At 69.8% G+C, this 56,014-nt stretch carries 51 protein-coding genes and 1 pseudogene (1 of these 52 running past the window's edge); 19 read left to right on the forward strand and 33 right to left on the reverse strand.

Annotated features, from left to right (window positions below; genetic code table 11):
- Window positions 1-1,655, reverse strand: the 5' portion of a protein-coding gene (locus tag AB5J53_RS06310) for an alkaline phosphatase family protein (RefSeq protein ID WP_369244618.1). 16 nt of this gene lie to the left of the window's left edge; 1,655 of the gene's 1,671 nt are visible here — the first part of the coding sequence; the start codon lies at window positions 1,653-1,655; the stop codon falls past the left edge of the window.
- A 283-nt stretch (window positions 1,656-1,938) separates the two neighbouring features.
- Window positions 1,939-3,981: a DUF1996 domain-containing protein gene (locus AB5J53_RS06315; RefSeq protein WP_369244619.1), complete on the reverse strand. Its 2,043-nt coding sequence runs from the start codon at window positions 3,979-3,981 to the stop codon at window positions 1,939-1,941.
- Between the two features lie 129 nt (window positions 3,982-4,110).
- Between AB5J53_RS06315 and AB5J53_RS06320 the strand changes: the two genes are divergently transcribed.
- From AB5J53_RS06320 to AB5J53_RS06330, 3 genes are all read left to right on the forward strand, one after another.
- Complete coding sequence (locus AB5J53_RS06320; RefSeq protein ID WP_369244620.1) at window positions 4,111-4,353, forward strand: hypothetical protein; 243 nt, start codon at window positions 4,111-4,113, stop codon at window positions 4,351-4,353.
- A gap of 318 nt (window positions 4,354-4,671) precedes the next feature.
- Window positions 4,672-5,382 carry a ThuA domain-containing protein gene (locus AB5J53_RS06325; protein WP_369244621.1) on the forward strand — a complete coding sequence of 237 codons (711 nt, stop codon included), beginning with the start codon at window positions 4,672-4,674 and terminating at the stop codon, window positions 5,380-5,382.
- On the forward strand, window positions 5,352-6,479 hold the full coding sequence (locus AB5J53_RS06330) for a Gfo/Idh/MocA family protein (protein WP_369244622.1): 1,128 nt from the start codon (window positions 5,352-5,354) through the stop codon (window positions 6,477-6,479). The genes AB5J53_RS06325 and AB5J53_RS06330 overlap by 31 nt, the downstream gene beginning before the upstream one ends.
- A 432-nt stretch (window positions 6,480-6,911) precedes the next feature.
- Here the strand turns inward: AB5J53_RS06330 and AB5J53_RS06335 are convergent, their stop codons facing one another.
- Window positions 6,912-7,610 (reverse strand): TetR/AcrR family transcriptional regulator, encoded by a 699-nt coding sequence (locus AB5J53_RS06335; RefSeq protein ID WP_369244623.1) that lies wholly within the window; start codon window positions 7,608-7,610, stop codon window positions 6,912-6,914.
- Between the two features lie 209 nt (window positions 7,611-7,819).
- Here AB5J53_RS06335 and AB5J53_RS06340 point away from each other — a divergent pair, with 209 nt between their 5' ends.
- On the forward strand, window positions 7,820-8,503 hold the full coding sequence (locus tag AB5J53_RS06340; RefSeq protein WP_369244624.1) for an SDR family NAD(P)-dependent oxidoreductase: 684 nt from the start codon (window positions 7,820-7,822) through the stop codon (window positions 8,501-8,503).
- 114 nt (window positions 8,504-8,617) lie between these two features.
- On the opposite strand, the gene AB5J53_RS06345 is transcribed toward AB5J53_RS06340, so the two are convergent.
- From AB5J53_RS06345 to AB5J53_RS06365, 5 genes are all read right to left on the reverse strand, one after another.
- A complete protein-coding gene (locus AB5J53_RS06345) occupies window positions 8,618-9,334 on the reverse strand; it encodes a hypothetical protein (RefSeq protein WP_369244625.1) in 717 nt (238 codons plus the stop codon).
- Window positions 9,324-9,773 carry a DUF6114 domain-containing protein gene (locus AB5J53_RS06350; protein WP_369244626.1) on the reverse strand — a complete coding sequence of 150 codons (450 nt, stop codon included), beginning with the start codon at window positions 9,771-9,773 and terminating at the stop codon, window positions 9,324-9,326. Before AB5J53_RS06350 ends, AB5J53_RS06345 begins: the two co-directional genes overlap by 11 nt.
- Before the next feature lie 110 nt (window positions 9,774-9,883).
- Window positions 9,884-10,507 carry a DUF6230 family protein gene (locus tag AB5J53_RS06355; protein WP_369244627.1) on the reverse strand — a complete coding sequence of 208 codons (624 nt, stop codon included), beginning with the start codon at window positions 10,505-10,507 and terminating at the stop codon, window positions 9,884-9,886.
- Between the two features lie 334 nt (window positions 10,508-10,841).
- Window positions 10,842-11,450 (reverse strand): TetR/AcrR family transcriptional regulator, encoded by a 609-nt coding sequence (locus tag AB5J53_RS06360; RefSeq protein ID WP_369244628.1) that lies wholly within the window; start codon window positions 11,448-11,450, stop codon window positions 10,842-10,844.
- A 29-nt stretch (window positions 11,451-11,479) separates the two neighbouring features.
- A complete protein-coding gene (locus AB5J53_RS06365; protein ID WP_369244629.1) occupies window positions 11,480-13,543 on the reverse strand; it encodes a discoidin domain-containing protein in 2,064 nt (687 codons plus the stop codon).
- Between the two features lie 498 nt (window positions 13,544-14,041).
- On the opposite strand from AB5J53_RS06365, the gene AB5J53_RS06370 reads away from it, so the two are divergent.
- From AB5J53_RS06370 to AB5J53_RS06380, 3 genes are all read left to right on the forward strand, one after another.
- Window positions 14,042-14,980, forward strand: a complete 939-nt coding sequence (locus tag AB5J53_RS06370) for a hypothetical protein (RefSeq protein ID WP_369244630.1) — start codon at window positions 14,042-14,044, stop codon at window positions 14,978-14,980.
- Between the two features lie 428 nt (window positions 14,981-15,408).
- A complete protein-coding gene (locus AB5J53_RS06375) occupies window positions 15,409-16,572 on the forward strand; it encodes an MFS transporter (protein WP_369244631.1) in 1,164 nt (387 codons plus the stop codon).
- A gap of 241 nt (window positions 16,573-16,813) precedes the next feature.
- Window positions 16,814-17,551 (forward strand): maleylpyruvate isomerase family mycothiol-dependent enzyme, encoded by a 738-nt coding sequence (locus AB5J53_RS06380; protein ID WP_369244632.1) that lies wholly within the window; start codon window positions 16,814-16,816, stop codon window positions 17,549-17,551.
- 171 nt (window positions 17,552-17,722) lie between these two features.
- Here the strand turns inward: AB5J53_RS06380 and AB5J53_RS06385 are convergent, their stop codons facing one another.
- A complete protein-coding gene (locus tag AB5J53_RS06385) occupies window positions 17,723-18,136 on the reverse strand; it encodes a MarR family winged helix-turn-helix transcriptional regulator (protein WP_369244633.1) in 414 nt (137 codons plus the stop codon).
- Window positions 18,137-18,221: 85 nt separating this feature from the next.
- Here AB5J53_RS06385 and AB5J53_RS06390 point away from each other — a divergent pair, with 85 nt between their 5' ends.
- Complete coding sequence (locus tag AB5J53_RS06390; protein WP_369244634.1) at window positions 18,222-19,703, forward strand: MFS transporter; 1,482 nt, start codon at window positions 18,222-18,224, stop codon at window positions 19,701-19,703.
- A 99-nt stretch (window positions 19,704-19,802) separates the two neighbouring features.
- Window positions 19,803-20,093, forward strand: coding sequence for a DUF6332 family protein (locus AB5J53_RS06395; protein WP_369252082.1), 291 nt, complete (start codon window positions 19,803-19,805; stop codon window positions 20,091-20,093).
- Here AB5J53_RS06395 and AB5J53_RS06400 read toward each other — a convergent pair.
- The 3 genes from AB5J53_RS06400 to AB5J53_RS06410 form a co-directional block, all read right to left on the reverse strand.
- Window positions 20,054-20,719 carry a response regulator gene (locus AB5J53_RS06400; protein ID WP_369244635.1) on the reverse strand — a complete coding sequence of 222 codons (666 nt, stop codon included), beginning with the start codon at window positions 20,717-20,719 and terminating at the stop codon, window positions 20,054-20,056. The two genes, AB5J53_RS06395 and AB5J53_RS06400, sit on opposite strands and share 40 nt — an antisense overlap.
- Complete coding sequence (locus AB5J53_RS06405) at window positions 20,716-21,954, reverse strand: sensor histidine kinase (RefSeq protein WP_369244636.1); 1,239 nt, start codon at window positions 21,952-21,954, stop codon at window positions 20,716-20,718. Before AB5J53_RS06405 ends, AB5J53_RS06400 begins: the two co-directional genes overlap by 4 nt.
- 133 nt (window positions 21,955-22,087) lie before the next feature.
- The gene (locus tag AB5J53_RS06410) at window positions 22,088-22,852 is read right to left on the reverse strand and encodes a TetR/AcrR family transcriptional regulator (RefSeq protein WP_369244637.1); all 765 of its coding nucleotides are present in this window, start codon (window positions 22,850-22,852) and stop codon (window positions 22,088-22,090) included.
- 166 nt (window positions 22,853-23,018) lie between these two features.
- On the opposite strand from AB5J53_RS06410, the gene AB5J53_RS06415 reads away from it, so the two are divergent.
- A complete protein-coding gene (locus tag AB5J53_RS06415; RefSeq protein ID WP_369244638.1) occupies window positions 23,019-23,468 on the forward strand; it encodes a nitroreductase family deazaflavin-dependent oxidoreductase in 450 nt (149 codons plus the stop codon).
- Between the two features lie 24 nt (window positions 23,469-23,492).
- Here AB5J53_RS06415 and AB5J53_RS06420 read toward each other — a convergent pair whose 3' ends face one another.
- Window positions 23,493-24,698 (reverse strand): geranylgeranyl reductase family protein, encoded by a 1,206-nt coding sequence (locus AB5J53_RS06420; protein WP_369244639.1) that lies wholly within the window; start codon window positions 24,696-24,698, stop codon window positions 23,493-23,495.
- Between the two features lie 184 nt (window positions 24,699-24,882).
- Between AB5J53_RS06420 and AB5J53_RS06425 the strand changes: the two genes are divergently transcribed.
- A complete protein-coding gene (locus tag AB5J53_RS06425) occupies window positions 24,883-26,238 on the forward strand; it encodes a dipeptidase (RefSeq protein ID WP_369244640.1) in 1,356 nt (451 codons plus the stop codon).
- A 226-nt stretch (window positions 26,239-26,464) separates the two neighbouring features.
- On the opposite strand, the gene AB5J53_RS06430 is transcribed toward AB5J53_RS06425, so the two are convergent.
- Together AB5J53_RS06430 and AB5J53_RS06435 are read right to left on the reverse strand one after the other, a co-directional pair.
- Window positions 26,465-27,505, reverse strand: coding sequence for an NUDIX domain-containing protein (locus tag AB5J53_RS06430; protein ID WP_369244641.1), 1,041 nt, complete (start codon window positions 27,503-27,505; stop codon window positions 26,465-26,467).
- A 134-nt stretch (window positions 27,506-27,639) separates the two neighbouring features.
- Window positions 27,640-27,834 carry a hypothetical protein gene (locus AB5J53_RS06435; RefSeq protein WP_369244642.1) on the reverse strand — a complete coding sequence of 65 codons (195 nt, stop codon included), beginning with the start codon at window positions 27,832-27,834 and terminating at the stop codon, window positions 27,640-27,642.
- A 122-nt stretch (window positions 27,835-27,956) separates the two neighbouring features.
- Here AB5J53_RS06435 and AB5J53_RS06440 point away from each other — a divergent pair, with 122 nt between their 5' ends.
- Window positions 27,957-28,418 (forward strand): excalibur calcium-binding domain-containing protein, encoded by a 462-nt coding sequence (locus AB5J53_RS06440; RefSeq protein ID WP_369244643.1) that lies wholly within the window; start codon window positions 27,957-27,959, stop codon window positions 28,416-28,418.
- 16 nt (window positions 28,419-28,434) lie between these two features.
- Here AB5J53_RS06440 and AB5J53_RS06445 read toward each other — a convergent pair whose 3' ends face one another.
- The 6 genes from AB5J53_RS06445 to AB5J53_RS06470 form a co-directional block, all read right to left on the reverse strand.
- Entirely contained in the window at window positions 28,435-28,890 is a 456-nt protein-coding gene (locus AB5J53_RS06445; RefSeq protein WP_369244644.1) for a DUF4913 domain-containing protein, read from the reverse strand.
- 4 nt (window positions 28,891-28,894) lie between these two features.
- On the reverse strand, window positions 28,895-32,866 hold the full coding sequence (locus AB5J53_RS06450) for a trypsin-like peptidase domain-containing protein (RefSeq protein WP_369244645.1): 3,972 nt from the start codon (window positions 32,864-32,866) through the stop codon (window positions 28,895-28,897).
- A gap of 24 nt (window positions 32,867-32,890) precedes the next feature.
- Entirely contained in the window at window positions 32,891-33,199 is a 309-nt protein-coding gene (locus AB5J53_RS06455) for a trypco2 family protein (RefSeq protein ID WP_369244646.1), read from the reverse strand.
- A gap of 205 nt (window positions 33,200-33,404) precedes the next feature.
- On the reverse strand, window positions 33,405-34,328 hold the full coding sequence (locus AB5J53_RS06460; protein WP_369244647.1) for a carbohydrate ABC transporter permease: 924 nt from the start codon (window positions 34,326-34,328) through the stop codon (window positions 33,405-33,407).
- A complete protein-coding gene (locus tag AB5J53_RS06465; RefSeq protein WP_369244648.1) occupies window positions 34,325-35,239 on the reverse strand; it encodes a carbohydrate ABC transporter permease in 915 nt (304 codons plus the stop codon). The genes AB5J53_RS06460 and AB5J53_RS06465 overlap by 4 nt, the downstream gene beginning before the upstream one ends.
- 19 nt (window positions 35,240-35,258) lie before the next feature.
- The gene (locus AB5J53_RS06470; RefSeq protein WP_369252084.1) at window positions 35,259-36,527 is read right to left on the reverse strand and encodes an ABC transporter substrate-binding protein; all 1,269 of its coding nucleotides are present in this window, start codon (window positions 36,525-36,527) and stop codon (window positions 35,259-35,261) included.
- A gap of 267 nt (window positions 36,528-36,794) precedes the next feature.
- Here AB5J53_RS06470 and AB5J53_RS06475 point away from each other — a divergent pair, with 267 nt between their 5' ends.
- Window positions 36,795-38,816: an NPCBM/NEW2 domain-containing protein gene (locus AB5J53_RS06475; RefSeq protein WP_369244649.1), complete on the forward strand. Its 2,022-nt coding sequence runs from the start codon at window positions 36,795-36,797 to the stop codon at window positions 38,814-38,816.
- Between the two features lie 242 nt (window positions 38,817-39,058).
- Here the strand turns inward: AB5J53_RS06475 and AB5J53_RS06480 are convergent, their stop codons facing one another.
- Window positions 39,059-40,012 carry an ROK family protein gene (locus tag AB5J53_RS06480; RefSeq protein ID WP_369244650.1) on the reverse strand — a complete coding sequence of 318 codons (954 nt, stop codon included), beginning with the start codon at window positions 40,010-40,012 and terminating at the stop codon, window positions 39,059-39,061.
- Between the two features lie 148 nt (window positions 40,013-40,160).
- Between AB5J53_RS06480 and AB5J53_RS06485 the strand changes: the two genes are divergently transcribed.
- Window positions 40,161-41,255 carry a LacI family DNA-binding transcriptional regulator gene (locus AB5J53_RS06485; protein WP_369244651.1) on the forward strand — a complete coding sequence of 365 codons (1,095 nt, stop codon included), beginning with the start codon at window positions 40,161-40,163 and terminating at the stop codon, window positions 41,253-41,255.
- Between the two features lie 3 nt (window positions 41,256-41,258).
- Window positions 41,259-42,005, forward strand: coding sequence for a hypothetical protein (locus AB5J53_RS06490; protein WP_369244652.1), 747 nt, complete (start codon window positions 41,259-41,261; stop codon window positions 42,003-42,005).
- Window positions 42,006-42,110: 105 nt separating this feature from the next.
- On the opposite strand, the gene AB5J53_RS06495 is transcribed toward AB5J53_RS06490, so the two are convergent.
- Window positions 42,111-43,415 (reverse strand): aldolase/citrate lyase family protein, encoded by a 1,305-nt coding sequence (locus AB5J53_RS06495; protein WP_369244653.1) that lies wholly within the window; start codon window positions 43,413-43,415, stop codon window positions 42,111-42,113.
- A gap of 195 nt (window positions 43,416-43,610) precedes the next feature.
- Here AB5J53_RS06495 and AB5J53_RS06500 point away from each other — a divergent pair, with 195 nt between their 5' ends.
- A complete protein-coding gene (locus AB5J53_RS06500; RefSeq protein WP_369244654.1) occupies window positions 43,611-44,504 on the forward strand; it encodes an endonuclease/exonuclease/phosphatase family protein in 894 nt (297 codons plus the stop codon).
- A gap of 53 nt (window positions 44,505-44,557) precedes the next feature.
- Here AB5J53_RS06500 and AB5J53_RS06505 read toward each other — a convergent pair whose 3' ends face one another.
- From AB5J53_RS06505 to AB5J53_RS06520, 4 genes are all read right to left on the reverse strand, one after another.
- Window positions 44,558-45,520, reverse strand: a complete 963-nt coding sequence (locus tag AB5J53_RS06505) for an electron transfer flavoprotein subunit alpha/FixB family protein (protein ID WP_369244655.1) — start codon at window positions 45,518-45,520, stop codon at window positions 44,558-44,560.
- Window positions 45,521-45,619: 99 nt separating this feature from the next.
- Window positions 45,620-46,405: an electron transfer flavoprotein subunit beta gene (locus tag AB5J53_RS06510; protein WP_369244656.1), complete on the reverse strand. Its 786-nt coding sequence runs from the start codon at window positions 46,403-46,405 to the stop codon at window positions 45,620-45,622.
- Between the two features lie 219 nt (window positions 46,406-46,624).
- Entirely contained in the window at window positions 46,625-47,134 is a 510-nt protein-coding gene (locus tag AB5J53_RS06515; protein WP_369244657.1) for a flavin reductase family protein, read from the reverse strand.
- 207 nt (window positions 47,135-47,341) lie between these two features.
- Entirely contained in the window at window positions 47,342-47,755 is a 414-nt protein-coding gene (locus AB5J53_RS06520; RefSeq protein WP_369244658.1) for a TlpA family protein disulfide reductase, read from the reverse strand.
- Between the two features lie 75 nt (window positions 47,756-47,830).
- On the opposite strand from AB5J53_RS06520, the gene AB5J53_RS06525 reads away from it, so the two are divergent.
- Window positions 47,831-48,247 carry a DUF4395 domain-containing protein gene (locus AB5J53_RS06525; protein ID WP_369244659.1) on the forward strand — a complete coding sequence of 139 codons (417 nt, stop codon included), beginning with the start codon at window positions 47,831-47,833 and terminating at the stop codon, window positions 48,245-48,247.
- 186 nt (window positions 48,248-48,433) lie between these two features.
- Window positions 48,434-49,162, forward strand: a complete 729-nt coding sequence (locus tag AB5J53_RS06530; protein ID WP_369244660.1) for a lysophospholipid acyltransferase family protein — start codon at window positions 48,434-48,436, stop codon at window positions 49,160-49,162.
- 36 nt (window positions 49,163-49,198) lie between these two features.
- Here AB5J53_RS06530 and AB5J53_RS06535 read toward each other — a convergent pair.
- The 6 genes and pseudogenes from AB5J53_RS06535 to AB5J53_RS06560 form a co-directional block, all read right to left on the reverse strand.
- Window positions 49,199-49,946 (reverse strand): annotated as a pseudogene (locus AB5J53_RS06535) (B3/4 domain-containing protein).
- Between the two features lie 22 nt (window positions 49,947-49,968).
- Window positions 49,969-50,562 carry a transglutaminase domain-containing protein gene (locus AB5J53_RS06540; RefSeq protein WP_369244661.1) on the reverse strand — a complete coding sequence of 198 codons (594 nt, stop codon included), beginning with the start codon at window positions 50,560-50,562 and terminating at the stop codon, window positions 49,969-49,971.
- Window positions 50,563-50,642: 80 nt separating this feature from the next.
- Complete coding sequence (locus AB5J53_RS06545) at window positions 50,643-51,716, reverse strand: low specificity L-threonine aldolase (RefSeq protein ID WP_369244662.1); 1,074 nt, start codon at window positions 51,714-51,716, stop codon at window positions 50,643-50,645.
- On the reverse strand, window positions 51,713-52,459 hold the full coding sequence (locus AB5J53_RS06550) for an SDR family NAD(P)-dependent oxidoreductase (protein ID WP_369252086.1): 747 nt from the start codon (window positions 52,457-52,459) through the stop codon (window positions 51,713-51,715). The genes AB5J53_RS06545 and AB5J53_RS06550 overlap by 4 nt, the downstream gene beginning before the upstream one ends.
- A 35-nt stretch (window positions 52,460-52,494) precedes the next feature.
- Window positions 52,495-53,892 (reverse strand): DUF6421 family protein, encoded by a 1,398-nt coding sequence (locus AB5J53_RS06555; protein WP_369244663.1) that lies wholly within the window; start codon window positions 53,890-53,892, stop codon window positions 52,495-52,497.
- 81 nt (window positions 53,893-53,973) lie between these two features.
- Window positions 53,974-55,029 carry an alpha/beta hydrolase gene (locus AB5J53_RS06560; protein WP_369244664.1) on the reverse strand — a complete coding sequence of 352 codons (1,056 nt, stop codon included), beginning with the start codon at window positions 55,027-55,029 and terminating at the stop codon, window positions 53,974-53,976.
- Window positions 55,030-55,327: 298 nt separating this feature from the next.
- Between AB5J53_RS06560 and AB5J53_RS06565 the strand changes: the two genes are divergently transcribed.
- Entirely contained in the window at window positions 55,328-56,011 is a 684-nt protein-coding gene (locus AB5J53_RS06565; protein ID WP_369244665.1) for a glycerophosphodiester phosphodiesterase, read from the forward strand.
- Window positions 56,012-56,014: the final 3 nt, after the last annotated feature.

Here is a 56,014-nt window from a genome sequence, read left to right on the forward strand (position 1 = left end):
GTCCGGGTCTGCTCGATGCGTACGGCGTCCAGGGCCTGCGGGTCGAGACCGAGCAGCCGCAGGATCGTCGGAGCGATCTGCGTGGTACGCACCGCTCCGCCGACGCGCACGCCGTGCGGGGTGGCGGCGCCGGAGACGACGAGCGGGACGTCGAGGTCGTCGGCGTGGGCACCGCCGTGCTCGGCGATCTTGCCCTTGCCGCCGGTGTAGACGACGCCGTACTGGGTGATGCCGACCAGGTCGGGCACACGGGGGTCGCCCTGCCGGACGTGGAAGTAACGGGCCGCGCCCGCACCGGCGTACAGGGTCTTCAGGCCGCTCGCCGTGAAGGACTTGGCCTCACCGCCGACGCCGTTGCCGGTGCCGGTCTGCGCGAGCAGGTACGCCTTGGCGAAGTCGGTGGCGGCCTTGGAGCGGTCGGTGAGCCAGACGAGCATGGCGTCGTCGTCCACGGCGTGTGCGACCAGGTCACCGGAGCCCGGGTGAGCCGTCTTCCAGGCGGAGTTGAGGCCGTCGAGCAGGGGACCGTCGTCGATGCGGGTCAGCGCCTTCGGGTCGGTGGGCGACTGCCCGTGCTTGGAGGACAGGATGACCGTGGTGCTGTCGTCGAGGTTCCGCTTGTGGAGTTCGGCGAGGAACACACCGACCTGCTGGTCGACGAAGGCGAGGTTCTTGGCCAGCAGCGGGCCGGGCACGCCCTTCGCCTGGTAACCGCCCGCCAGCCCGTCGGAGGTCGGCAGCTTCTGGGCGGTCGAGACGGACTGGAAGTTCATGCCGAAGACGGCCGGGGTTCCGACCTGGTGGGTGCCGCCGTGGTCGTAGCCGTCGATCTCGTTGAGGACGGCCCGCACCTTGTAGCCGTCGTACTGCTCGGTCGCCGCGTTGTCCTTCGTCCAGTCGTCGCCCGCCGGGTAACCGACCGCGGCGCTGTTGATCTCGGGGGCGAACAGGTCCTGGATGCCGTCGCCGGAAGGGCCGTTGAGGATGTCGTACGCGGCGTGCTTGTCGGACCACGCGGTCCGCAGCCCTGCCTTGCGGACCACGTTGAAGACCGTGTTCACCTTCAGGTACGAGTGCGGGTAGACCGGCGTGCAGGTCTTCGGGTCGACGGGCAGCTTCGACGAGTCGATGAGGCTTGCGGGGTCGCCGGTCATCTTGGGGATGCTGCCGGGCAGGCCGCTCAGACCCTGGCCCGCGTCGAGGGAGTCCTTGTTCTCGTCGAGGTCCTCGGTGAGGTCGACCTCTGCCCCGGGCTTGGCACCGGCGCAGGTGGTCGTGCCGGCCGGGAGGAGGGCGGAGTTGTACGTGTCGTCGTAGTAGACGCCCGTGGTGCTCGGGTTGCCGCCGGTGAGCTGGCCGACCATGCCGGGGAACGAGTCGGAGGGGACCGTGGTTCTCGCGTGGGTGTACTCGACACCGCCGGCGGTGAGCCCGGCGAGCGCCGAGTGGGGGTGGCGGGCGATGTACCAGGCCAGGTCGGACTGGTGCATGCCGTCGACGGACAGCAGCAGGACGTGCCGGGCCACCGGGTGTGCCTGCATGGGGACATGCGCCGAAGCGGGCGCTGCGGCCGTCGCGGTGAGTGCGCCGACCGCGGCGAGTGCACCGGCAGCGGTCATGACGGTGTGAGCAGGGCGGAGTTGACGTCGGGTCATGGGGTTCTCCTCAGGCTGTGCGCGGTTCCGTGCGGGGCAGGTAGAGCCTGCGAACCGTGCACCGACATCCGAGAGGGCGAACGTGTACGGAAGCGGACTTCCGTACCGTGTCCTGCCCAAGAAACGCATCGGCGCGCGCAAAGACCTCGAGCCCGCCCCGTCGACGGGGCGGGCTCCGGTCGCCGAAGTCAGCCGGCCTGCTTCACATCGGTGGAGCGACGGAGCCGACGCGTCCGTAACACGCCGCCCACCGGGCGAGATACGGCGCCGAGCCGCGGCTGCGTCAGAAACGTCGCCTGGTACGGAGCAGGAACAGCAGGCCCGCGATCATGAGAACCGTTCCGGCCGCGGCCGGCCAAAGGGTCGTGCCGGTCTCGGCCAGCCCGCCCGTGACCGCCTGAGGCTCCGTCTGCGACCCGGCTGCGGGAGCGTCCCCGCCCGCGGGCGGCGTTTGAGTGCCGACTGCCGCCGCGGTGCTGTGCTCGTCGTCCGAGCCGGTCTGCGGCTGAACGGCCGCATCGGTCCCGGCGGCGGAGGGCGACGCGTAGGTCTTCGGCGTGGCAGAGACCTTGGGAGTGGCCGAAACCTTGGGAGTCGCACCGTTGTGGTCGTCGTCGCCGCCACTGCTACTGCCGCTGCCGCTGCCGCTGCCGCTGCCCGAAGGTGCCGTGCCCGGCGACGTGGTGGGGGGCTGTGACGACTGCTCGCCACCCGAGTTACCAGGGTCGGTATCGGAGTTACCGGGGTCGGCCCCGGCGCTGCCGCCGGACGAGGCGTCAGGAGATGGTGACGGCGTGTCCTGCGGCTGCTCACCGGCGCCGGCGCCGCAGTCACGACCGGAGTTGATGCAGTCCACCACCTGGTTCATCAGGTTCCCGGTCATGACGCTGATGAAGTCGTCGTGGTCGGTGATCGGCTTGTGCAGCTGCTCGGGGAAGCCGTCGACCGCGTAGGCGTTCTTCACCTGGCCGTCCTGGATGACCGGCTGCGGCACGCTGTACACCAGACGCATCGTCAGTTGCGGGATCGCCTTGAAGCCGCCCGTGCAGTTGCCGCCCGCGTCGGCGAACGCGACGTGCGTGCGGTGGTTGGCGCTGTCGATGTTCTGGCCGTCCCAGCAGCTCTGGAAGGCGAAGGTCCGGACCACATCGCTGCCCTGCGGGCAGATCGGGTACTTGTCCGTCAGCTGCACCTTGTTCTCGAAGCCGGTGCAGCTCCAATGCGCGTTGGCGTTGCCCGGGCCGTTGGTGAAGGCCTTCGCGTCACCGGTGATGATGCGCAGGAACTGCGGCATCGCGACGACCTTGCCGGTCGGGCTGCCGACGTACTCGATCTGCGCCTGCTCGGCCACCAGGATCTTGCCGACGTTGCCTTCCTTTCCGCCGCCGTCGGCGTTCTGGTCGAAGTCCTGCGTACCGTCCTGGACACGGACCACCGGCCAGTAGTAGGCCGACAGGTCGTCCTTGTTCTGACAGCTGGTCCCGCCCTGGAGGAACGTGTCGTTGCTGGAGAACGCGTTGACCTTCTGGTTGCCGACGTAGTCGTGCAGGTGGTGTGCGCCGTTGGCCACGCCGGGCGCCACGATCACGTTGTCGGTGTTGTGGTTCCCGTTCGCGTTCTCACCGCACAGCGTGGTGAACGTACCCGTCGAGGCGTCGCGGGTCTTGCCCGGCTTCGCCGGGACGTTCGGCGCGACCTTCGTGATGTCGACGAAATCCGAGGCGACGGGACCGCCGGCGGCCTGACCGCCGTTGTTCTGTTGGCCGTTGTTCTGTTGACCGCCGCTCTGTTGGCCGTTGTCACTCGGGCCACCGGAGGCGTTCCGCGCCGGGTCGGCCGTCACTGCGGTGCACGTCGCAAGGCCGTCGATCGCGCCCGGGGCGGTGCCGCCCACCTGCTGGTAATCGGCCTTGATCCGGCCAATGACGTCGGTCCGCTTGTCCTTGAGCGGCCCGAGAATCGTGTTCTGGACGTAGTCCGCGTCATTCGCCTGCGCCTGCCGCGTCGCGGCCAGCCGGGTGTACGCCTCGGTGATCTGCTTGTCGAGCGTCGCCAGCTCCGCGTCCACCTGCGACTTCGCCGCGCTGGGCACGTTGGTCAGTTTCTGGCCGACGTCGGGACAGTCGATCGTGGCCGTTGCCGACGCAGGAAGCTGGTCGCTTCCGCTCGGGTTCGGCTGCTGGACCGACTCGCCGCCCGAGCCGCTTTCGGTCGCGGAGGCGTAGACGTTCACCGCCACCAGCCCTCCGCCGCCCAACATCAGCGCGACCGCTGCAAAGGTCGCGCGCCGTGCGCCCGTAGGGCGTCTGCGCGTGCTGCGTCTCAAGGAAGTACTCCTGCGCCTCGTGGCCGACTGGCATGGAAATCCCCCGCCCCATACGGAAACCAGCTCGGCAGTGTTCAAACGCCTCACGAATTCACAGCAACCTGGTAGAAGGTGGCGACTCCTTCGTAGGTGACGTCGGGCCGTATTCGTCCCGCCAACGGTGCGCCGGCGGAAGCCGATCGCGGGGTGTCCGTGGCCGACGGCTCGGCCGACGCGGTGGTCGCGCCGGTGGACGCCGTCCGCTCAGTGATCTTGGCCGACGGCTTCGCCGACGCGGTGTTCGCACTGTTGGTGCCGAGAGCGGTCCTGGCGCTGCGCGATGGGGATGGCGGATCCCTGCCGGACTCGCTGATCCGGCACCGACCTACCTGACCCCGTGGCAGACGACGGTCGCGGTTCTCGCCTTGGTCAAAGCGTTAAGCCGCGACCACGACACCGCACCCGGCGCCTCCCGTGGCACGGTCGACGAGGCCACATGAAATCCGACAACCCTTTCCTGAGCGCGGGCGACTGACGCATAGTGATGGCGCTGTTCTACGGCGTCGGCCATTGGAACAGCCGGTTCAACGTGATGCTTCACATGCCCGCGGACCGGACTCGCGCCGGCCCCATCGTGGTCGTCCCCCCGTTCGGACAGAAGCACTTCGCCGAGGGCGCCCTGACCGGGGCGACAACCCATGAAGGAACAAGATGACTCAGAAGAAGGCCCTGGTGGTCCGAGGCGGATGGGAGGGACATCAACCGATCCAGGCCACGGAGCTGTTCCTGCCCTTCCTCCGAAGCAACGGGTACACCGTCCGGATCGAGGAGTCGACCGACATCTACGCCGACGCCGCCGAGTTGGCCGGCACCGACCTCGTCGTGCAGTGCGTGACGATGTCGGAGATCACCGCCGAGCAGCTGTCCGGACTGAGCGGCGCGGTTGTGGCCGGCACCGGGTTCACCGGCTGGCACGGCGGCGTAGCCGACTCGTTCCGCGCCTCCTCCGACTATCTCCACCTGGTGGGAGCCCAGTTCGCGACCCACCCGGGCAAGGAGCCGTGTGAGCGTCGGGGGGATGCGGAGGACAACTACCTGCCGCACGCCGTCAACATCACCGAGCTCGGCCGCGAGCATCCCATCACCGCGGGCATCGAGGACTTCGAGCTGTACACCGAGCAGTACTGGGTGCTCCACGACGACCTCTGCGACGTCCTGGCCACCACCACCCATCCCGCCCGGCCGTGGCAGCCCTGGCACCGGCCGGTCAGCTCGCCGGCGGTCTGGACCCGTCGGTGGGGCGCCGGGCGCATCGTGGTGACGACACCGGGGCACAGCCTCGACGTGCTGGAGAACCCCAACGTCCGCACCGTCATCGAGAGGGGCATGCTGTGGGCAACGCGCACCGCATCGGCGTCGTAGGTCTCGGAGTGATCTCCCGTGCGTACCTGGACACGCTCCTGGGCCATCCTGCCGTGCGCGTCACCGCGGTCGCCGACCTCGACGCCTCCCGGTCGGCCGCGGTCGCCGCCGAGCTGCCCGGCGTCGAGGCACTGACCGTCGAGGAGTTGCTGGGCACCCCGGACGTGGACACGGTGCTCAACCTCACGGTCCCCGCGGCCCATGCCGAGATCGCCCTCGGCGCCATCGGCCGGGGGAAGAACGTCTACGGAGAGAAGCCGCTGGCCGCCACCCTCGTCGATGCCCTCGCCGTCATGGAGGCCGCCGCGAAGGCGGGAGTCGATGTGGGGTGCGCGCCGGACACCGTCCTGGGCACCGGAATCCAGACGGCGCGGGGGGCCGTTGAGGCGGGGAGCATCGGACGCCCCTTGTTCGCCTCGGCCGTGATGGTCACCCCGGGACACGAACGCTGGCATCCGCACCCCGACTTCTACTACACCGCCGGGGGCGGTCCCCTGCTGGACATGGGGCCGTACTACCTCGCGTCCCTGGTCCACCTGCTGGGTCCGGTGCGGGCCGTGATCGGGGCGTCCAGCCGGCTGCGCGCCGAGCGCGTCATCGGTTCCGGCCCGCGCGCCGGCGAGCGGATACCGGTCGAGGTGGACAGTCATGTCTCCGGTGTGCTCGAGCACGCGTGCGGGGCCCTGACGACGATCACGACGAGCTTCGACGGCGTGGCCACCACGGCCGCGCCGATCGAGGTCCACGGTGAGACGGGGACCCTCACGGTTCCGGATCCGAACGGCTTCGACGGCGAGGTGCGGCTCCTCGAACTCGGCGACACGCACTGGCGCCCGCTCCCGCCGTCGGCGGGCTACGTCGGCGGCGCACGGGGTGTCGGCCTGCTCGACTTCATCGCCGCCGACGGGCAGCGCGCGCCCCGCGCGAGCGGTGATCTCGCCCTGCACGTGCTGGAGACGATGAGCGCCCTCCTGCGCTCGTCGGCCGAGGGGCGACGGATCGAGCTGACGACATCGACAGTTCCGCCCGTCCCCGTTCCGCTGACGACCGCCCAGGAGTGGAGAGGACACGCCGCCCGCCGACCCACATCACAGTGAAGCCGATGGGCGCGATCGGCCTGCGGCAGCGCGGCATCCGGGCAGGCATGCCTCCAGCCGGGGCCAACGCGATCCGGACCGCAGCGAGGTGCGCTCACCATGACGCGCGTCGAGGGGCACACCGGACGGAACAGGGACTTCCGGCAGCGCCTGACCAGCCTGCGGACGGGTGCCTGTCGGTGGGCATGCCACCGAAGGCGAACCGCGCCTGGCGCGCCGCGATCGCCCGCCGGGCGCCAGGAGTGGTCGGTGATGCTGAGCGACGCGCACGCCGCGTGACCCCATGACAGGCAGCGGCGACAAGGGAGGCGGCACCCATACGCCGGCAGGTGGGGTCTACCGGCCCCCTCGTCCTACCTGCCGGCCCACTGCGGCAGCCAGGGCGGGCGATTCCTCGCGCGGTGTTCAACCGTCCGCGCTCCGGCCGGGAGGTCAGTTGCTCTTGTCCGGCTGCGGCGTGGTGGGGTCTGCAGGGTTGGCGCGGAGCATGGCCTTGTAGAGGGCGTCATGCTCGGGCGGGTCGGGCAGGAGGCCGCGGGCGGGGGCCTCCAAGGACTGGATCATGAGGCCGATGACGCGTCGCCAGGCGTCGGGGGCGGCGTCGCCGCAGGCGTTGACGACGCCGGCGTTGGCCATGTGGATCAGTACCAGGTCCGAGGGGTCGAAGTCCTCGCGCAGGCGGCCTGTGGCCTTCGCGCGGTTGATGAGCCGCACCATGGCCTCGTAGGCCTCGTTGCGGCGCTGTTCCAGGGCCTTGGCGGTGGGGAAGGTCGTGGTCAGGACGTCGGCGAAGCCGTAGTCGGCGGCCTGCATCGCGCAGGCGGCCTCGATATAGCCGGTGAAACCGTGCCAGGGGTCGGGGTCGTCGAGGGCGGTGGCGACCGCGTCGGCGTAGGCGTCCATCCGGTCCAGGAAGACGGCTTCGACCAGCTCCTCCTTGGTGGGGAAGCGGCGGAACATGGTGGCGATCCCCACCCCTGCCTCCCGGGCCACGGAGGCCATGGAGGCGCCCAGGCCGTCGCGCCCGAACACCCTGCGCGCCGCGGCGATGATCCGCTCCCGGTTGCGCTCGGCGTCGCTGCGCAGAGGCTGCGCGGCGGGGTCGTCGGGGTGTTGGGCGCCAGGGGTCATGCAGGCCAGTCTAGCAATCGGATTGCCCTATCCATTTTTGCTGGTACCGTGGTCAGGGACGAACCGGATAGGGCTATCCGGATCGAATTCGGATAGCCCTATCCAGATTGGGCGTCTCCGAGGCGTCCGGTGCCTGCACCGGCGGCACGGAGCTCTCCATCGCCCGACACACCGAAATGCCCCGAACGAGGTTTTACGAAAGGATCGCTGTGACCAGCATCGCCATCGTCGGAGCCGGCCCCCAGCTGGGCCTGGCCATCGCCCGCACCTTCGGCTCCCACGGCTTCGACGTCGCCCTGATCTCCCGCAACCGCGAGAAGCTCGACGGTCTCGTCGGCAAGCTCACCGCCGAGGGCATCACCGCCGCCGCGTTCCCCGCGGACGTACTCGACCGGGACGCGCTCACCCAGGCGCTCAAGGACGCCGCCACGCAGTTCGGCGGGATCGACGTCCTGGAGTACTCCCCGGTCGGAACGTTCGGCATCACCGCTCTGACCGCTCCGGCCGAGACCGAGCCGTCTCATGTGGAGTTCGAGATGAACTTCCAGCTGTACGGGGCCATCGTCGCCACCAAGGCGGTGCTGCCTGCGATGCGCGAGGCCGGCGCGGGCACCCTGCTCTACACCACCGGCGCCGGCTCGATCTGGCCCGACCCGCGGGTCGCCAACGTCAACGCCGCCGCCGCGGCGCTGCGCAACTGGGCGATGAACCTGCACAAGGAGCTGGCCGACGCCGGCACCGGTATCCAGGCCGCCCACATCGGCATCGACTCGTCGATCGGCGTCTCCGTCATCCCCGGCGTCGAGGCGGCCAAGCCCGAGCAGATCTCCCCCCTCTACTGGGAGCTGCACACCACCAAGCGCGATGAGGCCGAGCTCGTCTTCAAGCTCTGAGACAGCACTGACTCCCTGGTCGAACCCTGATCGCGCCGCGGCGGTGGCACGCCGCGGCGCGATCCCAGAGAAGGGTTCCGCTCCGATGAACGTGTTCCTGTGGATCGTGCAGGGTCACCCGGCCGCGGCGCTGAGGTACGGCCCGGTGATGGACATGTCGCCGCCGAACTGGGCGACCTGTGAAACGGTCACGTTCTCGAAGGTGACTGTGCGGGTGGGAACTGCGGGGTGGGAGAGCCACGGGGGCAGCGCGTCGGGCGTGACGGTGACGCTGCGGTCGGCTGGGAGCGGAGCGCCGCCCAGTCCGACGAGCGTGCCGGACAGCTTCTGGGTGTACAGAGTCACCACGTCCTTGCCCTTGACCGTGGATGTGGTCGCGGGCTTGGCCCGCAGACGCATCGCCGCCCGGCCGCGGCCCGCCGTCAGGTCGAGGTCGCGGAAGTCCAGCGACCGTGCCGTGAACTTCAGGACCCGCTTGGACCCGGCCGCAGTGCGGACCGTGACGACGCCGCGGAAGGCACTGCTGTGGAGCACGAGTCTGTCGGCGCGCAGCAACCAGGGGACGTTCGCCGGGCGGGCCGGCAGCTGGTCGACCGGCGCGCCGGCACCTGCTGGTGCCTTGGAGGTGTGGATGCCGCCAGGGACGAGCAACGCCTTCGAGGCCGCTGGTGTGGCGAGCTGTAGGACCAAGGGCAGGGCGGCCACTGCCAGCGCGCAGGCGAGGGGCCGCAGCGGCCGGCCGGCCAAGCGGCTCTTCACCGTACTGCCCAGATAGCAGGCCTCGGACTCCGGCCCGCTTGCTGCACAGCCGGTCAGGTCGTCACGTGCCACCGTGGTCCTCACCCGCGGGGATGGTCGTCGATGCACGGTTCGCTGCGGGCTGCGACCCGGCGGCGCCCGTCGGAGGAACCCAGGCACAGGCGAGGGATCCGCCGATCAGGCCGGAAATCAACCCGATGAAGAGGCCCCCGAAATTGGCGACGGGAAACGAGATGAGGGCAAGCAGAATGACCGTGATCCCTGCGAACAAGCGCACCTGCTGGTGAAACCAGAGGGAGATGCCCAGGGCCACGAGCAGGACCCCGATGATCAGCGACCCCGCGCCGGCGGAGGTCGACAGGGCCAGTGGGACGGCCCCGAAGTTCAAGTGCGCGTACGGAAAGTAGATGATGGGCAAGCCCGCCGCGAAGGTGAACAGTCCTGCCCAGAAGGGACGTTCGCCCCGCCAGGTCCTGAATCCCCGTCGGGCGTCGGCGGCAGCGACACGCAAGTTCCGGCGTCTGCCGAATAGTTCGAAGAACACGTGGGCTTTCCATGATGTGCGGCGGGCTGGAGTGTGCGGCGAGCGGGCGCGGAAGGTGCGTGCTCCGTGCCGATGGGTCAGAAGCACTCGTGGTGGCCTTGTTTGAGCCGCACATCGAGGCCCGGAACGTTGAACGTGGCGGCCGAGACTGCGACCGTGGTGAAGCGCACGTCGCTCAGGGAGGCCGAATCCGCCTGCTGGGCAACGCCGTTGGGATCGAAGAACCGGGAGCTCCTGTCCCCCCGACTGATCGGGCCCTTGCTGATCGCTCCCGTCGCCACACCGATGTCGAGGTCGTCGAAATTCGCCTGTTCGCTCGACAAGGATGTCGCGTCGAGGAACAAGTTCCTCGCCTCGATCCGCCTCCGTTCGCCGCCGGTGATCCTCAGCGTGTACGAGCCCAGGACCGGGATCGGGACCACCACGGACTGGCACAGCCCGCTGATCTCCGCACGGCTGGCCCCGGTGACCACGACCGGCACGAGGGTGCCCTTCCTCGTCACATCCACTGTGCCGTAAATGCTCAGACCACGGACGTCCAGAGTGTCCAGGGCCACCTGGAACTTCTGGCCGGAGATCAAGAACGACGCGGCCAGTGCTCCTTGCCCCATGCCGATACCGAGGGCCGCGGCGGCCAGGACACTCGGGACGAGAACGGTGGCGAAGCGCTTCCAGGAGGTCCTGCCGGCGCGGTGCAGCATCCCGTCTCCTCCGATCATGAGGTGGGCCCGCCGATGCCGGACAGGGGTGGGCGACGTCCCTTTCTCTAGTGGCGGATCCTAGGCTTCCCGGCCCGGCAGCCGACGGCACGTCAGGTCGGCCAGATGGGTGATGCAGTTTCCGTTGCGGCATCCGGATGACACGCGGTGCGGTGACACGATCGATGTCCGCGATCTGCCGGCGATCACCGAGTGGACGCACGTCGGGTTTCTGCGGTGGATGCCGTGCCGCTTCGACCCCGCAGTGCGGGGTCGCGATCCCTCACTGGGACGGGCTCCCGTAGAGCCACTTCGCCCAGCACACGTCAAGGCGTGGCTAAGCCCGGTGCACGTCGTCGTGCACCAGGCCGGCGATGTGGGCGATGAGCGTCTCGAGGATGTCGGTCCAGGCGGACTCGTCACCAAGCACGAGGTAGTTGAGGGTCAGACCGTCGGTCATGGCAGCCAGATAGCGGGCCAGCACCGAGACGGGCACGCGGAGTTGGAGGTTCATGCTCCGGGTCAACTGGTCGATCAGAGCGGCGTACGCGTCGCTGTACAGCTCGTACTGCCGTCGGGCCAGATGCTCGAACCCCGGCTCTCGCAGGGCGTATTGCGTCAGTTCGTAGGTGAGCATGTGCTCGTCGGGGTGGGCGCGGACGTGGTCCCAGTACGCCTGGAAGCCGGCCCGGACCGTCTCCTCGAGCGTGGCCCTGGTTCGTAGCGCGTCCTTCACCACTGTCACGGAGTGGTCGGTGAGGGTCGTGATGACGGACTCGACCAGGGCCTGCTTGGAATCGAAGCAGTAGTGGAAGACGCTCAGGGACACGCTCGCCTCGGCGGCGATGGACCGGGTCGTCGTCTTGGCGACGCCGTCCCGGGCCATCGCCCTGATCGCCGCTTCCGTCAGCTGCCGGCGCCTTTCGGCCAACGGCATCCGTGCCATGCGGGTGTCCTTCGTGCTCGTGCCGCAACTCAGCTGCTGTGGACGCCCACTTCGTAGAGCGAGTATCCCCAGTTGGTGCCGCGTTCCAGTCCGTGGATACGGACGTATCGGGCCGGCGTGCCGGTGAACCGGGTCGTGTCCAGGCCGCCGTCGCCGGACGTCGTGGACCAGGCGGTCTGCCAGTTCACTCCGTCGGTGGAGAGTTCGATGCGGTACGACTTGCCGTACGCACGCTCCCAGTCGAGCGTGACGCGCCCGACCAGGTGCGTGGAGCCGAGGTCGATGCGCAGCCACTGGTCGTCGCTCCAGCCGCTGGCCCAGCGGGTGTCCCGCGTGCCGTCCACGGCGCGGCCGGGTGCGTAGCTCGTGAACGGGTTCCACTCCGCCGAACTGGCCGTGGCCGCCGCGCCCTTGGCGAGGTTGGCTCCGGCCTGGTGCTTCTCGGTCGCGCCCCACGTGCCGAGGTAGGACTCGGCGCCCCGGAAGAGGTCGTTCACCACGTCCTGTCCGCCGACGAGCCGGATGTCCTCGATCCAGTCCGGCACGAGGCCGTAGTGCGCGGCTCCGTCGGTGTTCAGGTCCCAGGTGCGCTCGCCGGTGGTCTGCCTGTCGATGACGGAGCCGCCGTCGACGCTGCGGAAGGGGTACGTGACCTTGTTGGCGGCGTCCGCGCCGCGCGGTGCCGGCCAGCCGCCGACGCCGTTCATGTCCGTTCCGTAGCCGTAACCGACGTCGTACTTGTCCCGCAGAGCCTTCGTGCGGTTGGCCTCGGCGACGAATCCCTGCGAGCCGTGCATGTACTGGGCGACGAAGCCGCCGAGGCCGTAGACCCGCTCGGTCCAGTTCAGATCCATCCAGCTGTGCGAGGAAATCACGCCGGGATACGAATCGGCCTCGAAGATGTCGAGCGCGCGACCGACGGCCTTGACGCTCATATGGTCGATCTCCAGCATCATCTTGCGTTGCATCATGCCGCGCACGGCGTACTCACCGAGGTCCGTGAGACCGCGGGTGTTGCACTGGGCGTCGCTGTCGTACGAGGGGGCCTCCACGCCCGCCGGGAGTTTCCCCTCGGCCTCGGACGCCGAGGCTCCGTTGATGGGGTTGTCGTGCTGCGGGCCCGTGCACTTCTCCGTCTTCCAGAAAGTGCCGGTCGACAGGAACTGCCCGACGTTGATGGCCGTTCCGAGCGCACCCTCGTCGAAGCGCACCCCGCACAGGGCGTTGTCGAACTTGTGGCACAGGAACATGCTGCGCACGCCCAGCGCGTACAGCTCGTCCAGCCCTGCGTCGATGTCGGCCTTGCTGCACTGCGCAATGTCCAGGACCTGCTTGCAGCCGAACGGCTCGGAGGTCTCGACGCCCAGGACGACCGCAAGTTTGCCCTGCTTGATGACCTCGCGGGCCTGCTCGCTGTCCGTGACGATCCGGAACCAGCCCTTGCCCGTACCGCCGTACATCTTGTCGACGTACGCCTGCAGGTCGTACGTCAGCTTCGCCTGCAGTCGGATCGACGTCATCTCGTCGCAGCTGCGGTCCTTGAAGAAGTACACCGAGCAGATCACGCCGTTGGTGACGAGGTCGTTGACGAGCACCCGCTGGCCGCCGCGCCAGGCCCGTTCCACCCAGGCGTAGTAGTTCTGCTGGTGGGTCAGCGAGTCGTGCGCGGGCCAGTCCTGGAACGTGGGCCAGCCGACCGGGTCGTGTCGGCCGTCACCGCCCTTGGTGATGAAGTCGAAGACCGCGAGCGAACCGTCGGGGTAGTGCTCGGGACAGTCCTTGAGCGCGTCGGCGATCCCGGCCTCGGAGAACGTCTTGCCGCAGATGAGTCGCCCGCCGAAGGCCTCGTTGGCGAAGAGGTGGTCGTGGGCGTCGACGAAGCCGCGCACTTCTCCTTCGGCGTCGGTGCCCGTGAACGGCTCGCCGGTGACGTTGATCTGGGAGTCCGGGGTGGGGCGTGCGGTCGGAGTCCACCAGTCGTTGCCGGCGGCCGAACTCGGCGTGGGGCCGAGGGCCATGGCCAGCACGAGGAGGAGCAGCGACACAAGAGTGACGTCTTTGCGCCTGCGGCACGAGCATCGATCCACGGTCATTACCCACATCCCTGGTCGGCGGGGATGACGCGGTCAACGAGCAGACCGGCGAGGGTCCGAAGACAGCCCTCCGTCTTGTCATGACCGGTGCAAGTTACCGACGAGGATCACGGCTGACACATTCCGAGTCAAGAGTCCCGGACGATTGACCTGATGACCCCGTGACGCCCGTCCCCTCGGCCGGAGCATGTGGCCCGGGTCGGGAAACCTGGACTCCTTGGTCGTCACAGCAGCCGTCCCTTCGCATCAGCGCCGACGGCCAGGTCCGCCGACGGATGTCGGCTTTCGTACGGAGGCCCGCGAGTTGGGCGGGGGTGGGTGGGGTCCCGTACCGAGCCGGACAGGGCGGACCGGGGGACGGGCCCGACCCGTCGGCGCGCGCCTCGGTGATGGGAGCCGGACGTGACGCGGCTGTGACCCGGAACTATGACCTCCACCACAGTCCAGTCCCCCGGACCCTGATGAGCTGGCCCGATGCGCAGAGCCGCCCCCCTCTTAGTGGTCCTCACCTCAGCACTCGCCCTCACGGCGTGCGGGCACCAGGCCGACCCGCCCACATCCTCCGCGGGGCCCACCTCGTCGGACGACCCGAGGTTCCTGCCGCTGGCCGCGTACGACATGCCCGAAGACGACGGCCGTACGGTCGGCAGGGCCCGGTGGACGCTCGCCAAGGAGTGCATGGCCCGCCTCGGTTTCGACAGCCTGAAGAACCTCGCCACCGATCCCCAACCCGCCTGGCTCCAACGCCCCTCCGGCACGGGCGTGCTGACGGCCGTCCTGTACGCCTCGGACGACCTTCGCTACGGCATCCAGGACCCCGAGCAGGCCGCGCGGTACGGCTATCACGCGGCGCAGGCCGAGTATCAGCGCCGCTACTCGGAGAAGAAGTGGTCCCTCCCCCAATACCTCGCGCTCACCGGCGAGTTCGTCGGGGACGACCCGAAGACCGTCCACGGCCACCGCATCCCGGAACGCGGCTGTCTCGGCGACGCGGACCGCACGATCCACGGGACGAACCGGCAGGACCGGAAGGATCCGGTCCTGGACCTGGAGACCAAGAGCCTCCAACAGGGCATGCGGGAGCCGGCCTGGAAGAAGGCGGACAAGGCGTGGTCGGCCTTCATGCGGAAAGCGGGCTACCACTACGCCACCCCCAGGGACGCCGAGATCGGCAGCGACCGCAACCGCCAGGAGCTTCAGGAAGAGCTGACCGGGCGGCAGCACGACCCCGCCGTGCCGTCCGACCTCGAGAAGAAGACCGCGACCGCCGACGCCCGCTGCAAGCGGCAGAACGGCTACGTCCGCACGGTGCACGCCATCGACGTTCGCATCCAGAACCAGCTCATCGCCAAGAACCGAACGAAGCTCGCGGAACAGCGCCGCTGGAACCGCGACGCGGCCCGTAAAGCCCACGACATCCTTGAGGACCGGTCATGAGGACCGGCCTGCCGCAACCCGCGCTCGTCGGCGTCCCGGGCCTGACCTTGTGCGGAGCGCGACGGCTGGTCCGGCGGTGCGGCGGTGTCGTCGAGGACGCCACAAGGCGACCCACTGGCCTTGAGAAGGCTCGCCGCTCCTGATCCGCCCTTCCAGCCGTCGCCGGCATCGCTGTGGCGTGGCCTGGGACTCCCCCTTTCGGGAGCTCTGGTCCGCAAGCTCAACTCGTGTCGACAACGGCAGCACCCGGCAGCCGCTTTCAGTCAGCGGCAGACGGGGCAACGAGCCATTTCAACTGGCGGTGAGCCTGAGCAGGAAATTGCAGCCGCTCTTCACTGCTCCAGCCAGTCTTCTCTCTTGCCTGACCTCCCCCACCGACCTAGCCTTACTTTGTGCCGCTAATAAACAAAACCCGATCGCACAGCGTCGTGCCGGGCAACGACCTCACCCGACTCCGCATCGCCCTCACCGTCTTCTTCGCCCTCGACGGCTTCATCTTCGCCGGATGGGTCGTCCGGATCCCGGCCATCAAGGAACAGACCGGTGCCTCCGCCAGCGCACTGGGGCTCGCCCTCCTCGGCGTCTCCGCCGGTGCGGTGATCACGATGACGCTCACCGGACGCCTGTGCCGCCGCTTCGGCAGCCACCCGGTGACGGTGGCCTGCGGCGTACTGCTCTCACTGAGCGTCGCCCTGCCCCCGCTGACCCACTCGGCGCTCGCCCTGGGACTCGTCCTGCTGATCTTCGGAGCCGCATACGGCGGGATAAATGTCGCCTTCAACAGCGCCGCCGTGGACCTGGTGGCCGCACTGCGGCGGCCGATCATGCCCAGTTTCCACGGCGCCTTCAGCCTGGGCGGCATGATCGGCGCCGGGCTGGGCGGGCTGGTCGCGGGGTCCCTGTCCCCGACCCGCCATCTGCTCGGCCTCAGCCTGATCGGGCTGCTGGTGACCGCCGTCACCGGACGTGCCCTGCTGCGGCACGAGCCCCCGGCTCCGCCGGATCGAATGCCGCAGGAGGAGCGCGTCCCGCGTCGCCTGGACGCCCGCACCCGCGGACTGGTCGCCGTCTTCGGCCTGATCGCCCTCTGCACGGCGTACGGCGAAGGAGCCCTGGCCGACTGGGGCGCGCTGCACCTGGAGCAGGATCTGAAGGCCCACCCGGGCATCGCGGCCGCCGGCTACTCGTGCTTCGCCCTCGCCATGACCATCGGCCGACTCACCGGAACGACGCTCCTGGAACGCCTCGGGCGGACCCGGACCGTGGTGGCGGGCGGCACCACGGCCGCAGCCGGAATGCTGCTCGGTGCTCTCGCCCCCTCGGTGTGGGCGGCCCTGCTCGGCTTCGCGATCACGGGCCTCGGGCTGGCCAACATCTTCCCGGTCGCCGTCGAACGCGCCGGCGCACTCGCCGGCCCCAGCGGTGTCGCGACCGCGTCCACCCTCGGCTACGGCGGCATGCTCCTCGGACCGCCCGCCATCGGGTTCATGGCGGACTGGTTCTCCCTGCCCGCCGCCCTCACCAGCGTCGCGGCGCTGGCGGCGGTCGCCGCCGTCATCGGATACGGGACACGGCGGGCAACGGCGAGCTGACAGCGCACCGTTACGCCACCGAGTTCCCGCTCACCGGACGCATGGCCTACCGCTCAGGCCGCACCCTCGCGCGCCGTACGCGCGGCCCTGGCCAGGTCCATGTCGGTCGTCTCGGGATTCTCCAGGCGGCGTTCCAGCTCTTCCGGTGTCCAGCCGGCGGATGCGCGCCCCCGGGCCACTCCCCCGACCCGCCCACCGCACACCTTGCCCTCGACCGCACTTCATCCGGCACACTCGCCGCATGGAGATTCCGGAGTTCGTGGAAACCCTGGACAGGGAGGGCCGGTTGCTGGCCGCGGCGGCCGAGGAGGCGGGGGTCGACGCCAAGGTGGCGACCTGCCCGGGCTGGCAAGTGCGTGATCTGGTGCGGCACACGGGGATGGTGCACCGTTGGGCCACCGCGTTCGTCGCCGAGGGATACACCTCCTACCACCCTGACGGAGGCGTGCCGGATCTCGACGGTGGTGAACTCACGGCCTGGTTCCGGGAGGGCCACCGGCGGCTCGTCGACACGCTCGCCGGCGCCTCGCCCGGGGTGGACTGCTGGAGTTTTCTGCCCGCGCCCTCGCCGCTCGCCTTCTGGGCGCGGCGGCAGGCCCACGAGACGACCGTACACCGGGTCGACGCCGAGTCGGCGCTCGGCGGGGAGCCGACCGCTGTGGCCACGGATTTCGCGGTGGACGGGATCGACGAGTTGCTGCACGGCTTCCACGCGCGCTCGAGGAGCAGGGTACGGACGGAGGCGCCGCGCGTCCTTCGGGTGCGGGCCACGGATACCGAGGCGGTGTGGACCGTACGACTGTCGACGCAGCCGCCGGCCAGCGACCGGGAGGAGCGAGGAGACGCGGACTGCGAGCTGGCCGGACCGGCCGCGCGGATCTACCTGGCGCTCTGGAACCGTCTGCCGTTCCCTGGCGTGACGGGCGACGCCTCGCTCGCCGAGCTGTGGCGGGAGAAGTCGCGGATCACCTGGAGCTGACGGTGAGTCGTACGAGAGCGCCATGAACTGACAGGGGCGAAGTACGAGTTGGCCTGAAGCTGACGCGGGCGAAGCATAAGATGGCCTGAAGCTGACGAGGCCGAAGCCCGAGGTCACCCGGGGCTGAGCGAAGCGGGTCCGGTCACCCGGAGCCGAGCGGGCCAGGCCCCATCACTCGCAGGCGGTGGCCGGACCGCCCGCCAGCATCCGCGTCAGCACCGCGCGCTGCACCGGCAGTACATCGCCATGCAGCCGGCGCCCCTTCGGCGTGAGGCACACGCGGACGCCCCGCCGGTCCTCCTCGCACATCCCGCGCGTCACCAGACCGTCCTTCTCCAGGCGGCCGATCAGCCGCGACAGGGCGCTCTGGCTCAGGTGGACACGCTCGGAGATCTCCTGGACGCGGTACGAAGCGCCGCCGTCCGACGCGGTGCCCTCGGCCAGTACGTCGAGCACCTCGAAGTCGCTGGCGCCGAGGCCGTGCGGATGCAGTTCGCGGTCGAGCTCGCAGAGGGTGCGCGCATGCACCGCGAGGATGTCGCGCCACTGGTTCACGAGCCCTTGCTCGGCCTTCGTCGCCGCCATGGGCGCACCGTAGCAAAGAATCGACTTTGTTGCATCGGAATTAAATGCATTTGCATTGGATGCATGTGCATGTAGTGTCTCGGTCATGACCTCTCCGCTCACCCACCCCGCGCCCCAGGGACGCTGGACCCCTCGACTGTGGGGCACCCTGCTCGTGCTCTGCGCCGCGATGTTCCTGGACGCGCTGGACGTGTCGATGGTCGGCGTCGCCCTGCCGTCCATCGGTTCCGAACTCGACCTCTCCACCTCGACGCTCCAATGGATCGTCAGCGGCTACATCCTGGGATACGGCGGACTGCTCCTGCTCGGCGGACGCACGGCCGACCTGCTGGGCCGCCGCCAGGTCTTCCTGGTGGCCCTGGGCGTCTTCGCGCTCGCCTCGCTGCTCGGCGGACTCGTCGACTCGGGTCCGCTGCTGATCGCCAGCCGCTTCATCAAGGGCCTGAGTGCGGCGTTCACCGCGCCCGCGGGCCTGTCGATCATCACCACGACCTTCGCCGAGGGCCCGCTGCGCAACCGCGCGCTCTCGATCTACACCACCTGCGCGGCCACCGGCTTCTCGATGGGCCTCGTCCTGTCCGGCCTGCTCACCGAGGCGAGCTGGCGGCTGACCATGCTGCTGCCCGCGCCCATCGCGGTCATCGCGCTGCTCGCGGGTCTGAAGCTCATCCCGCGCAGCGAGCGCGAGAAGGACCATCGCGGTTACGACATCCCCGGCGCCATCATCGGCACCGCCTCGATGCTGCTGCTCGTCTTCACCGTCGTCCAGGCACCCGAGGTCGGCTGGGGCTCGGCGCGCACCCTGCTCTCCTTCCTCGCCGTCGCCGTGCTGCTCACCGTCTTCGTGACCGTCGAGCGACGCAGCCCGAGCCCGCTGATCCGGCTCGGAGTGCTGCGCTCCGGCAGTCAGATCCGCGCCCAGCTCGGTGCGATGGCATTCTTCGGCTCGTACGTCGGTTTCCAGTTCCTGGTGACGCTGTACATGCAGTCGCTGCTGGGCTGGTCGGCCCTGCACACCGCGCTCGCCTTCCTGCCGGCCGGAGCGCTGGTGGCGCTGTCCTCCACGAAGGTGGGGGCCGTGGTCGACCGGTTCGGGACCCCGCGGCTCATCGCGGTGGGCTTCGCCCTGATGGTCGTCGGGTACGCGCTCTTCCTGCGCGTCGACCTCGACCCCGTGTACGCGGCGGTCGTCCTGCCGACGATGCTGCTGATCGGCGCGGCCTGCGCGCTGGTCTTCCCCTCGCTCAACATCCAGGCCACCAACGGCGTGGACGACCACGAGCAGGGCATGGTGTCGGGCCTGCTCAACACCTCGGTCCAGGTCGGCGGCGCGATCTTCCTGGCCGTCGTGACGGCGGTCGTGACCGCGAACTCCTCCGAGGGCTCCTCGCCGCAGGCCGTCCTCGACAGTTACCGGCCCGGCCTGATCGTGGTGACCGGCATCGCTCTCGCGGGTCTGCTGATCACCCTGCCGGGCCTGCGGACACAGCGTCCGCAGCAGTCCATCGTCGTCGCCAAGTCCCTCCAGGAAGAGGCGGAAGCGGAACGCGTGGCGGTCCGCGACTAGGGGGACGCCTCCAGCGCGTGCGTCCGGCGGGGGTCCCTGCCCCGCCGGACGCACGCCTGTTTGACTCGACGGATGGAGAGCAACGGGGGACGCGAGTGGATGAGCCACACCAGGGAGCGGCGCACTCAGGACGAGCGGGACGCGGTCACCGTCGAGATCGGATACGCCCTGTTCAGCGCGGCGTTCGTGGCGGCGGTCGGGTTCGGGGTGGTGGCCGGACCGGCGCTGTTCCTCGATCTGTCGGGCGCCGCGGTGCGGACGCTGGTCGCCTCCGGGGCCACGCTCGCCGCCGTCCTCTTCGTGCTACGGGTCGCCACCGTGCTGATTCGCTTCGGGCGCGCGGGCGCGGCTCAGCCCAGCCAGCCCGGCCGTACCAACCCCGACTCGTAGGCGAGGACGACCAGTTGGGCCCGGTCGCGGGCGCCCAGTTTGACCATCGTGCGGCTGACGTGGGTCTTCGCCGTGAGCGGGCTGACGACCAGGCGGCGGGCGATCTCGTCGTTCGAGAGCCCGATGCCGACCAGGGCCATCACCTCCCGTTCCCGCTCGGTGAGTTCGGCGAGGGAGGCGGCGGCCGCGGGCTCCTTGGAGCGGGCCGCGAACTCCGAGATCAGCCGGCGCGTCACCCCCGGGGAGAGCAGGGCGTCGCCCTCGACCACCGCCCGTACCGCGCGCAGGAGTTCCTCCGGCTCGGTGTCCTTGACCAGGAATCCGGAGGCTCCGGACCGGATCGCCTCGAAGACGTACTCGTCCAGCTCGAAGGTGGTGAGCATGACCACCTTGACGTCCTTCAGGTCGGCGTCGTCGGTGACGCGGCGGGTCGCGGCGAGGCCGTCGAGCAGGGGCATCCGGATGTCCATCAGGACGACGTCGGGGCGCAGTTCGCGCACCTTGCGCACCGCCTCCTCGCCGTCGGCCGCCTCGCCGGCCACCTCGATGTCCGGCTGCGCGTCGAGCAGCGCCTTGAAGCCTGCCCTGACCAATGACTGGTCGTCGGCGAGCAGTACGCGGATCACCGGTCCTCCTTGACCCTCAGGGGCAGTACGGCCAGCACACGGAAGCCTCCGTCGTCGCGCGGGCCCGCCTCGATCGTGCCACCCAGGGCCGCGGCCCGCTCCCGCATTCCGGCGAGCCCGTTGCCGCTGCCGCCCGCGTCCGCGCCGGTCGCGGGGCCGTCGTCGTCGATCCGCAGCCGCAGCGCGCCCTCCGCGGATTCGAGCCGCACGCGCGCGTGCCGCGATCCCGAGTGCCGTACGACATTGGTGAGCGCTTCCTGGACGATGCGGAAGGCGGCCAGATCGGTGCCGGGCGGAAGCTTCGGGACCTCGCCCTCGATCTCGACCGTCAGGCCGGCGCCCGCCGCCTGTTCGACGAGTTCGGGGAGCCGGTCGAGTCCGGGCGCAGGCGCGCGCGGCGCCTCCCCCGGCGCACGCAGTGTGTCGAGCACCTGGCGGACCTCGCCGAGCGCCTCCTTGCTGGCCGCCTTGATGGTGGTGAGCGCCGTGCGCGCCTGCTCGGGGTCGGAGTCGAGGAGCGCGAGGCCGACGCCGGCCTGGACGTTGATGACCGAGATGCTGTGCGCCAGCACGTCGTGCAGCTCGCGGGCGATCCGCAGCCGCTCCTCGTCGGCGCGCCGCTTGGCGGACTGCGCGCGCTCGGCACGCTCGCGGGCCCACTGTTCACGGCGTACGCGGACCAGTTCCGACAACGCCACGATCGCCACGATCCAGGTGGCGACAATGCCCTCCTGCCCCCAGGAGGCGGGCCCGTCCCCCGCCGGCGGCAGCCATCGATAGAGCCAGTGCCCCACCAGCACATGCCCGACCCAGAACATCCCGACCGCCGCCCATGCCGCTCTGCGGTGCCCGGCGACGACCGCGCTGAAGCAGCCCAAGGCGACCACGAGGAAGACGGGCCCGTACGGATATCCGGCGCCCAGATAGACCATGGCGACGGCGGCCGTGCCGAAGGCCACGAGCACCGGCTGCCGTCGCCGCCACAGCAGCAGGCCCGACCCCACCAGCAGCAGCGTCCGCGCGAAGAAGTCCAGGTGAGCTCGGTCGCCCGCCTGGGAGTGGGCCGCGACATTGGAGCCGATGAGCACGAAGGCGGTCAGCAGCAGCGTGGAGCGCCACGGCCAGTGGGCGCGGCGCTCCTCGTCGTCCCAGCGGTTCCACCCGGGCGGCCCGTGCCGCCACCACGGGGGTGGACCGCCCCACGCCGGGGACCTGGGAGTGCGCTGCTCTTCCATGACCGCCACGCTAGACGGGACGGGGCGTCCGAGGCGTCCGCCGGGCGAGGTGATCAGGCGTACTCCCCGCGGAGTACCGCTGGGCTTGCCGGCGCACGCCCAGCCGGTGGGCGGCGAGGTCCGTCCGAGGCATTCAGGGCCCGGTCGCCCGGCCGGAACCCCTCCCCTTGCCGTTGGCGCCGGTGGTCGTGGTCGTGCCGGTCGGCCGAGGGAACACCAGTCCCACACCGTGGGCGAGCTGATCGGCCGCCTGCCGGAAGAACGTCTCGCGGTCCTCCACGACCCGGTTGAACTGCCCGAACAGTTCGAAACCGATCAGCCCGTAGAGCTGCGCCCACGCGGCCACGAGCGCCGTCACCACCTCCGGCGGAAGGTCGGGCGCGAGCTCGGCGGTCATCCGCTGCGCCTCGGCCTTCAGGTCGGTGGGCAACGGCGGACGGGCCACCCCCTCGCCCTGATGCGCGTCACGGACGATGCCGATCAGGAGCAGGCCCACGCGGGAAGCGGCCGGGACGGTCGTCTCCGGCGCGGTGTACCCGGGCACGGGCGAACCGTAGATGAGCGCGTACTCGTGCGGATGCTCCAGTGCCCACCGGCGCGCCGCCGCGCACACAGCGATCCAGCGCTCCCGGGGACCGGCGTCGGCTACGTCGGCGTGCGCCGACTCCGCGGTCTCGCCAAGGGAGTCGTACGCGTCGATGATGAGCGCGGTCAGCAGGTCGTCGCGGCTGGGGAAGTAGCGGTACAGCGCGGAGGAGACCATGCCGAGCTCGCGGGCCACGGCCCGCAGCGAGAGCTTGGCAGCACCCTCCGCCGCGAGCTGTCTGCGCGCCTCGTCCTTGATGGCCGCGGTGACCTCGATCCTGGCTCGGGCCCGTGCCCCTCGTGCGGTACTCATGCGGGGCAGTGTGCCACATTTCCAGAGCAGTGCACACAAACGAGAGCAGCGAACTAATTCGAGAGCACTGCTCTTGCTTTGGATCACCGATCTCGTGCAGACTGCTCTCAAGCGAGAGCAGTGCTCACAAAACGGAGCGGCGCTCTCTCAATCGATGGGGGTCACCATGTCCACTCACGTCCAGAAGCCGGGCTGGTTCACCGTGAACGTCTTCAACCGAGCGGTCGCCTGGATGACCCGCCGCGGCATCAGCGTCTGGGGCTCCCGGGTCCTGGCCGTGCGCGGCCGCAAGAGCGGCGAGTGGCGCACGACCCCGGTCAATCTGCTCACCGTGGACGGGCAGCAGTACCTGGTCGCCCCCCGCGGCCATGTCCAGTGGACGCACAACATGCGGGCCGCGGGAGGGGGCGAGCTGCGACTCGGCAAGAACGTGGACGCGTTCACCGCGACCGAGGTCGCCGACGACGACAAGGTCCAGCTGCTGCGCGCCTACCTCAAGCGCTGGAAGGCCGAGGTCGGTGTCTTCTTCAACGGCGTCGGCCCCGACTCGTCGAACGAGGAGCTGCGACGCATCGCCCCCGACCACCCGGTGTTCCGGATCACGGTCAAGCCGTGACCCTCTGAGGGCGGGCCGTCCGCCCTACCGGTCGAGCGCGGTCAGGGCGCGCCCGGCCATCGGGTGGCTGCGGACGAGCTCGCCGAGCGAGGTCGAACCGCGCGTTATCCCCGTGAAGGCCTTCCAGGCGGGCCTGAAACTCGTGATCGCCGCGTGGAACATGCCCGGGCGGCGCTCGAAGACGGTCAGCAGGCGCTTGCCGACACTCATCTCGACGCCGAGTCCAGCCTTGATCGCGAAGGCGTAGTTCAACGCCTGGCGCCGGGTGTCCACCGCGTCGTGCGCCTCGGCGATCCGTACCGCCCACTCGCCCGCGAGCCGCCCGGAGCGCAGTGCGAAGGAGATGCCCTCACGGGTCCAGGGTTCGAGCAGTCCCGCCGCGTCACCGCACACCAGCACCCGGCCGCGCGAGAGCGGCGAGTCGTCGGCGCGGCAGCGCGTCAAGTGGCCGGAGGAGATGGCCGGTTCGAAGCCGGCGAGCCCGAGGCGGGCGATGAAGTCCTCCAAGTACCGCTTGGTGGCGGCGCCTTCGCCGCGCGCGGAGATCACGCCGACGGTGAGCGTGTCCCCCTTGGGGAACACCCACCCGTAACTGCCCGGCATGGGGCCCCAGTCAATGAGAACCCGTCCCTGCCAGTCCTCAGCGACCGTCTCCGGCACCGGGATCTCCACCTCCAGGCCGAGATCGACCTGGTCGAGCTTCACGCCGACGTGCGCTCCTATCCGGCTGGCGCTGCCGTCGGCGCCGACGACCGCCCGCGCCAGCACGGTCTCACCGCCCTGCAACACCACCGCGACGGTGCGCCGGTCCGGTACGGCCGACCCGTGCTGTTCGACGCGCGAGACCGTGACGCCCGTACGCAACTCTGCGCCCGCCTTCTGGGCGTGCTCGACGAGCTGCTGGTCGAAATCGGGCCGGTTGATCAGCCCGAACAGCATCTGCTTGGAGCGGCGGGTACGCACGAAGCGGCCGTCGAGCGAGAACGTGACCGCATGCACCCGGTCCCGGAGCGGCAGCTCGAAGCCGGGCGGCAGCGCATCGCGCGAGGGGCCGATGATGCCGCCGCCGCACGTCTTGTAGCGGGGCAGCTCCGCCTTCTCCAGCAATAGGACGCTGCGTCCCGCGACCGCTGCCGCGTAGGCGGCCGAGGCCCCGGCGGGCCCCGCGCCGACCACGACGACGTCCCACACCCGCTGCCCGTCGTCCGCCGAAGAGTTCTCGCTGCTCACGATGGTCTACTGCTCCCAGTCCAGCCGTCTTCCGCACGTGTCTCCCGCATCCTACGGCGGGCATCGCCGCAGGCCGCTGTGGGAGGATCGGCAGCGTATGCGCCCTGCACACCAGTACGCGCGTACGCACCACACGATCACCTGTACACAGAAGTACAACGTCGCACCTACAAGGAGCGTGCCCATGTCGTCGAATCCGGTCGCCGAGACCGTCGCCTCGCTCATGCCCCGGGCGAAGGCGGAGCTCACCGAGCTGGTGGCCTTCAAGTCGGTGGCGGACTTCGACCAATATCCCAAGAGCGAGAGCGAGGGCGCCGCGAACTGGGTCGCCGACGCGCTGCGCGCCGAGGGCTTCCAGGACGTGGCATTGCTCGACACCCCGGACGGCACGCAGTCGGTGTACGGCTTCCTGCCCGGGCCCGAGGGCGCGAAGACCGTCCTGCTGTACGCGCACTACGACGTGCAGCCGCCGCTGGACGAAGCGGCCTGGGTGACGCCCCCGTTCGAGCTGACCGAGCGCGACGGCCGCTGGTACGGACGCGGCAGCGCCGACTGCAAGGGCGGCGTCATCATGCATCTGCTCGCCCTGCGTGCGCTGAAGGCGAACGGTGGCGTTCCGGTGCACGTCAAGGTGATCGTCGAGGGTTCGGAGGAGCAGGGCACGGGCGGCCTGGAGCGGTACGCCGAGGAGCACCCGGAGCTGCTGACCGCCGACACCATCGTCATCGGCGACGCCGGTAACTTCCGGGCCGGGCTGCCGACGGTCACCGCGACCCTGCGCGGCATGACCCTCGTACGCATACAGGTGGACACCCTGGAAGGCAACCTGCACTCCGGGCAGTTCGGCGGCGCGGCCCCCGACGCGCTCGCCGCGCTGATCCGCGTACTGGACTCGCTGCGGGCCGAGGACGGTTCGACGACGGTCGACGGGCTTGTCGGCGACCAGGAGTGGGACGGCCTGCAGTACGAGGAGGAGGCGTTCCGTGAGGACGCCAAGGTGCTCGACGGTGTGGAGCTGATCGGTTCCGGCACGGTCGCCGACCGTGTCTGGGCACGTCCGGCCGTCACCGTCCTCGGCATCGACTGCCCGCCGGTCGTCGGCGCGACTCCGTCCGTGCAGGCGGGCGCCCGCGCGCTGATCAGCCTGCGCGTGCCGCCGGGCATGGACGCGGCGGGGGCGACCAAGCTGCTCCAGGCCCATGTGGAGGCGCACACGCCGTGGGGCGCGCGCGTCAGCACCGAGCAGATCGGCCAGGGACAGGCGTTCCGTGCCGACACCTCCAGCCCCGCGTACGCATCGATGGCCGAGGCGATGGCTGTCGCCTACCCGGGCCAGGAGATGCAGTACGCGGGCATGGGCGGCTCCATCCCGCTGTGCAACACTCTCGCCTCGCTGTACCCGCAGACGGAGATCCTGCTCATCGGCCTCAGCGAGCCGGAGGCGCAGATCCACGCGGTGAACGAGGGCGTCTCGCCGGACGAGTTGGAGCGGCTGTCGGTCGCGGAGGCGCTGTTCCTGCGGAACTACGCCGGAAGCTGAGGCGTTCTCGGGGGACATGAAGCCCCTCGACATGTCGTCGCTGTGCGCCTCGCCGCGCACAGCGACGTGCCCGCATCCTGGCCCTGTGCAGCGACCACGAACTGGGAGAACTGGTCGCTGCGGGCCGGCCCCTCGGCTCCGGTATCGGCGGCAGATCCGCGCTGCTGGACGTCGCGGGCCCTCTCGCTTCCCCTCGGAACTCCACGCGCCGAGCAAAGTCGCGACGTCAGCCGACCGGGACCCCGGCCTCCAGATAGAGCGCCGCTCCGCGTTCGCGCGCCCGCAGGGCCCAGCGCAGCCGCTCGTAGCGCACGGGCGGCAGCAGATCGGCGGCCTCCTGCTCGGTGGCGAAGCGCCAGTCGCGCAGTTCGGGTCCGGGCAGCAGCAGACGGCTCGCCGCTGCCGTGTCGAGTCGGCCGCCGTCGAACAGGAGACGCAGGCCGCCGAATCCGGGGGGCGCCGGCGACTCCCAGTCGACGACGAGAAGGCGGGGCACCTCGTCGAGCGTGATGCCGGTCTCCTCGACGACCTCGCGCATGCCGGCGCGCGCCGGGGCCTCACCGGGTTCGACGACGCCTCCGGGGAATTCCCAGCCGGCCTTGTACGTCGGGTCGACGAGCAGCACCCGGTCCTGCTCGTCGAAGAGGAGCACGCCCGCGGCGACGGTCTCCGCGGTGGGTTCGGGGGTCTGCACGATGTCGCACACGGGTACATCCCCGGTGCGTACGGCATCGGCGATGCGCAGGGCGGTCTCGTACGGGGTGAGCGCGCTGGTGTCCACGGGGTGAGCGTCGGCGGTGAGCCAGGAGGCGAGCGCGGCGCGATAGGGCTCGATGTGGTCGTAGGACCACTGGCGCACGCGCATCTCACCGTCGGGCAGGTCCGGGGGCACCTCGCGCCCAGCTATTCGCTCGCGCAGGATCGTTTCCGCCGGGGCGAGGAGCACGTGCCGTACGGGGATCCGGCGTGCGGCGAGGCCGCCGAAGATCTCGTCGCGGTACTCCTGGCGGAGCAGGGTCGTCGGGACCACGAGGACGCCGCCGAGTTCGGCGAGCATGGCGGCCGCGGTGTCGACCACGAGGCGTCGCCAGATCGGCAGGTCCTGGAAGTCACCGACCTCGGCGAGGCGTTTGGCCGGCAGCAGGTGCGTGAGTGTGCCGCCGATGACCTCGGGGTCGAAGAGCGTGCTGTTCGGGATCAGCTCGATCAGTTCCCGTGCGGTGGTGGTCTTCCCCGCACCGAACGCACCGTTGATCCAGACGATCACGGTTCCCCCTCTTCTGTTGGCCCCCTGTGGCTTGCCCGCTCCACCCTGCCACGGAAACCAGGCCCTGATGAGGGCGCCGACAGCGCGGCGCCGGTGCCCCGTCCCGGGGGCACCGGCGCCATGGTCCGAACCCGTCAGCCGTTGCGTCCCGGTGCCTTCTCGTCCACGGCCGGGCTGTCGCTGCCGATCGTGTGATCGACGGTGCTCAGCGTGTCGTTGACGTTCAGATCGCCGAGGACGTCGCCGTCGACGGCGTGGGACGGGGTGATCGCCGCGACGACGAACCCGGTGGCGAGGGAGGCGATGGCGAGCATGCTGCGCTTCTTCATGCCCGGTTCAACTACGGACCCGACGACGAGTCACGGGTAGGTCACGCAACTTCATCTCGCCCTCATCGGACACATCCACAGCACTACCGTCATCCCACTCGAAACATCCCAGGGGGGACGAGATGACCAATCCGTACACCACACCACAGGCCCCAACCACCCGCACCGCTCCGGGCTGGGCCCGCAAGCGCTACGTCCTGCCCGCGCTCGCCGTGACCCTCTTCATCGGTGTCGGCATAGGCGCGAGTGGCGGGAACAAGACCGAGAACGCCGCGGCGAAGCCCCGCCCGACCGTCACCGCCACAGTCACGGCGGAGGCCACGGCCACCCGGACCGCGATGGAGACGGTCACGGCGACGCCCTCCGCCACCGTGACCGTCCGCACGACGAAGACCGTACGGGCGACCGTCACCGCGCAGCCCGCCGCGGGCGGTGGCGGCACCGACGACAACAGCGGCGGGGGCACCGTGTACTACGAGAACTGCGACGCCGCGCGTGCGGCGGGGGCCGCGCCGGTACGCGTGGGAGACCCCGGCTACGGCCGGCACCTCGACCGGGACGGGGACGGCGTCGGGTGCGAGTGAGGGCGCATCAGCCGGCTCAGTCGAGGGTGAAGGGGTCCCTGGACAGCGACTGCCTCTGGTCGGAGAAAAGCCCTTCCGGCGGCGGCGCGATCGGCAGCGGCTCGTGGTCCTGGTGACCGTCGGCGCAGCGCGCGAACGGCCCTGTGACAGGGTCCATCAGAGCACGCACATGCGGGTCGACGTGGTGGAGCCACCAGTTCGACATCCCCAGGGGACCGTCCCAGCGCAACGCCTCCCAGGCACGCCAGACACAGTCCAGCCGAGAGAGCGCCTCGGCGTGGCGAAACCATTCCGGGCACCATACGCGCCCGGAGTCAGGGGTGGGACTCGGAATGAAATAGACGAACCGGTCGGCTACGAATTCGCTGACGTTCGGATACCACAGTTCCGCCGGGCGGGCGGCGCTCTCCTCGTCCCTCCTGATGTCCTCGGCCGACTCGCCCCGCTCCTCGTCATGGAGTGGTGATGTCATGGCGTCATGCTCCTCTTCGCAGCCGTACGTCAGTGGCCTCGCTGTGAAGGCCGATGCGGTCCAGAACCCTCGCGAGCCGGGTGACGGCCCATCTCAGGTCGGCCTGCCTGCTCGGGTCCCGGTCCACCAGACCCCGGTAGAGGCGGACGGCCCGTCGCGCCGGTGCCACCGCCCGGGCGGCCCGCCGCACGTCGTGTCGGCCGCACAGGCTCAGCGTCCCGGCCAGTCGGGAAAGGAGCCATGCGGTCCGGTCCGGTCGTTCGTCGGAGCGCCCGGCCAGCTCCTGGCAGACCTCCTCCGCCTCGAGCGCGGTGAGCCAGGCCGCGACCTCCTCCCCTGCCATGGCCCGCCCGTCGGCCAGCCGCAGGAGAGCGCGGCACAGGGGCTGCTCGTGGCCGGCCCGGTCCGCGGTGATCAATTGGCGTCGAAGGCGCACCTCGTGCTCCGAGATACGGACGGAGTCGCGGAAGCGGTTCGTCCTCAGCAGCGCACGGCTCAGCTCCGCACAGGTGTTGGCCAGGTCCACCTCATGTCTCGCGTCCCCGGCCGACAGCTCCACGCGCAGCTCATACGCCTCACTCAGTACGGGAACCGCCCGGTCGGCCGTAGCCCAGAACATCCCGTAGCTGGTGCCGAGGTCATGCAGGCAGAAGGCCAGCCCCTGGCGTCCCTCCGCGTCGACGTGGGACAGCCGGCGGTAGAGGGGCAGCGCCTGGCGGAGCAGGATGCGCACCGCGACGTGCCGGTCGTGCTTCCAGTAGAGGTCGGAGCCGTCGTGGAGGCTGGTGGCATACCCCTGCGTGTAGAGGCTGGGGGCGTATTCACTGAGGCGGCGCCCGATGGCAAGGGCCTGGTTCTGGACGGCGAGCGCGTCCGCTGGGCGGCCCAGGACGTCGTAGGAGCGGGCGAGCTTGAGAGCGATTCCGGACTGCGCCTCCAGGTTGCTCGCGCTGAGCGGCAGTCTGGCGCGTGCGCAGATCTCGAGGGCCTCCTTGAATCGCTCCACCGCCGCCTGGTGGTCGCCGGCACCCGCGTGGAAGGTGGCGAGCATGCTGACCGAATGGGCCCAGCCGGGCTCGATGATCCCGTACGGATCGCGTGCCAGAGCCCGCCGATGCTCGATGGCCTCTCCGATGGTCTCCCGCGCCGCGGCGTAATCCCCCTCGTCGAAGTGCTCACAGGCGAGGTTGTGCAGCAGCTGCGCCAAGGTGGAGCGGTGGACTGCGGGAAGATCCCCGGCCAGCGGGCGCAGCAGTTCGATCGCCTCCCGTTCCAGCGCCATGGACTCGCCGCCCGGCCGTGAGGCGGCGTTGTAGTCGACCGCCAGGCCCATCAGAGCGCGCGCGAGGTCGGCGGAATAGGCGTCGCGGTTCTCTCGCGCCAACTGGCGGGAGGTCTCGACCGCCTCCTCGCTCAGAGACAACGACTCCGTATTACGCTGCAGGCGCCAGAGGTTCGCACCTCGTGCCACCAGCGCCTTGGGGAGCAGGAGCGGGTCCAGATCGGGGTGTCCGGCCACCAGTACGCGGGCGCGCCGGACGGCCTCGTCCGTGTGGTCGTCGGACCTGGCGATCTGGTCGAAGGGAATCGAGCTCGGGTCGAGCTGCCAGACCACGTGCGACTGGTTGATGAGTGCCCGCACCAGGCCGCTCTCGCGCTTCTCCCCCTCCTCGCCGCCCTCAGCAGTCAGCGTGCGGAAGAGGCTCAGCGCCTGATCGCCGACGCGGTGCGCCTCCATCAGACATCCGGTCATGCGCAAGGCGTGCGACAGCGCCAGCAGCGAGTCGGCCCGGTCCGCGCGGTGCGTCATCGCTCCGTCGTCCGCCAGCCCCTCGCGGATCGCCGCCGCGTCACCCGCCGCCTGCCGGGCGTCCTCCCAGTCGCCGACCGCCAGGTGCCGCTCGGCCAGGTTGTGCAGCGCCCACGCGCGGTCGCGGAGCGACTGTGGGTCGTCGCCCTTGGCGCGGCACAGCCCGCTCAGTTCGCGAGCGACGTCGAGCGCGTACTCGCGCAGCACATGGGACTGGTCCGGCAGTGTGTCGGAGTGTGCGCGCAGCACGGTGGCGGTCAACGGCGCGTCGGCGGGCACGGAGCGCAGCACCTCGCGCAGCCGGTCGATGACGATGTGCGCCCAGCGCGTGCGGCCCTCGTTGGCGTGGGCCACGGCAGACCGGGCCAGCACGGTGAGGGTCTGCACGCGCTGGTGGTCCGGGGCCCGGGCGAACAGTCTCCCCAGCAGTCCCGCGTCGCGGATGATCTGCTCGGAGGCGTGGTACTCCGCCAGCCGGTCCGGCTCCAGCTGGCCCCAGTAGCGGTCCTCGGACGACGGATACAGGTCACGCAGCCAGTCGGCGATCTCCGAGATGAGCCATGGCGGTTCATCGGGCAGCAGCCGGGCGATGGTCCCCCGAGCCTCCCGCTCCTCCTGTGCGGGACACAGCACGGCCGCCGCCACCGCCTGCGCGAGCAGGTTCTTCTCCCGCCGCCCCATGCCCCGCTCGTCGGCGGTGTCCTGCCAGTACCTCTTCTCGTGGCCCAGGAGCTCGGCCTCCAGCGCGCCGTCCCCGGTCGACCCCTTGTCTCCCTTGGGGGTTCGAGCGCGGCGCAGCAGCGTGACCAGGGCCGCCATCTGCACGGCCAGCGCTGTCTCAGCCCCCGGGCCCGCGCCGGGGCGGCGGGCGACCGGGACGGCGTCCGCGAGCCCGGGCCAGTCGAGGTCCGGCTCGCCGGTCGCCTCCGCCAGGCGGCGGGAGAAGTCCCGGGCCGCCGCCCGGAACGCATGCTCCCGGTCCGCGACGCCGGGGCTGAGCGCGTGCAGCCTGGTCTCGCGGAGGGCGCCGGTCGCTCTGTCCTGCCACGAGCCCAGTGAACGGGCAAGCAGCAGCAGGCGTACCGGATGTCCGGCCTGCTCGGTGTGCTCCCGCAGCTTCCTGACCAGGTCGGGCCGGGTCTCGGCGTAGTCGACGACCAACAGCAGCGGGTGCTGGACGGCGCGCAGCACGTGCAGGTCGCCCGGCTCGCGGGCCACCTGACCGGCGACCCAGCCGAGGCCCCGCAGCCGCGCCATCAGCTGCCGTGCCAGCCGGGTCTTGCCCTGCCCGCCCGGGGCGGTGAGTACGCGGACAGCGGGCAGGCCGTCCGGCTCCGTCCGGCACCACCGCTCCAGGTCGTCGAGCGTGTCCTGTCTGCCGTGGAACGACACCACCTCGGCGTCGGCCCGCAGCAGCATGGTGGGGGAGGACACCTCCCGTTTGGGCGGCGCCGGCTCCAACAGGTGGGCGAGCTCGGCCGGTTCGGGCTGAGGGTCCACTGAGGTCGCCTCGCGGACCACCGCCCGGAAGTCGTCACAGGCCAGCAGGTCCTCGCTGCGGGTGTACGTCAGCCGCGTGCCCTGCCTTGGCCGACGGTCCGCTCGCACGACGCCGATCAGGAGCTTCTCACCGGAAAGGAAGACGGCCGCGCCCGACATCCCGGACCACGGGGTGGACTTCGCGGCGGTCTCCTCGTCGAGCCCCGCGGTGTCGATCTCCAGCAGTCCGGTGGTGTCGTGGATCTCGAAGGGCACGCCACCGTGCGGCCTGATCCGGCCGATCAGCAACTCCCTGTTCCGGCCGGCATTCGTTTTCTGCTGCCGCGGGAATCCCAAAGCGGCGACCTGAATTTCGGACCCGCCCGTCACGCACCGGCCCCAGCGCTGCGGGCGGCGGCCCAGGGCGCCGCGCAGCGAGTCGGGCGTCGGCCATTCCGGGTCGTCGGCCGGGATCTCCAACAGGGCTGCGTCCACGGTGTCGTCATACCGTCGCCACCTGACCTTCGCGGGGGACCGCCCAGCCGACTCCGGGAGGGACACGGTGATCCCCCCTTGCACGTTCAGCGGTGGCAGCAGATGCGCGGCGGTCAGGACGAGCCGCGGCGCGATCAGATAGCCGCTGCCGAAGCTTGCGGCGCGGACCTGGACTACCTGCTGTGTCTGCATGAGTACGCCCCCGGGTTACTCGACTTACTCGACGTCGCCCACGGCCACGTCCCCGCCGCCGCGGTGCTCCGGGTTCAGGCGTAGGGTCACGCGCTGGGTGGACCGTGCCGAGCGCTCCCGGCGGGCGTCGGCCTCCACGACGCCGAACCGCAGCTTCCCGCCGCCGCCCCCTGTCCGCACCAGCTCGATCTCGAACTCCGCGGTGATCTCGCCCAGCACAAAGCGCAGTTGGGAGTCCTGGCCGCGGCGCTGCGCCTCCGACAGCTGGGTTCGCAGCACCTCGATGGCGTCAGCGAGGTCCAACCAGTCCTCGTCGTCCTCACTGCGCATCATGTGCCACCTTCCGACCTCCGACACCACGTCATCATGCGCAGACATCGTAATGCTCTGAGTCTTCAGGAATTCGCAGAACTGTCGTACGGCGCCCTGGTACTTACGTAGGGCTGGCGTGGACGCAGCCGTGCACGACCCGCAGATCGGACGACCAGTCATCGGCGTGCCGTGTACCGCTGCCTGGGTAGGCGGTGCAAGTTCAGCCTCAGCCCTTGGTCGACCCCAGCGTCAGCCCCGCGATGAAGTGCCGTTGCAGCAGCAGGAACACCAGGATCGTCGGGAGGGCGACGAGGACCGAGCCCGCGGCCAGCAGGTTGTAGTCGGTGAAGAACTGGCCGCGGAGGTTGTTCAGGGATGACGTGACGGGGAGCTTGTCGGGGTTGGAGATGAAGATCAGGGCCCAGAGGAAGTCGTTGTAGATCCAGGTGAATTCGAGGGTGCCGAGGGCTGCGAGGGCGGGGCGGCAGAGCGGGAGCGTGATGCGCCAGAACTGGGTCCAGACGCCCGCGCCGTCGACGATGGCGGCCTCCAGGATCTCCTGCGGCAGCGTCCGCATGAAGTTGGCCAGCACGAAGACGCAGAAGCCCAGTTGGAAGCCGATGTTGACGATGATGACGGCCCAGTAGGAGTCATACATCGTGAGTGAGTCGGACATCCACCAGGGCAGCGGGATCTTGTTGAACAGGACGTACAGCGGGGTCACGATCACCTGCTGGGGCAGCAGGTTGCCCGCTGTGAAGAACATCAGCAGCACCAGGCCGCCGCGCAGTTTGAGACGGGAGACCGCGAAGGCGACGAACGAGGCGAGGAACAGGGTGATCAGAACGCCGGGCACGGCGATGAGCAGCGTGTTCGTGAAGTACTTGCCCATGCCCGACTCGGTGTAGGCCCGGCGGTAGTACTCGAAGGACAGGTGCTTGGGGAAGGAGAAGTAGCCGTGCTGTGCCGTCTCCTCGTACGGGCGCAGCGAGGCGTACACGGCGAGCAGGAGGGGCGCGAGGAAAGCCAGGGAGACGCCCATCAGGAAGATGTGCACACCCCAACGGCCCCGGCGCACAGGGGGCTTAGGGGCGTCGACGGGCGCGGCGGCCCGTCGGGTGGCCGCGCCGGCGCGGATGTCGGCTGTCATCGGTCGCGCGCACCTCGCAGCTCTTGGACCAGGAACGTCACGATGAACCCCAGGGAGACGGTGAGCAGGACGACCGCGATCGCCGAGCCGAATCCGATGCGGCTGGCCTCGCCGATGATGTTGTCCGTGATGAGGACCGAGAGAAGTTCCAGGCCGTTGCGGCCCTTGTTCACCGCGTAGACGATGTCGAACGCGCGGAGCGCCTCGATGACCGTGATGACGCCGACGATGACATTGACGGGCCGCAGGGTCGGGAAGACGACGCGGAAGAAGGTCTGGCGGGCGTTCGCGCCGTCGATCGCGGCCGCTTCCTTCAACTGCGGGTCCACGGACTTGAGTCCGGCCAGGTAGAGGATCATGACGTAGCCCGTGTGCCGCCAGCTCGCCGCGATCATCATCATCCAGAGGTTGAGGTGCGAGTCGCCGAGCCAGTCGATGGGGTCGTCGTGGTTGTTCAGGATCGTGTTGACCACGCCCTGGTCGGTGCCCAGGATCAGCTGCGCGATGAAGCCGACGATGGCGAGCGAGAGCACCACCGGCATGTAGATCGTCGACTGGTAGAAGCGGCTGAAGCGGACGCCCCGGTCGATGAGGACGGCCAGGAACAGGCCGAAGGGCGTCGCGATCAGGCCGAGGAAGAGCAGCCACAGGACGTTGTGGCGGACGGCCGGCCAGAAGACCGGGTAGTTCTCGACCATGTTCTTGTAGTTGTCGCCGCCGACCCAGTGGATGTCGCCGACGCCGTCCCAGGAGGTGAAGGACAGTCCGATGGAGGCCAGCGTCGGACCCCAGATGATGACGATGTCGAGCAGGATCGGTATGCCGAGGAGCACGCTGAGGACGACGACGTCGCGGCGGGTGAACCGCCGCAGCCGCCGCCCTCCGGTGCGCCGTGGGATGTTGAGCGCCACGGAACGTCTTCCCCCAGGTTCAGCCGACGGGCGACGAGAAGATGGTCTTCTTCTGTCGTTCGATGCTGTTGCAGAGACCGTCGACGTCCTTCGGATTGCCGATGAAGTCCTGGATCGCCTTGATCATCACGGTCGAGGCGAAGTCGGGCCGGGTGTCGCGGTCCATGAACTGTGAGATCTGTTTGGCGCCCGAGACGAGTTGGGCCGATTTCTTCTGCAGGGCGCTGTACTTGGAGGTGTCGGCGCCGTCGTTGACCGCCACATTGTTGGGGTCGAGGGCGAGGTAGGTGTCCTCGGCCTTGGGTGTGCCGAGCCACTTCAGCAGGGCCCTGGCGCCGTCGAGGTTCTTCGACTTCTTGGCGACGAGGAACCCGTCGATGGGCGCCTCCACTGCGTCCTGCGCGTACTGCGGGTCGATCTCGGGGAAGGCGAAGAAGTCGATGTCGTCACGCTCGCTCGCAGGGAACTGGGTGCCGGGGTGCGGCATTCCGAAGACCGCCATGCCCGTCTTGCGCTGCTGGAGGCTCTGCCCGGCCTCCTCCCAGGTACGGCCGAGGGCGCCCTTCTGGTAGTACGGCATGAGTTCGCGCCAGGTGTCGAAGACCTTCTTGACCTTGGTAGCGGTCCACGACTCGTCGCCCGCCATCAGCGACTTGTGGAAGTCGTATCCGTTCAGACGCATGTTGATGTAGTCGAAGGTGCCCATCGCGGGCCAGCCGTCCTTGTCGCAGAAGGCGACCGGAGTGCCGTCCTTGGACATCTTCTTGGCGAGCGCGATGAACTCGTCCCAGGTCTTCGGCTGTTGGTAACCCTTGCTCTGGAAGAGGCTCTTCCGGTGGAAGACCGCCCACGGGTAGTAGTAATAGGGCACGAAGTACTGCTTGCCCGCGTGCGTGGACTGTTCCTTGAGCGCGTCGGAGAATCCGCTGAAGCCGCTCCACACGTCGCTGATCTCGTGCAGGAGCCCCTTCTCCGCGAAGTACTGCATGCGATATCCGGCGAACCACATGAAGACGTCGTCGGGCGTGCCCTGGAGATAGCGGTTGATGTTCTCCTGGAAGTCGTTGTGGTCCTTGGTGTTGACCTTGACCTTCTTGCCGGACTTCTTCTCGTACGCCGCGAAGGCCGCCGCGTACGCCTTCTTGGGGACCGGGTCCGACGCGTTGGACCCCACCGTTACTTCGTTCTTGTTTCCACCGGGTCCGTCGCCGCACGCGGACAGCAGGGCGGGGAGTGTGAGCGCGCCGGCTCCGACGGCCGCACCACGCAAGAGATTTCGCCGGGACATCCGATGTCCTGTCGTGCCTCCGGGCACGATGAGCCCCTTCAACGATGACTGTGCCATGTCCCCCTCCTCGGGGTGCCACCCAACACAACCGAACGCGAGGCTTGGATCTCACTCCCAAGTGGGGGTGCCGTCAAGGGTTCCGACGAGATATCGAACAACCGTTACCACTTCTCTTCCAACAGAGTCGGACAGGTCCTACCGTAAACGCGCACCATTGTCGCGGACATGTAGACATCCAACCTTTCGCGAGTTCGGAGGAACGTAACGATGCGTCACCTTCACACCCGCACAACCCGCCGAAGAGTGGTCGGAGCGCTGGCCGCAGGACTGTTGTGTACGACCGGGCTCATGGCGCCCGCCTTCGCCGCCCCCGCCCAGGAACCCGGCTCCCCCACGACGGCGGACGGCCTCGCCCTCACCCCGCCGATGGGCTTCAACAACTGGAACTCCACGCACTGCCGCGCCGAGTTCAACGATGACATGGTCAAGGGCATCGCGGACATCTTCGTCGACAAGGGCCTCAAGGACGCCGGGTACCAGTACGTCAATCTGGACGACTGCTGGGCCCTGCCGTCCCGAGACGCGAACGGCAAGTTGGTGCCCGACCCGGTGCGATTCCCCCATGGAATCAAGGCGGTTGCCGACTACGTGCACGCCAAGGGGCTCAAGCTCGGCATCTACACCAGCGCGGGCACCAAGACGTGCAACAGCGCGGGATTCCCCGGCGCTCTCGGCCACGAGTACAGCGACGCCCAGCAGTTCGCCGACTGGGGTGTCGACTACCTCAAGTACGACAACTGCAACAACCAGGGCGTGGACGCCAAGTTGCGGTACACCACAATGCGTGACGCTCTGAAGGCGACCGGGCGCCCCATCGTCTACAGCATCTGCGAGTGGGGCCAGAACAAGCCCTGGGAATGGGCGTCGGACGTCGGACATCTGTGGCGTACGACCGGGGACATCAGCGACAGTTGGGGCTCGATGCTGTCGATCCTCAAGCAGAACCTGCCGCTCGCCCCGTACGCCGGTCCCGGGCACTGGAACGACCCGGACATGCTGGAGGTCGGCAACGGCGGCATGACCGACACCGAGTACCGCTCGCACTTCTCCATGTGGTCGATCATGGCGGCGCCGCTGCTGATCGGCTCCGATCTGCGCAAGGCGTCCGCCGCGACCTTCGACATCCTCGACAACAAGGAGGTCATCGCGGTCGACCAGGACCCGCTGGGCAAGCAGGGCACCGTGCTCTCCTCCGAGGGCGGACGCTGGGTCGTCGCCAAGGAGATGAAGGACGGCAGCCGGGCGGTGGCGCTGTTCAACGAGACAGGCAGCGCGCAGCGGATCGCCACGACCGCGCGGGACGTGGGCCTGCCCGAGGCGGACGCCTACACACTGCGCGATCTGTGGCAGCACAAGAGCTACAACACCGCGGGCACCATCTCGGCGACCGTCCCCGCGCACGGAACCGTGCTGGTACGGGTCTCGGTCGACCCCCAGTGGGCCAAGAACCCGCCCGCCGTGGAACTCGGACTGGACGGAAGCCCGTTGGTCGAGGCGGGCAGGACGGCCTCCCTGACGTCGACTGTCACCGACCTCGGCCGGACGCCCGCGCAGCGCGTCTCCGTGACCTTGAGCGGACCGGAGGGCTGGACGGTCGCGGCGACCTCGCCGACGGGCGCGGGCACGGTGCCGACGGGCCGAGCCCTGCGTACGCAGTGGAAGGTCACCGCCCCCGCCGGCGCGGCCTCGGGCGCGTACGACCTGACGCTGAAGGCCACTTACCGCTCACCGACCGGTGGACGCGCCGAGAGCGTGCTGCCGCTGAAGGCTTCCGTGGTCGTGGCGCCGCCTTCCGGGGTCTCCTCCCTAGGTGACCTTCCGTGGCTGTCAACGGCCAACGGCTGGGGGCCGGTTGAGCGCAATACGAGCAATGGTGAGAGCGCCGCGGGCGATGGTCATCCGATCACTCTGGGCGGAGTCGTATACGCCAAGGGGCTCGGAGTGCACGCCGAGAGCGCCGTCGAGTACTACACGGGCAAGGCGTGCGAGACGGTCACCGCCGACGTCGGCGTCGACGACGAGAAGGGCGCCAAGGGCACCGTCGCCTTCGAGATCTGGGCCGACGCAACGAAGGTCGCCTCGACCGGAGTCCTCACCAACGCTATGCCGGCCCAGCCGATCACTGCCGACGTGACCGGTGCCCAGGTGGTCCGACTCGTCGTCACCGACGGCGGCGACGGGATCGACTCGGACCACGCGGACTGGGGGAACGCCCAGCTCAGCTGCTGAAGCCACGGAGGCGGGGTGAAGTCATGTCGGCCGGTCCCCCACGCTCGCCGTGTCCGCCGGCTTCGCCCTGAGCCCTGAGCCTGAGCCCTGAGTGGGGAAAGGGGGCGGTTGGGGGTTTGTTTCGCCCCCTCCGCCCCTTCCCGTCCCGTACCGGGGCGCTCCCCCCAGACCCCGCACCTCAATCGCCGGAGGTGCTGAAACTTACCCGCGCTGGAGGGTCCAGAGCGGCCGACCCTGGCCGCTCAGACGCCCGCCGCCGTCGCGCTCGGATTCCTGCTGAGCGCGGCCGCGGCCGCGCCGACCAGACCGGCGTCCGTGCCCATGAGGGCGGGCGCCACAATCAGCCGCCGTACGAAGGACAGTGTCGCGTAGTTGGCCAGGGCCTCGCGCAGCGGCGCGAACAGGACGTCGCCCGCCTTGCCCACTCCCCCGCCGATGACGGCGATGTCGATCTCGACGAGGGTCGCCGTGGCCGCGATGCCCGCGGCGAGCGCCTGCGCGGCCCGTTCGAAGGAGGCCACGGCCACCGGGTCGCCCGCACGGGCGGCCTCGGCCACCGCGGCGGCCGAGGTGTCGCCGTCGGGGCCGGGCCGCCAGCCGCCCTCCAGCGCGCGGCGGGCGATGTTCGGACCGCTCGCGATGCGCTCGACGCAGCCGCGGGAGCCGCACGGGCAGGCGTCGCCGTCGAGGTCGACGCTGATGTGCCCGATGTGGCCGGCGTTGCCCGTGGGGCCGGGGTGCAACTGCCCGTTCAGGACGAGCCCGCCGCCCACGCCCGTGGACACCACCATGCACAGCGCGTTGTCGTGGCCGCGGGCGGCGCCCTGCCAGTGCTCGGCCGCCGTGATGGCCACGCCGTCGCCGATCAGCCCGACGGGCAGCCCCGCCGTGGCCATGCGAACCCTCTCGACCAGCGGGTAGTCGCGCCAGCCCGGAACATTCACGGGGCTCACCGTGCCCGCGGAGGCGTCCACCGGGCCCGCGCTGCCGATGCCGACGGCCCGCGCCCTGCTCCACAGCGGGGAGACCGACAGCTCGCCGATGACCTCCTCGACGGCCCGCATCACGGTGTCGCCGTCCTCCTGCGCGGGCGTCGCGCGCTGCGCGCGCAGGAGGATCCGGCCGTGGCCGTCCACCAGCGCTCCGGCGATCTTGGTGCCGCCGATGTCGAGCGCGGCCACGAGGTCGGTGTGCATCTGAGTCAGGTCTCCCGGTGAACCTTGAGAAAAGGGCAGGCCGGTCTCGCGGTGCGGGCGCAGGCCAGAGATTGCGGTGGACAGTCTCTCCCGCATCTGACAACGTTGTCCAGGCTCTATGCTCGACGCCACATCCTCATACAACCCCATGGACCGACGCATCCCCGTGGACGACAGGACAGGACAGCACATCGTGGCCGAGACCGCCCACCGAGCAGACCGCCACTCCGGAACTCGCTACGGAAACCGTCCGACCATGAAGGACGTAGCGGCGCGTGCGGGAGTCGGCCTCAAGACTGTCTCGCGTGTAGTCAACGGCGAGCCGGGGGTCACCCCGGACACCGAGCGCCGCGTCCAGGAGGCCATCGACGCGCTGGGCTTTCGCCGCAACGACAGCGCGCGGGTGCTGCGCAAGGGCCGCACCGCCAGCATCGGCCTCGTCCTGGAGGACCTCGCGGACCCGTTCTACGGGCCGCTGAGCCGCGCGGTGGAGGAAGTGGCCCGTGCCCACGGCGCCCTGCTGATCAACGGCTCCAGCGCCGAGGACCCGGACCGCGAGCAGGAACTGGTCCTCGCCCTGTGCGCGCGCCGCGTGGACGGGCTCGTCGTCATTCCGGCCGGTGACGACCACCGCTATCTGGAGCCCGAGATAAAGGCGGGTGTCGCCACCGTCTTCGTGGACCGCCCGGCCGGAAAAATCGACGCCGACGTCGTCCTGTCGGACAGCTTCGGCGGAGCCCGGGACGGTGTCGCCCACCTCATCGCCCACGGCCACCGCCGGATCGGCTTCATCGGCGACATGCCCCGCATCCACACCGCCGCCGAGCGGCTGCGCGGCTACCGAGCCGCCATGGAGGACGCGGGCATACCGGTCGAGGACACCTGGATGTCCCTCGGCGTCACCGACCCGCAGCGGGTGCGCAAGGCGGCCGAGGACATGCTGTCCGGCCCCTCCCCCGTCACCGCGATCTTCGCCGGCAACAACCGCGTCACCGTCACGGTCGTCCGTGTCATCGCCGAGCGCGGCCGTCCCGTCGCCCTCGTCGGTTTCGACGACATCGAGCTCGCCGACCTCCTCCAGCCCGGCGTGACCGTCGTCGCCCAGGACGCCGCCGCGCTCGGCCGCACCGCCGCCGAGCGCCTCTTCCGTCAGCTCGACGGCCATCTCGTCACCCCGGAGCGCATCGAACTCCCGACGCGCCTGATCACGCGCGGCTCGGGGGAACTGCCGCCCGCGCACTGAGCCATGGGCGCCCCGGACCCCCGTACGCTCGAAGCCCTCGGCCTCGCCGAGGCACCGCGCGACCATCCGTTGAGCTATCCGGGCGCGTGGCCCGAGGAGTCCGGACTCCTCGACGGGGACCGGCTGTTGCCCCTGACACGCCTGGTGCACGAGGACCGCGTCCCGGTCGTGGCCGTCGGCTCCAACGCCTGCCCCGGCCAACTCCGGCACAAGATGGCGGAGTTCGAGGTGTCCGGCACGATTCCGATGGTGAAGGCGCGGGTCGCCGGCATCGGCGTCGGCGTGTCCGCCCACGTGAGCCTCATGGGGTACGTGTCCGCGTCGCCGTTCCATGCGCCAAGTGCGGTCAGCGAGTTGTTCGTCACCTGGCTCGACTCGGACCAGCTCGACGTCATCGACAGGAGCGAGGGAGTTTCCTCGGCGACCGGGGCGTACGACCGGGCGTGGCTTCCCTCGTCCGACATCCGGATCGAGTTGGAGTCCGGTGAGCGGCTGCCCGGTGCGTACGTCTACGTCAACCGGCGTGGGGTCCTTCACGACGGTGCCGCGGTGCCCCGCGCGCACCTCGGCGAGCGTGCGCTGCTCGTTTCGCTCCTCGCCGAATCACCGCGCCTGCGGGAGCTGTTCGGGCGGACGCCCGAGGAGTTCTGCGCGCGGGCGCGCTTCGACAGGGCGCTCTGCGCGCGTGGAACCCTGCTGTTCGCCGAGGAGCGGCTCACCATGGCCTCCGGTCTGGAGGGATACGTCTAGGTGGGTCGCTCCGCCCTCGACGGTGCGGGCCACATGCGGCTGGTCACGCCCACGTGGCGGCGGAGCCGCGCAATCTCACGGCCCCGCGCCCCTTGCGGTGGCTCTCTACTTCCCCGAGATGGTCAAGTCTCCTCGCCTCGGGCTCGCAAAGCCCTCCAGGCCCGCCCGCGTCAGACCCGTGACCCTCGCGACCTCCGCGATGTCCAGGGCGCCGCAGTCCAGGCCGCGCAGGAGGTAGCCGCTGAGGGCCTTGGCGGTGGCGGGCTCGTCCATGACGTCGCCTCCGGCGTGGGCGGCGTAGCGGGCGAGGCGGGCGGCGGCCTGCTCGAAGCCCTCGCGGTAGAAGGCGAAGACGGCCGCGTAGCGGGTGGGGATGTGGCCGGGGTGCATGTCCCAGCCCTGGTAGTAGGCGCGGGACAGGGCACGGCGGGTGAGGCCGTAGTGCAGGCGCCAGGCGTCGTGGACCTTCTCGGTCGGGCCGATGGGCAGGACGTTGGTGGAGCCGTCGCAGACGCGTACGCCGGTGCCCGCGGCGGCGACCTGCATGATCGCCTTGGCGTGGTCGGCGGCGGGGTGGTCGCTGGCCTGGTAGGCGGCGGAGACGCCGAGGCAGGCGCTGTAGTCGAAGGTGCCGTAGTGCAGACCGGTGGCGCGGCCCTCGGCGGCCTGGATCATCCGGGCGACGGTCGCGGTGCCGTCGGTGGCGAGGATGGACTGGCTGGTCTCGATCTGGATCTCGAAGCCGATCCGGCCGGGCTCCAGGCCGCGCGCCTTCTCGAACTCCTCGAGGAGCCGGACCATCGCGGTGACCTGCTCCGCGTACGTCACCTTCGGCAGCGTAAGGACGAGCCCGTCGGGCAGGCCGCCGGCCTCGATCAGGCCGGTGAGGAAGATGTCGAGGGTGCGGATGCCCCGGTCGCGTACCGGCGCCTCCATGCACTTCATGCGGATGCCCATGTACGGGGCCGCCGTGCCGCTCTCGTACGCCTCGGCGATCAGCCGGGCCGCGCGCGCCGCCGCCTCGTCCTCCTCGGCGTCCGGGCGCGGTCCGTAGCCGTCCTCGAAGTCGACGCGCAGGTCCTCGATGGGTTCGCGCTCCAGCTTGGCGCGTACGCGGTCATAGACGGGCTCGGCGAGCTCGTCGCTGAGGCCGAGGACGGCGGCGAAGGAGGCGGCGTCCGGGGCGTGCTCGTCGAGGGCGGCGAGGGCCTGGTCGCCCCAGGAGCGGATGGTGTCGGCGGCGAACACGTCACCGGGGACGTAGACGGTGTGGACGGGCTGCCGGGTGCCGGGGTCTCCGGGGTAGCGGCGCTCCAGTTCGGCGTCGACCGGGGCGAGGGAGGCGCTGATCTCCTCGCTGACGGCGCCCGCGAGGCTCGTCGCCACCTTCTCCTGCTGACCCTGACCCATCCCACACCCTCCACTTTTCCGCACTACGGAATCAACAATCCGTAGAATGAAGTTATCTGGGGACCTTCCCGCCGGTCAACACCCTCTTGGATCGCGGGACACCCCGACGCCCCGGCCCGTTCACTCTTGTCTCCGTTCCTTCTTCCACACTGCGGTGCACACCCTTCATCCTGACTCGCGACCGAAGGAGCGCACGTGTCGAACTCCACCAGAGTGACCCGGCGCATGGGGCTCAGGACCGCGGCGGCCGCCGCGATCGCCATGCCCCTGCTCAGTACGGCGCAGGCCTCCGCCACCCGGCACGGCGGCCGCCGCCTGGACGTCATGACCTTCAATCTCCGCTTCGCGAGCGGCGCCGAACCGAACAGCTGGAAAGCGCGCCGCCCCGTCATGCGCGAGCTGCTGCGCCGGGAGCGGCCGCATGTCTTAGGCACCCAGGAGGGTCTCTACCAGCAGGTCCGTGACGTCGGGACCGACCTCGGCCCGCACTACGAGTGGATCGGCACCGGCCGCGGGGGCGGCAGCCGCGACGAGTTCGTGGCGGTCTTCTACGACACCCGCCGCCTCGCACCGGTGGAGTACGACCACTTCTGGCTCTCCGACACCCCCGCGGTGATCGGTTCGAACACCTGGGGCGGCGTCTGCATCCGTATGGTCACCTGGGTCCGCTTCCGTGATCGGCGCGACGGGGAGCGGGAGTTCTATTTCCTCAACACCCACCTGGACAGCGCGAGTCAGAACGCACGCGCGCGTGGCGCCGCTCTGATCCGCGAGCGGATCGCCGGCCTCGACCGCTCTCTGCCGCTGCTCGCGACCGGCGACTTCAATGTCGCGGCCCACAAAAATCCGGTCTACGACACGATGCTGGGCGCCGGTCTCGTCGACACCTGGGACACGGCGGCCGAGCGCGGCCCGCTGTACGCCACCTTCCACGGCTACAAGCCACTGGTCCCGGACGGCGACCGGATCGACTGGATCCTCGCCACGCCGGGCGTGACCGCACACCGGGCGGCGATCAACACGTACGCCCTCAGCGGTCAGTTCCCGAGCGACCACCTGCCCGTGCAGGCGTCTCTGACCCTGGGATGAGCCGAGGCCCCCGTGACCGCGACGGTCACAGGGGCCTCGTGCCTCGGGGATGCTCAGCCCTTGCGGGACTTGATCTCCTCGGTGAGCTGCGGGACGACGTCGAAGAGGTCGCCGACCACGCCGTAGTCGACCAGGTCGAAGATCGGGGCCTCGGCGTCCTTGTTGATCGCCACGATCGTCTTGGACGTCTGCATACCGGCGCGGTGCTGGATCGCGCCGGAGATGCCGGAGGCGATGTACAGCTGCGGCGAGACGGACTTACCGGTCTGGCCGACCTGGTTGGAGTGCGGGTACCAGCCGGCGTCGACCGCGGCGCGCGAGGCGCCCACGGCGGCACCGAGGGAGTCGGCCAGCGCCTCGATGATCGAGAAGTTCTCGGCGCCGTTGACACCACGGCCGCCGGAGACCACGATCGCGGCCTCGGTCAGCTCGGGGCGGCCGGTCGACTCGCGCGGAGTGCGCGCGGTGACCTTGGTGCCGGTGGCCTTCTCCGAGAAGGAGACGGACAGTGCCTCGACGGTGCCGGCGGCCGGGGCGGCCTCGACGGGAGCCGAGTTCGGCTTGACCGTGATGACCGGGGTGCCCTTGGAGACGCGGGACTTGGTGGTGAAGGAGGCGGCGAACGCGGACTGCGTGGCCACCGGACCCTCGTCACCGGCCTCCAGGTCGACGGCGTCGGTGATGATGCCGGAGCCGATACGGACCGCGAGGCGGGCCGCGATCTCCTTGCCCTCGGCGGAGGACGGGACGAGCACGGCGGCCGGGGAGACGGCCTCGTACGCGGCCTGGAGCGCGTCCACCTTCGGGACGACCAGGTAGTCGGCGTACTCGGCGGCGTCGTGCGTGAGGACCTTCACCGCGCCGTGCTCGGCGAGCTGGGCGGCGGTGTTCTCGGCACCGGAGCCGAGGGCGACGGCGACGGGCTCGCCGATGCGGCGGGCCAGCGTCAGCAGCTCCAGGGTGGGCTTGCGGACGGCACCGTCCACGTGGTCGACGTAGACGAGAACTTCAGCCATGGGATTGGTCTCCTGCGGATTGCGAAGTCTGAGGGGCGTTAAGGGGGTTGGGCCTTCAATGCTGTGCCGGTCCGGGGGACGCCCCCCGGACCCCGGCAACTAGATGAACTTCTGGCCCGCGAGGAACTCAGCGAGCTGCTTGCCGCCCTCGCCCTCGTCCTTGACGATCGTGCCGGCGGTGCGCGCCGGGCGCTCGGCCGCGGAGTCCACCTTGGTCCAGGCGCCCTCGAGACCGACCTCGTCCGCCTCGATCTCCAGGTCCTCCAGGTCCCAGGACTCCACCGGCTTCTTCTTGGCGGCCATGATGCCCTTGAAGGAGGGGTAACGCGCCTCACCCGACTGGTCGGTGACCGACACGACGGCCGGGAGGGAGGCCTCCAGCTGCTCCGAGGCGGAGTCGCCGTCGCGGCGGCCCTTGACCACGCCGTCCTCGACGGAGACCTCGGAGAGCAGCGTGACCTGCGGGACGCCCAGGCGCTCGGCCAGCAGCGCGGGGACGACACCGGCGGTGCCGTCGGTGGAGGCCATGCCGGAGATGACCAGGTCGTAGCCGGCCTTCTCGATCGCCTTGGCCAGCACCAGCGACGTACCGATGACGTCGGTGCCGTGCAGGTCGTCGTCCTCGACGTGGATGGCCTTGTCCGCGCCCATGGAAAGCGCCTTGCGCAGCGCGTCCTTGGCGTCCTCGGGGCCGACGGTCAGCACGGTGATCTCGGCGTCGTCGGCGTCCTCGGCGATCTGCAGCGCCTGCTCCACCGCGTATTCGTCGAGCTCCGAGAGCAGACCGTCCACGTCGTCACGGTCGACGGTCAGGTCATCGGCGAAGTGCCGGTCGCCAGTGGCGTCGGGCACGTACTTCACAGTGACAACGATCCTCAAGCTCACGCCGGCTCTCCTACTGCATCGTCATTTCTGGGCTGCCTTCTTTCAGGCAGCATAGGCGCCTGAAGCGGCCGATCCCGGTCGGGGCGACCCGCGCTCCGAACGAAATATTACTCGTCAGTACACCCACTGAATGCCCACTAAGCAAGCGCTTTGAACTGTGACCTTGGCAACGCTGCGTAACCGACGGGTAGGACCGGCGAGTAGGACTGCCGAGTAGCTTCAGTCGCGCAGCCCGTTGAACCGCCCCTGGTGGTACAGGAGCGGGCGGCCCGCGCCCGAGGGGTCGCCGAGAACGACCTCGGCCAGCACGATGCGGTGATCGCCCGCGGGCACACGCGCGACGACCCGGCAGACGAGCCAGGCGAGCACGTCGTCGAGGACGGGAACTCCCTCGGGCCCTTTACGCCATCGGGTGGGCGCGCCGAAGCGGTCGGCGCCGCTCCTGGCGAAGGTGGCGGCCAGCTCCTGCTGGTGTTCGCCGAGTATGTGGACGCCGACGTGATCGGACTCGGAGATCGCGGGCCAGCTGGAGGCGCCGGTGCCTATGCCGAAGGAAATGACCGGGGGCTCGGCGGAGACCGAGGTGAGCGAGGTGGCGGTGAAGCCAACGGGGCCCCCGCCGCCAGGAGCCGTGATCACGGCGACACCGGCCGCGTGCCGCCGGAAGACGGAGCGCAGCAGGTCCGCAGAGGCGAGCTGAGGGGTGCCGAGGTCGGGCGTGGCCGTCATGGAACTGTCCTTCTGGGTGGAATGACGAGCGGGTCCGTGGCTGCTCAACAGCCAGGACACCGCGCACTCGCGGTGCGGGCCAGGTCCACGTGGACGCGCTCGAAGAGAAGGAGTTCCGGGGGCATACGGTCAGGCTGACGATAGTTGGTGCGCGCAGTCAAGTACGTCCCGGCATCTGGGAGATGCGTCACCATGATCGCCACGGCCTCACACGGCCTCTCCCAGCGCGGCGATCACATCCGCTTTGCGGGGCTGACCGGTGGCGCGCCGCACGACCCGCCCTTCCGCGTCGAGCACCAGCACGGTCGGGGTCTTCAAGATGTCGAGTTCGCGGACGAGTTCCAGGCGGTCCTCGGCGTCGATCTCGATGTGGGACACGCCCGGGACCATCTCGGCCACCTCGCCGAGGACCCTGCGTGTCGCCCGGCACGGGGCACAGAAGGCGCTGGAGAACTGGACGAGTGTGGCCCGTTCGCCGAGCCCTTCCCCCAACTCCGCCGCGCCGAGCCGCTTTCCGCCGTCGCGCCCGCGCACTCTCACCCTCCCGCTCCGCCGCTGATGCAGCACTCCGTACGCGCTCGCCAGCGCGAGCACCACCACGCACACCACAAGTCCGGTCATCCTCTGCACAAGCATTCACGAGACCGCAAAGATTCCCGACTCCACGAATCCCGCCCCGTACGGAATGCTTGATTCATGGACATCGATGTGAGGGGCCCACGATTCGGCGCGGCCGTGACGACCGTCGTGCTGGCGGTCGTGCTGATCACCGGCAGCGCATGGCTACTGGCCTGGCAGGTACTGGCGTTCGCGCTGGGCGCGGCGGGCGGAGTGGCGCGCTCTCCGTACGGCTGGCTGTTCCGGAAGGTCGTACGCCCGCGTCTTGGGCCGCCGACGGAGTTCGAGGCGCCCGAACCGCCGCAGTTCGCGCAGGCGGTCGGACTCGTCTTCGCCGTGGTGGGACTGATCGGCTACACGGCGGGACCGCAGTGGCTTGGGCTCGCGGCGGCCGGCTGCGCGCTCGCGGCCGCGTTCCTCAATGCGGCGTTCGGGTACTGCTTGGGATGCGAGATGTACCTGGTCGTGCGGCGCGTAACGGTTCGCTCGGAGTAAAGGTGAGTTAAAAGCCCGAGGTGGATCAAGCGGGTTACGTGACGAGGATCTCGCCGCTCCGCGGCACCAGGACTGGCCACTCGTTCGTTCTTGGGGCACGATCTGCGCAATGCCGTAAACCTACGGCTGCGTAACTTTCCCGCCGGGAGACCCCTTCCCAGGCAGAGAGAAGGGTCCACCCCGTCCATGGCTGAGCTTGTCTACCGTCCCGTCGTCGGTCTCGCCCAGACGTTGTTCAAGGCTTGGGACCTCAAGATCGACTGCAAGGGATCGGAGAACATTCCGCGCTCGGGCGGCGCCGTGCTGGTGAGCAATCACATCAGCTATCTGGACTTCATCTTCGACGGTCTGGCCGCCCTGCCGCAGAAGCGTCTGGTGCGCTTCATGGCGAAGGAGTCGGTGTTCCGGCACAAGATCTCCGGTCCGCTCATGCGCGGCATGAAGCACATCCCGGTCGACCGCAAGCAGGGCGAGACGGCCTACGAGCACGCGCTGAAGTCGCTGCGCTCCGGCGAGATCGTCGGCGTCTTCCCCGAGGCGACCATCTCGCAGTCCTTCACCCTGAAGAGCTTCAAGTCGGGTGCCGCGCGCATGGCCCAGGAGGCCGGCGTCCCGCTGATCCCGATGGCCCTGTGGGGCACCCAGCGGCTGTGGACCAAGGGCCACCCGCGCAACTTCAGGCGCAGCCACACCCCGATCACCATCCGGGTCGGCGAGCCGATGGAGGCGCCCCAGGACCAGTACGCGGGCGCCATCACGCGTCGGCTGCGCGAGCGCGTCCAAGAGCTCCTGGAGGCCGCGCAGCGCGCCTATCCCGTACGGCCCAAGGGTCCGGACGACACCTGGTGGATGCCCGCCCATCTCGGCGGCACGGCACCGACCCCCGAAGAGGTGAAGGCGGCCGAGAGCCGCTGAATCTTCACCTCCGGCTCGGCCGGGGGTGCTGAATCGTCACTCCGGGGCGTGCACGGTGATCTGCGCCCCGGGGCTGAACTTCTCCAGCAGCTCGGCGAGTTCGGCGCCCGCGGCCTCGACATCGGCCACCGGCATCGGCGCCAGGCTCTCCAGGAGGAAGATCGCCGACACGGACTCTTCGGTGAGCCGGGTGCGCGGCCCCTGGCGCCAGTTCCAGCGTCGGCAGGTCACGCCCGCGTCGTCGCGCCACACCACCTCGCCCGTGTCGGGGTGCTCGACGACCTCCTCGCCGCCCGCGACGGTCACGAAGTCCTCGTCGCCCGTGGCGCGCACGAGCCGCATCGCGCCCTGGATGTGGCCGGTGTCCTCGCCGCCGACCGGGATCAGGTGGGCGACGCTGATCGCGTTGTAGACGTCCACGAGGACATTGATCCTGGGCAGTCCGGCGTCCGAGAGGGCGCGCTTGGCCAGGGCCTCCGCGGAATTACGGGTGCGCGACGGCTTGGAGCCGAACGCCGCGTACACCTCCCGCCAGGCCACCATGTGCGGGTCCTCGTGCGGAGCCGAACGCCGCGTACACCTCCCGCCAGGCCACCATGTGCGGGTCCTCGTGCGGAGCTCGACCGTCCAGTCGCCGTGCCAGTCGCCGGGCCGCGTCGTCGAGCAGCGCCGAAGTCCCCTCGGTGCTGGGCCCGTTGACCAGTGCGTACGCCTCGATGGCGACGTGGGTGAAGCCGGGCGCGAGGGTGCGCACCTGGTCGGACACGGTGAGCGTGAGAGTCATCGTCCGCCTTGCCTGCCTTGCCTCAGAGTGCGGTGGGAAGCGTCTGCCACAGGGAGGGCCGGTCCGAGGCCTCCCTGAGGGCGCGCAGAACGGCCGGGTGAGGTTCAGCGTACAGTACCGGGTAGTCCACCTCACTGGACTTCGGGTCGGGAGTCCAGGCCAGCCGCTCGCCGTCGAGCGAGAACTGCGCGTCGACGCCGGGCTTGTTCCCCCGGCAGTCCTGCCGATGCCAGGCCCCGTCGAACCGGACGGCCACCAGACCGTGCACGGCATGCCCACTGCCGTCGTCGTGCAGCAGCGACTGGTAACACAGGGCGGTCGGGATGTCCTCCGCCCGCAGCAGCGCGGCCAGCGCGTGCGCCTTGGCGTGGCAGATGCCGGTGCGCAGTTCCAGCACGTCGGACGCGCGCCAGGTGACGCGCAGGTCACCGGCGTCCTGCGAGTGCGGAATCGCGTCGCGCACGAACTCGTACGCGGCCTGCGCATAGCCATACGAGTCGGCGGCGCCCTTCGCGAGGCGTGCGACCACCTCGCGGACAACCGGATGATGATGGTCGATGACCTCGTCGGCGACCAAGTAGGCGGACAGGTCAGGGGTTTCCTGGATGAGCTGCACGCCCGCAGAGCATAGGAATACGACCGACCGAGAGTCAATGACTTTTCGATCGGCCGTATATCTATGCACTGCTGCCCAGGCTAGTGGTGGGCCATCTCCTCCTTGAGAGCCGCCACGAACCCGTCGACATCGTCCTCGGTCGTGTCGAAGGAGCACATCCAGCGGACGTCGCCCGCGGCCTCGTCCCAGAAATAGAAGCGGTAGCGCTTCTGCAGGCGCTCGCTCACGTCGTGCGGCAGCCGCGCGAAGACCGCGTTGGCCTGGACCGGGTAGAGGATCTCGACGCCGTGCACCGCGCGCACGCCCTCGGCCAGCCGCTGCGCCATCTCGTTCGAGTGCCGGGCGTTGCGCAGCCACAGGTCCTTGGCGAGCAGCGCCTCCAGTTGTACGGAGACGAAGCGCATCTTGGAGGCGAGCTGCATCGACAGCTTGCGCAGATGCTTCATATGGCTGACTGCGTCCTGGTTGAGGACGACGACGGCCTCGCCGAACAGCGCGCCGTTCTTCGTCCCGCCCAGCGACAGGAGGTCGACGCCGACCGCGTTGGTGAACGTCCGCATCGGGACGTCCAGGGAGGCGGCCGCGTTGGATATCCGGGACCCGTCCAGGTGCACCTTCATGCCGTGCGCGTGGGCGTGGTCGCAGATCGCGCGGATCTCGTCGGGCGTGTAGAGAGTGCCCAGCTCGGTGCTCTGGGTGATCGAGACGACCTGCGGCATCGCGCGGTGCTCGTCGTCCCAGCCGTACGCCTGCCGGTCGATCAGCTCGGGGGTGAGCTTGCCGTCGGGCGTGGGCACCGTGAGCAGCTTGAGGCCGCCCATGCGCTCGGGGGCGCCGCCCTCGTCGACGTTGATGTGCGCGCTCTCCGCGCAGATCACCGCGCCCCAGCGGTCGGTGACCGCCTGGAGCGCGACCACGTTCGCGCCGGTGCCGTTGAAGACCGGGAAGGCCTCGGCCGTGGCACCGAAGTGGCTGCGGATGATCTGCTGGAGATTCGCCGTGTAGTCGTCCTCGCCGTACGCGACCTGGTGTCCGCCGTTGGCCAGGGCCAGGGCGGCGAGCACCTCGGGGTGAGCCCCCGCGTAGTTGTCGCTGGCGAAGCCGCGGACGGCCGGGTCGTGGTGACGCCGGGCGTCGGTCTTCGGAGGGTTCACGGCTTCTCGGTCAGCCACAGACGGTTTCCGTTCACTTCAGCGGCGGACTTCTCCCAGACGCCGGCGATGGCCTCGGCCAGGTCCTTGACGTCCGTGAAGCCCGCGAACTTCGCGTTCGGGCGCTCGGCGCGCATCGCGTCGTGCACCAGTGCCTTGACCACCAGGATCGCAGCCGCCGACGTCGGCCCCTCGGCGCCCCCGGCCTTGTGGAAGAAGTCGGCCATGGCCAGCGTCCACGCCTCGGCGGCGGCCTTGGCGGCGGCGTAGGCGGCGTTGCCCGCGGTGGGCTTGCTGGCGCCCGCGGCGCTGATCAGGAGGTACCGGCCACGGTCGCTGCGCTGCAACGCCTCGTGGAAGGCGAGGGTGGTGTGCTGCACCGTGCGGATGAGCAGCAGCTCCAGGAAGTCCCAGTCGTCGAGGCTGGTCTTGGTGAATGTCTCGCTGCCGCGCCAGCCGCCCACGAGGTGGACCAGGCCGTCGACGCGGCCGAAGTCCTTCTCGATGCGGGTGGCCCAGTCGCGGGTCGACTCCAGGTCGAGCAGGTCGACCGTGTCCCCGACGACGGTGGCGCCGCCGTGCCCGTAGCGGGCCGCGTCCACGGCCTCCGCCAGACGCTCGGGGTCATTGTCCGAACCGACGACGGTCGCGCCCGCGTCGGCAAGCCGGGCCAGCGTCGCGCGCCCGGCGGGTCCACCCGCGCCGGCCACCGCGATCACCGCACCGCTGAGAGCTCCGTTGCCCATCTTCTTCGCCTCCTGAGCGTCCTGGACGCGGGCGCTCACGCGGCGGCCCGCTCGGCGCTCGCCGCGGTGATGCCCTTGGTGGAGGCGATCACGTTCTTCAGCTTCTTGGAGAGCGCCTCATAGAACATGCTCAGCGGAAACTCGTCCGGAAGCACGTCGTCCACGAGCTTACGCGGCGGCTGGGTCAGATCCAGGGCGTCCGGACCCTTGGCCCAGCGGGAGCCGGGGTGCGGGGCGAGGTAGGTGGAGACCAGCTCGTACGCCTTGAACCAGTGGACCAGCTTGGGGCGGTCGATGCCGGCCCGGTAGAGGTCCTCGATCTCGGCGCACAGCTGGTTGGTGACCTGCGGGGCGCGCTGCCAGTCGATGTGCAGCTTGTTGTCGGTCCAGCGGACGACGTCGTGCTTGTGCAGGTACGCGAAGAGCAGCTGACCGCCGAGGCCGTCGTAGTTGCGGACGCGCTCGCCGGTGACCGGGAAGCGGAACATCCGGTCGAAGAGCACCGCGTACTGCACGTCACGGCCCTGCGGGAAGCCGTCGGCCTCCAGCTTCACGGCCTCCTTGAAGGCGGTGAGGTCACAGCGCAGCTCCTCCAGGCCGTACATCCAGAACGGCTGGCGCTGCTTGATCATGAACGGGTCGAACGGCAGGTCGCCGCGGCTGTGGGTGCGGTCGTGGACCATGTCCCACAGCACGAAGGCCTGCTCGCAGCGCTGCTGGTCGTGGACCATGGCGGCGACGTCCTCGGGCAGCTCCAGGCCCAGGATGCCCACGGCCGCGTCGGTGACGGCGCGGAAGCGGGCGGCCTCGCGGTCGCAGAAGATGCCGCCCCAGGAGAAGCGCTCGGGCGCCTCGCGCACCGCGATGGTCTCGGGGAAGAGAACGGCCGAATTCGTGTCGTAGCCCGCGGTGAAGTCCTCGAAACTGATGCCGCAGAAGAGCGGATTGTCGTAGCGGGTGCGCTCCAGTTCGGCCAGCCAGTCCGGCCACACCATGCGCAGGACGACCGCTTCGAAGTTGCGGTTCGGGTTGCCGTTCTGCGTGTACATCGGGAAGACGACCAGGTGCTGGAGCCCGTCCTCGCGGTCCGCGGCGGGCTGGAAGGCCAGCAGCGAGTCGAGGAAGTCGGGCACCTGGAAGCCGCCGTCGGCCCAGCGCCGCAGATCCTTCATGAGCGCCTCGTGGTAGGCCGCGTCATGCGGCAGCAGCGGGGCGAGCTGCTCGATGGCGTCTATGGCACGGCGTACGGCCAGATCGGCGTCGGACGCGTCGGGGGCGCCCTCCGCCTCGAAGTCGATGGAGCCGTCCTTGGCCTGCCAGGGCCGGATCTCCTCCACGGCATCCTTGAGCACGGGCCATGCCGGGTGCTCCACCACCCTGGCCACGGGAGGAACCCGCTCCTCCGTACCCACCTGCACAAGAATTTCCGTCATGTCCCATCCTCCACGGGAGAACCTCGCGTTTGGACACCGTATGCAAGTGAGGTTCCTTCCCGCAAGGGGAGACTCTGGAGATTATCCTGCACACCCCCCGTCTTCACCGCTCTTTTTCCTGTCGGACACCGCGGAGGCGATTACTTCCGCTACGCGCCACTGGGCTGCGCGGGCATCCGCGAGAAGCTCGGGGAAGCCGAAGAATCCGTGGAACATACCCGGATGGTGATCCTCGGTGACCGGTATGCCTGATTTACGCAATTTATCCGCGTATGCACGACCTTCGCCACAGAGGAGATCGAAGCCCGCGGTGACGATGTGGGTCGGCGGCAGGCCGTGCGGATCGGCCAGCAGGGGGGAGGCGTGCGGGTGCGTCCGGTCGCCGTCGGGCCCGAAGTACTGCTCGACGAACCAGCGGCCATGGGCCGGCTTGAGGAAATACCCCTCGCCGCCCCACCGGGAGGTGTCGCCCCGTGGCCGTACGTCGGTCGCGGGATAGATGAGCACCTGGAGTGCGAGCTCCGGTCCGCCCCGGTCGCGGGCGATGAGCGCGGCGACGGCCGCCAGGTTTCCGCCCGCGCTGTCGCCGGCGGCCACCAACGCGCCCGGATCCCCGCCCAGTTCGCCGATGTGCTCCGCGGCCCAGCACAGCGCGGCGTACGCGTCGTCGACGGCCGCGGGGAAGCGGGCCTCCGGCGCGAGCCGGTAGTCGACCGAGACGACGACCGCACTGGCGTCCCGGCACAGGGCCCGCGTGATGGGGTCGTGGGTGTCCAGGCCGCCGATGACCCATCCGCCGCCGTGGAAGAAGACGACCGTGGGGCGCGGCGCGGGTGGCTGAGCCCGATCCGAATCCGGCTGCGCCTCCTGCCGCGGCTCCCGCTCCGGCTGTGACAGCGGCTGCGGCTGCGGCTGCGGCCGATAGATCCGCACGGGGATCTCCGGTGCCCCCTTCGGACCCGGTATCGCCCGGTTCTCGACCGAGCCCACGGCCGGCGGCTCGAAGGGCCACGCGGGCGCGGCGGCCAGGATGCGGCGGGCCTCGGCCGCGTCGGTGACGGCGCCTCCGAGGTCCGGGAAGTGGACACTGATGGCGTCGATGAGGGCGAGGACGTCGGGCGCGGGTTCGGTGGGCATCGCGGCACCTCTCCAGGGGGTGGAATGAACTCCCTTGCCTGAGCAGAGACATGACTAGCCGTCAGTTCTACAAGTGGCAAGGGCGGCGGCCGCCGGTCAACCGTCACGGGACTCGCCCACCCCAGAGTGACCCGTCCCGGCCGCCCGACATGGATCTTCCCTGCCAGGCGCCGCCATTGCCCCGCGTACGAACGGGTACATCGCACAGCGGGGCCATTAGGCTGCGGCCTTGCCGCGTGGGCGCCGCCGTCGGTTCCACGCGCGAGCCGAGCCGCCGTCGACGGAAGCGAGTCGAATCTTGAACTTCCTCACCATCGGTCATCGCGGAGTGATGGGTGTCGAACCCGAAAACACCCTCCGTTCCTTCATCGCCGCCCAGCACGCGGGCCTCGACCTGATCGAACTCGATCTGCATCTGAGCAAGGACGGCGCTCTCGTCGTCATGCACGACGCCGAAGTGGACCGTACGACCGACGGCTCGGGGCCGATCGCCGAGAAGACGCTCGCCGAGCTGCGCGCGCTGGACGCGGGACACGGTGAGCGCGTCCCCGTCTTCGAGGAGGTCCTGGACGCCGTCAGGACGCCGCTGCAGGCCGAGATCAAAGACCTGGCGGCGGCCAGGGCACTGGCCGAGGTCATGCACCGGCGGGACCTGGTCGGGCGGGTCGAGGTGTCGTCGTTCCACGACGAGGCGATCGCGGAGATCGCCCGCCTCGTGCCGGGCGTCCGCACCGCGCTCATCGCGAGCCGCTATGGCATCGATGTCGTGGAGCGCGCCACGGAGGCCGGTGCCGAGACGGTCTGCCTCAACATCCGCCGGCTGAGCCTGGAGGTCGTCGAGGCCGCCCGCAAGGCCGACCTGCGGATCATCGGCTGGGTGGTGAACACCCAGGACCAGCTGCGGCTGGTGCGCGCCTTGGAGCTGGACGGCGCGACCACCGACTATCCCGAGATCAAGCGCACCGGCCGCTTCACCGCGTGAACG

Origin of the sequence: Streptomyces sp. R41 (assembly GCF_041053055.1) — a bacterium.
In the GTDB taxonomy this organism is placed as follows: domain Bacteria; phylum Actinomycetota; class Actinomycetes; order Streptomycetales; family Streptomycetaceae; genus Streptomyces.

What these genes read in the sequence shown, in the direction of transcription:
- AB5J53_RS06390 (WP_369244634.1), top strand. Translation starts at nt 18,222, where the DNA reads ATGACCTCTCCGCTCACCCACCCCGCGCCCCAGGGACGCTGGACCCCT.
- AB5J53_RS06325 (WP_369244621.1), top strand. Translation starts at nt 4,672, where the DNA reads ATGACTCAGAAGAAGGCCCTGGTGGTCCGAGGCGGATGGGAGGGACAT.
- AB5J53_RS06355 (WP_369244627.1), bottom strand. Translation starts at nt 10,507, where the DNA reads ATGCTGCACCGCGCCGGCAGGACCTCCTGGAAGCGCTTCGCCACCGTT.
- AB5J53_RS06530 (WP_369244660.1), top strand. Translation starts at nt 48,434, where the DNA reads ATGGCTGAGCTTGTCTACCGTCCCGTCGTCGGTCTCGCCCAGACGTTG.
- AB5J53_RS06395 (WP_369252082.1), top strand. Translation starts at nt 19,803, where the DNA reads ATGAGCCACACCAGGGAGCGGCGCACTCAGGACGAGCGGGACGCGGTC.
- AB5J53_RS06365 (WP_369244629.1), bottom strand. Translation starts at nt 13,543, where the DNA reads ATGACCGTGGATCGATGCTCGTGCCGCAGGCGCAAAGACGTCACTCTT.
- AB5J53_RS06485 (WP_369244651.1), top strand. Translation starts at nt 40,161, where the DNA reads ATGGACCGACGCATCCCCGTGGACGACAGGACAGGACAGCACATCGTG.
- AB5J53_RS06550 (WP_369252086.1), bottom strand. Translation starts at nt 52,459, where the DNA reads ATGGGCAACGGAGCTCTCAGCGGTGCGGTGATCGCGGTGGCCGGCGCG.
- AB5J53_RS06515 (WP_369244657.1), bottom strand. Translation starts at nt 47,134, where the DNA reads ATGACGGCCACGCCCGACCTCGGCACCCCTCAGCTCGCCTCTGCGGAC.
- AB5J53_RS06490 (WP_369244652.1), top strand. Translation starts at nt 41,259, where the DNA reads ATGGGCGCCCCGGACCCCCGTACGCTCGAAGCCCTCGGCCTCGCCGAG.
- AB5J53_RS06460 (WP_369244647.1), bottom strand. Translation starts at nt 34,328, where the DNA reads ATGACAGCCGACATCCGCGCCGGCGCGGCCACCCGACGGGCCGCCGCG.
- AB5J53_RS06385 (WP_369244633.1), bottom strand. Translation starts at nt 18,136, where the DNA reads ATGGCGGCGACGAAGGCCGAGCAAGGGCTCGTGAACCAGTGGCGCGAC.
- AB5J53_RS06415 (WP_369244638.1), top strand. Translation starts at nt 23,019, where the DNA reads ATGTCCACTCACGTCCAGAAGCCGGGCTGGTTCACCGTGAACGTCTTC.
- AB5J53_RS06450 (WP_369244645.1), bottom strand. Translation starts at nt 32,866, where the DNA reads ATGCAGACACAGCAGGTAGTCCAGGTCCGCGCCGCAAGCTTCGGCAGC.
- AB5J53_RS06525 (WP_369244659.1), top strand. Translation starts at nt 47,831, where the DNA reads ATGGACATCGATGTGAGGGGCCCACGATTCGGCGCGGCCGTGACGACC.
- AB5J53_RS06455 (WP_369244646.1), bottom strand. Translation starts at nt 33,199, where the DNA reads ATGATGCGCAGTGAGGACGACGAGGACTGGTTGGACCTCGCTGACGCC.
- AB5J53_RS06495 (WP_369244653.1), bottom strand. Translation starts at nt 43,415, where the DNA reads ATGGGTCAGGGTCAGCAGGAGAAGGTGGCGACGAGCCTCGCGGGCGCC.
- AB5J53_RS06360 (WP_369244628.1), bottom strand. Translation starts at nt 11,450, where the DNA reads ATGGCACGGATGCCGTTGGCCGAAAGGCGCCGGCAGCTGACGGAAGCG.
- AB5J53_RS06410 (WP_369244637.1), bottom strand. Translation starts at nt 22,852, where the DNA reads ATGAGTACCGCACGAGGGGCACGGGCCCGAGCCAGGATCGAGGTCACC.
- AB5J53_RS06555 (WP_369244663.1), bottom strand. Translation starts at nt 53,892, where the DNA reads ATGACGGAAATTCTTGTGCAGGTGGGTACGGAGGAGCGGGTTCCTCCC.
- AB5J53_RS06560 (WP_369244664.1), bottom strand. Translation starts at nt 55,029, where the DNA reads ATGCCCACCGAACCCGCGCCCGACGTCCTCGCCCTCATCGACGCCATC.
- AB5J53_RS06440 (WP_369244643.1), top strand. Translation starts at nt 27,957, where the DNA reads ATGACCAATCCGTACACCACACCACAGGCCCCAACCACCCGCACCGCT.
- AB5J53_RS06380 (WP_369244632.1), top strand. Translation starts at nt 16,814, where the DNA reads ATGGAGATTCCGGAGTTCGTGGAAACCCTGGACAGGGAGGGCCGGTTG.
- AB5J53_RS06435 (WP_369244642.1), bottom strand. Translation starts at nt 27,834, where the DNA reads ATGAAGAAGCGCAGCATGCTCGCCATCGCCTCCCTCGCCACCGGGTTC.
- AB5J53_RS06335 (WP_369244623.1), bottom strand. Translation starts at nt 7,610, where the DNA reads ATGACCCCTGGCGCCCAACACCCCGACGACCCCGCCGCGCAGCCTCTG.
- AB5J53_RS06475 (WP_369244649.1), top strand. Translation starts at nt 36,795, where the DNA reads ATGCGTCACCTTCACACCCGCACAACCCGCCGAAGAGTGGTCGGAGCG.
- AB5J53_RS06470 (WP_369252084.1), bottom strand. Translation starts at nt 36,527, where the DNA reads ATGTCCCGGCGAAATCTCTTGCGTGGTGCGGCCGTCGGAGCCGGCGCG.
- AB5J53_RS06425 (WP_369244640.1), top strand. Translation starts at nt 24,883, where the DNA reads ATGTCGTCGAATCCGGTCGCCGAGACCGTCGCCTCGCTCATGCCCCGG.
- AB5J53_RS06405 (WP_369244636.1), bottom strand. Translation starts at nt 21,954, where the DNA reads ATGGAAGAGCAGCGCACTCCCAGGTCCCCGGCGTGGGGCGGTCCACCC.
- AB5J53_RS06520 (WP_369244658.1), bottom strand. Translation starts at nt 47,755, where the DNA reads ATGACCGGACTTGTGGTGTGCGTGGTGGTGCTCGCGCTGGCGAGCGCG.
- AB5J53_RS06480 (WP_369244650.1), bottom strand. Translation starts at nt 40,012, where the DNA reads ATGCACACCGACCTCGTGGCCGCGCTCGACATCGGCGGCACCAAGATC.
- AB5J53_RS06505 (WP_369244655.1), bottom strand. Translation starts at nt 45,520, where the DNA reads ATGGCTGAAGTTCTCGTCTACGTCGACCACGTGGACGGTGCCGTCCGC.
- AB5J53_RS06445 (WP_369244644.1), bottom strand. Translation starts at nt 28,890, where the DNA reads ATGACATCACCACTCCATGACGAGGAGCGGGGCGAGTCGGCCGAGGAC.